This window comes from Haemophilus sp. oral taxon 036, from assembly GCF_002998595.1.
GTDB classification, from domain to species: Bacteria; Pseudomonadota; Gammaproteobacteria; order Enterobacterales; family Pasteurellaceae; genus Haemophilus; species Haemophilus haemolyticus_K.
Genome location: NZ_CP027235.1, coordinates 956,200 through 1,013,870 on the forward strand (window position 1 = coordinate 956,200; position 57,671 = coordinate 1,013,870).

Here is a 57,671-nt window from a genome sequence, read left to right on the forward strand (position 1 = left end):
AACGTGTGGAAATTCAAGTTCGCACCAGACAAAATTGCCGCCATATTTTTGCCTTCAATATGGTTTTGTTTCGCATATTTTTTCAAACCAGCTAAACCTAATGCACCTGATGGTTCTGCTACAGCACGAACGTTCTCAAACAAATCTTTCATTGCTGCGCACACTTCATCACTATCTACCAATACCATATCATCAAGATATTGCTGACATAGACGGAATGTTTCGTCACCAATGCGTTTTACGGCAACGCCATCCGCAAATAATCCAACATGGGTTAAATCTGTTGGCTCACCTTTATCGAGAGCGGCTTTTAAGCATGCAGAATCCTTTGATTCTACACCAATGATTTTAATTTCCGGCATAAATTGCTTAAGCAAAATTGCCACGCCAGCAGCTAAGCCACCTCCGCCGACTTGTACAAACACATAATCCAAATCTGCCACTTGTTGCAGCATTTCCATTGCTAACGTGCCTTGTCCAGCGATCACTAATGGATGATCGAATGGTGGAATAAATGTCATATTTTTTTCTTTTGAAAGCTCAATCGCTTTTGCTTTGGCTTCATCGAAATTAGCACCGTGCAACAACACTTCGCCACCAAAACCACGCACCGCATCCACCTTAATGCTTGGGGTGTTTTGTGGCATGACGATCAATGCTTTTAAGCCTAATTGTTTCGCTGATAATGCCACGCCTTGTGCATGGTTACCTGCAGATGCCGCTATTACGCCTGCTGCTTTTTGTTCTGCTGAAAGGCTAGAAATCATTGCGTAAGCACCGCGTAGTTTAAAACTATTTACTGGCTGACGGTCTTCTCGTTTAATCCAGATATTATTGTGCAGTCGTTCAGAAAGTTTTCCCATTTTTTGTAAAGGTGTCACTTGTGCGGCTTCATATACGCGTGAACCAAGTTTAACAATGGCATTGATATAATCTGATTGAGAAGGTTGAGGATTGGTGAGTAGGTTTTTCATAGTGTTTGTTTTGATGATGAAGTGCGGTTAGTTTTTCTTTTGTTTTATCCCCCTCTTATGAAGGAGGGGGAACCGTTAAATTATTTTAATAATGTTTTATCGCGTACCGCACCTTTGTCCGCAGAGGTGGCAAAGTGACCGAATACTTTCAATGCGAAAGAGACTTCACGTTCACGGTTAGCAGGCTGCCAACCTTTTTGATCTTGTTCAGCTCTGCGTGCTGCGAGTTCTTCATTACTGATTTCTAAGTTAATTGCACGATTTGGAATATCAATGTTGATAATATCGCCATCGCGTACTAAGCCGATTGCACCGCCAGAGGCAGCTTCTGGTGAAGCATGTCCAATAGACAAGCCTGATGTACCACCAGAGAAACGTCCGTCCGTTAATAAAGCACATTTTTTACCTAAGCCCATCGATTTTAAGTAACTGGTTGGGTATAACATTTCTTGCATACCTGGTCCGCCTTTAGGCCCTTCGTAACGGATAACAACGACATGACCTTCTTTGACTTTGCCACCCAAAATGCCTGCAACCGCATCTTCTTGGCTTTCAAATACGATTGCAGTACCGGTGAATTTCCAAATAGATTCATCTACGCCCGCGGTTTTAACGATACATCCGTCTTCAGCGAGATTACCGAATAATACGGCTAAGCCACCTTCTTGCGAGATCGCATTTTCTTTATTGCGAATACAACCGTTTACACGATCATTATCGACGGTATCCCAACGGCAATCTTGTGAGAATGCTTGAGTTGTGCGGATGCCTGCAGGGCCTGCACGGAAGAATTTATGTAATTCTTCATCTTGATTGCGAATAATATCGTATTGGTCTAGTTGTACTCCCATGCTCATTCCAAGCACGGTGTGTGTATTTTTATGAATTAATCCAGCGCGGTCTAATTCACCTAACAATCCCATAATACCGCCTGCACGGTGTACGTCTTCCATGTGGTATTTATTGGTATTTGGTGCAATTTTGCTTAAACAAGGTACTTTGCGCGATAAACGGTCAATATCTTCCATTTTAAAATCTACGCCCGCTTCTTGAGCTGCCGCTAATAAGTGTAAAACAGTATTGCTTGAACCACCCATTGCGATATCGAGGCTCATTGCATTTTCAAAGGCATCAAAGGTACCGATTGAACGAGGCAACACGCTTGCATCATCTTGTTCGTAATAACGTTTGCAAAGCTCAACAATTTGACGACCTGCTTTTAAGAATAATTCTTTTCGGTCAGCATGGGTCGCCAACATAGAACCATTGCCTGGTAAAGATAAACCTAACGCTTCAGTTAAGCAGTTCATAGAGTTTGCGGTAAACATGCCAGAACAAGAACCACAAGTTGGGCAAGCACTGCGCTCAATGGCATCAATACGTTCATCTGACACATTTGGATCGGCAGCCTCAATCATCGCATCAACCAAATCTAAGCGGATTAATTGATCAGAAAGTTTTGTTTTGCCCGCTTCCATTGGACCGCCTGAGACAAAAATTGTCGGAATGTTTAAGCGCATTGCCGCCATCAACATTCCTGGAGTGATTTTGTCACAGTTGGAAATACACACCATCGCATCAGCACAGTGAGCATTAACCATATATTCTACGCTATCAGCGATCAAATCACGGCTTGGTAAAGAATAAAGCATTCCACCGTGTCCCATCGCGATACCATCATCCACCGCAATAGTGTTAAATTCTTTTGCTACGCCGCCTGCTTTTTCAATTTCTGCGGCAACAAGCTGTCCCATATCTTTTAAATGCACATGCCCTGGTACGAATTGGGTGAAAGAGTTCACCACCGCAATAATCGGTTTACCAAAGTCATTTTCTTTCATCCCTGTTGCACGCCATAAGGCACGTGCGCCTGCCATATTACGACCTTGTGTACTGGTCGCTGAACGTAGTTTTGGCATAAATAATCTCTCCGAGTAAAATTTTAGGGTTCGTTTGTGTGATTAATTTCTTCGTTAATTGAGACTGCCAAATCTCCCCTTCCCCTCTTTGCTAAAGAGGGAGAATTTCTTTAGTAAGTGGATAACCATTGTTTCATTCACATTCTAGTGTTGTTAAAGTTCAACACTAATACTTAAATTTATCTCAATTCAATCCCCTCTTTAGCAAAGAGGGGAAGGGGAGATTTAGCAGAAGAAAAGTCGAAGAAATTATTTGATAAAATATTCTTAATTAACCATTAAAACATCCAGCAGCTTAACCAACTGATTCACTAACAGCTCTAAAGTGCGGTCAGATCTTACGGTGATTTTTAACTGCACTTGGGTTTCAATCAGTGTCATTTCCATTGTTGTAATGGTAAATCCACGATGGCGTGCTACGCGTAAAATGCGTTCTAGTACTTCAGGACGATGGCGAGCGACGAGTTCCAGTTTATATTCATTCATTAGTTCATCTCCTCTACCATATCCGCGTTACATGCACCTGGTGGTACAAGTGGCCATACACATTCATCAGGTGGAATACATATTTGTAATAAATAGGCTGTTTTGCTGTTTAATAATCGGTTGAGTGCTGCATCCACATCATCGGCTGACTCAATACGTTCCGCAGGAATACCGAACGAGTTAGCAAGCATTACAAAATCTGGGTTGTCATCTAAAATGGTTTCACTACGACGTTTATTCCAGAATAAATCTTGCCATTGACGAACCATACCTAAGCGTTGGTTATCCAATAGCAAAATTTTTACCGGTAAATTGCCACGTTTGATAGAACCCAATTCTTGGATATTCATCATGAGTGAGCCATCACCCGTAACCAAAATGACTTCATCTTGCGGACGTGCTTTTTTTGCACCCACTGCGGCTGGCAGACCAAATCCCATTGTGCCGAAACCTGCTGATGTAATGTAATTCTCTGGCGCAAAATGCTTCATGTGTTGCGCTGACCACATTTGATGCTGCCCCACATCAGTACAAATTACCGCATTATTTGGTTTACGATTAGATAGGGTGTTGAGTAATGCCCAAGGATCAATCGGGCGGTTGCCTTGATTTTCAACATAAGTGAAATCTAATTTTGCTTTGAAATTTCTGATTTGTTCACGCCAAGGTTCAATATCAAGCTCTTGTTTGAGTTCATTAAGTGCTTGGATTAAATCCCCTTGTAGTGCAACATCTGCACGGCGTAATTTATGAATTTCCGCTGCATCAATATCACAATGAATCACTTTGGCATGAGGCGCAAAAGTATTGAGTTTACCTGTTACACGATCGTCAAAACGCGCACCGCATACGAGTAATAAATCGCTTTCTTGCACGGCAAAATTAGCAGCTTTTGTACCATGCATACCAATCATTCCCATATACACATTATCGTTTGGATCAATTGCACCTAAACCTTTTAAAGTTGAGACTGATGGCATTTGGGTCTGAGCTAAAAATTTGCGTAAGGCAGGAACAGCCTTCGCCATACCAACGCCGCCCCCCACATAAAGCACAGGTTTTTTAGCATTTTTTAATAATTCTTTTGCTTCAGCAAGTTTATCTGCCGAAAGTGCGGTTGGTTTTTCTAGTGTTTTAACGTAGGCTTTTACATTCTCAGGCACGTTACCAACTTGAATATCGCGAGGCACATCAATAAGAACTGGGCCGGGGCGTCCGCTTTGGGCAATTTCAAAGGCTTCCGCAAAAACATCGGCTAATTCATCCGTACTTTGCACGATAAAACTGTGTTTAGTGCAAGCAAGGGATAGTCCTAGAACATCAGTTTCTTGGAACGCATCCGTGCCGATTAATGGAGAGGAAACTTGACCGGTAATGGCTACAACTGGAATGGAGTCCATCATGGCATCGCCTAATCCAGTGACTAAATTGGTGGCGCCAGGGCCTGATGTTGCAATGCAGACGCCTACTTTTCCTGTGGAACGAGCATAACCAATCGCTGCGATGGCAGCCCCTTGTTCATTACGACAAAGTAAGTGATCTAAGCCTGCGTCATAAAGGGCATCGTAAGTTGGCATGATTGCTCCGCCTGGATAGCCGAAAAGAGTCGTGACATGGTGTGCTTTCAGGCACTCCATGATGAGTTGTGCACCTGTCATTGTGTTTGTTTCCGGGTCTTTTATTATTTTTGTCTGAGCTTTCATTGTAACGAAATTTTATAGCATTGGTAGGGCTAGCCTGAAAAAAAGTCAAATATTGAGACAGAAATTTTAAAAAAAGACCAATAACTTAAATTATTGGTCGTGACTTTCATCAGTGGATTAGGTTGGGTCATAAAGGTGTGTAATTAATTGACCATTCAAATATTCACCAATATATACCTGATTTACAGTGAGTTTATTAGTATCTAATTCAGCATGAACCCAATTTTCATCTCGGTTGATAATATCAAGAATATCGTAATCAATTTGCCCATCAATAATTAATGGATAGCGTAAATCTTTATCTCCGTATTGAATGATTGAGAGTTGCCCATTTTGTTCAAGTACAGCTCGTTTTACAGTAGAGATTTCATATATGCCTGCTGCACGGAGTTTAAACATTAAATCGTGGGCTGAGATACCATTTTTCATGCATTCACTAGTTTGTACTTTGCCATCTAAAATTACCCAAACTGGGCTTCCATCGATAATATTTTTCACAAATCGGTTATGATTTTTGATAAAACGTAGCGTAAAAATTAATAATGTCCATAAAATGAGAACAAGGGAAAATTGTAGTATGCCAATATTGTCATTATAAATGACAGCGCCAATAATGCCGCCCAGTACATAATTTTGTACTTGATCCATGGCTGATGTTGGAGCAAGGTTTCCCTTACCCATTAAATTAATCTGTAAAACAAGACCAATAATGCCCATTGTAAGTTTTATAGCAAGAAATGAATAACTTTCCATTATTTATTTTCCTTATCAATAATATTGATATTCGGGTTGACTAAATTGATTTCAGAGAGTGTATAAGCAGTAAAATCATTATTAAAATTTACCTGATAGTATTTATCCTTAATATTTAAGATCATACCATTTGTAATTTTCTGGCTATTTACTCGTAGATCCTCAAATTGTAAATTTTGTGATGTTTTTACTGAGTTCAAAAATGTAACAATGCGAGAAGTATCATTTGCATATACTTGATTTTGTTCATATTGATTATACTGAATACCGAGTAAGAGAATAATTAAGAGCAGAAAAATAATACTGAGATCTCGGTATTTGGTTTCTAAACGATGGCGCAGATATAAACTTGTGACTAATAGAAGCGCACCAAGTAAAGTAAAAATTGCGATGTATTTAAAATAATCTTGAAAATACATACGGTTTTCTAAATAGAAATAAGTAAAAAAAGACATAAAAATATCCCAAGCTTAGATAAGAAAATCCCTTGCAGAGCAAGGGATTTCGTAATGCGTGAAAGTGCGGTAGAAATTACCAACCTTTTACAACACCATCTTTAAAGTGTTTTTTAGCTTCTTGGTAAACTTCTTCTGTTTGGTAAGATTTTACGAAGTCTTGAACAGCTTTGCTGTCTTTGTTATCGGTACGAGAAACGATAATGTTCACATATGGAGAATCTTTATCTTCTACAAATACACCGTTATCTTGTGCATTTAAGCCCACTTGACCCGCATAAGTATTGTTTACTACAGCTAAATCAACATCGTCTAATGCACGTGCCGCAACAGAGGTATCTACTTCAGTGATGTTTAATTTTTTCGGATTTTCAACAATATCTAATACAGTTGAAAGAAGGTTATTTGCATCTTTTAATTTGATTAAGCCTTGTTTTTCAAGAAGAATTAATGCACGGCCACGGTTTGTTGGATCGTTAGGAACAACAACTTTAGCACCTTCTTGTAATTCATTCACATTTTTGATTTTTTTAGAATACCCTGCTAATGGATAGACGAAAGTATTACCCACGATGACTAAGTTATTTAAATTTTTCGCTTTTGCATCTTCATCTAAATAAGGTTTATGTTGCATTGCGTTTGCATCTAAATCACCTTTAGATACCGCTTCATTTGGTAATGCGTAGTCATTGAATTCAACGAATTGAACGTCTAAACCATATTTTTCTTTAGCGACTTTTGCGGCAATTTCTGCAATTTGGTGCTCAGGGCCAGACATCACACCGACTTTGATTTTAAGTGGTGCAGCTGCAGCTTCAGGTTTTTTGTCTTCTTTACAGCCTGTTAAAACGAGAGCTGATGCGATTGCAGTAATTGCAAAAAGTTGTTTTAATTTCATAGGATTTCCTTCCTGTTTAAGTTAAAAGTTGTGTTTAATTAACGATGATCCACTTTTTTAGCTAGTGTATCGCCGAGTTTTTGGCTAATCATAACGAATAGCACCATAATAATGGTGGCCACCCAAGTGACATAAGGTATATTGCGATATACGCCGTAGTTGATAGCGAGGCTACCTAAACCTCCGCCGCCTTGCGTCCCTGCCATTGCAGAGTAACCAACTAAAGTGACTAGTGTAAGTGTGATGCCATTAATGAGTGTCGGTAGTGCTTCTGGCAAATAGAATTTACGAACAATCTGCCATTTAGTAGCGCCCATTGCTTGAGCGGCTTCGGTTAAACCATTTGGAATTTCCATCAATGCATTAGCAGTTAAGCGAGCTACGAATGGCATAGCGCAAATACTTAATGGAATAATTGCTGCTGTTGTACCTAATACTGTTCCCACGATAAAACGTGTTACAGGTAATAAAATTAAGAGCAAAATAATAAATGGAATGGAACGTCCAATATTAATGATCGTGTTTAACACAAAATGAGTGCGGTTATTTTGTAAAATCTCATTTTTTCCAGTTAAGAAAGTCCATACGCCAACAGGCACCCCGACTACTACGGCAAGTAAAGTAGATGCAAAGCTGATATAAATAGTTTCATAAGTTGCTGTTGCGACAACACCCCACATTTGAGATGTTAATTGCTGGCTGAATGTTGCCAAGAAATCATTGAACATAACCAAGCACCTCCACGCGCACGTTGTTTTCCATTAAATAAACTTTGGTTTGCGTAATGGCATCTTCACCTCCTTCTACTTCAGCAATGGTATAACCAAATTTCACGCCTCCAGCATAATCAATTTGTGAGGTTAAGATACTGAGCTCCACTCCAAATTTTTTTGATGCTTGAGAAAGTAACGGGGCATCGACTGAGCGACCCGTAAACTCAAATTTGATAATTGGATATGCTTTACTATGCTTCGGCGTATCAGTAAGATTTTCCAAATATTCATCAGGTAGACTGATGTGGAAAGTCGAACGAATAAATTCTTGTGCTAATTCTGTTTTAGGATTTGCAAAAATTTCACCGACAGTACCTTGTTCAATTAGGCGACCTTGATCAATAACAGCAACTTGATCACAAATCTGTTTAACAACCTCCATTTCATGGGTAATTAACAAAATCGTAATACCTAAAGTGCGGTTAATTTCTTTTAATAATTTCAGAATAGATTGTGTCGTTGCAGGATCTAATGCGCTAGTGGCTTCATCACATAATAAGACTTTAGGATCGCTGGCTAAGGCGCGTGCAATGGCTACACGTTGTTTTTGCCCACCAGAAAGATTACTTGGGTAAGCATCACGTTTTTCACTTAGACCAACAAGCTCTAAAAGTGCGGTAATTTTTTCTTGGATTTTTGCTTTTGGCTCACCTTCCAATTCTAAGGGTAATGCCACGTTTTCAAATACGGTGCGAGAACTTAGTAAATTGAAATGCTGAAAAATCATTCCAATTTGACGACGAGCACGTACTAACTCGCGATCAGAAAGTCCTGTTAATTCTACACCGTCCACAATAACGGAACCGCTAGTTGGTTTTTCTAATAAGTTTACACATCGAATTAATGTACTTTTTCCTGCGCCAGATGCGCCAATTACTCCGCAAATTTGATCTTTTTCGATGTTTAATGAGACATTATCAAGCGCAGTCAATTTCTTGCTAGGCAGCTCAAAAATCTTCGTTATATTGCTTAGCTTAATCATATAAGCCCTTTTTATTTGCTATTTTTAAATCTGTTTCGGTATTCTAGACGTCTAGATTGCTATGTCAATATGTCAGATTATCTTTTTTAGACAGATTGGTTATGAGTTATATTTGCTAATTGCTTGGATTAAATAGATAATTTTCGTCAATTTGATATGTATGAAAGGTAAGAGAATGAATAAGGCTATTTTTTTAGATCGCGATGGTACGTTAAATATTGATTACGGTTATGTACACGAAATTGATAACTTTAAGTTTATTGATGGTGCGATTGATGCATTGCGAGAATTAAAGAAACTGGGATATATGTTGGTGTTGGTTACCAATCAATCTGGAATTGCGCGTGGTTATTTTTCTGAGGCGCAGTTTTTACAGTTAACAGAATGGATGGATTGGTCATTGGCTGAACAAGATGTAGATTTGGATGGTATTTACTATTGCCCACATCATCCCGAGGGAAAAGGTGAATATAAAGAAGACTGTGATTGCCGGAAACCTAAATCTGGCATGCTATTGCAAGCGATCAAAGAATTAAAGATCGATCCTACTCAATCTATTATGGTTGGAGATAAAGTCGAAGATCTAAAAGCGGGAATTGGCGCGAAGGTGAAAATGAACGTGTTAGTTCGTACAGGTAAAACAGTAACAGAGGAAGGCGAGAGAGTAGCGGATTATGTGTTAGATTCTATCGTTGATCTTCCGAGAATTTTAAAACGATTAAAAAAATAGCTCAAAATATCTATATTTTGCTCTAATCGCTTGAGCTTTAATCAAAAGATCATTTTTTTAAATATTTTTACAAAAAAGTACTTGCAAGGGTCTTTAAAATCCCTATAATGTACCGCACACAACGACGCACTGTTGTGAAGTATTTAAGTTTACAAGTGCGTCGTTGTTTTTTGCTCTTTAACAATATATCAGACAATCTGTGTGGGCACTTGTTGATTGACTTGTTTTAAAATATTTTTAATTTTGAAGTCTTAATAGGTGCTTAACTGAAAATTCATAATTACTTTTTAAGTAGTGTTTTATTTATAGCTAAGCAGTTTATTGAGCGATTGAACTTGAATTGAAGAGTTTGATCATGGCTCAGATTGAACGCTGGCGGCAGGCTTAACACATGCAAGTCGAACGGTAGCAGGAGAAAGCTTGCTTTCTTGCTGACGAGTGGCGGACGGGTGAGTAATGCTTGGGAATCTGGTTTATGGAGGGGGATAACTACGGGAAACTGTAGCTAATACCGCGTAGTATCGGAAGATGAAAGTGCGGGACCGTAAGGCCGCATGCCATGAGATGAGCCCAAGTGGGATTAGGTAGTTGGTGGGGTAAAGGCCTACCAAGCCTGCGATCTCTAGCTGGTCTGAGAGGATGGCCAGCCACACTGGAACTGAGACACGGTCCAGACTCCTACGGGAGGCAGCAGTGGGGAATATTGCGCAATGGGGGGAACCCTGACGCAGCCATGCCGCGTGAATGAAGAAGGCCTTCGGGTTGTAAAGTTCTTTCGGTATTGAGGAAGGAGTGTATGTTAATAGCATACATTATTGACGTTAAATACAGAAGAAGCACCGGCTAACTCCGTGCCAGCAGCCGCGGTAATACGGAGGGTGCGAGCGTTAATCGGAATAACTGGGCGTAAAGGGCACGCAGGCGGTTATTTAAGTGAGGTGTGAAAGCCCCGGGCTTAACCTGGGAATTGCATTTCAGACTGGGTAACTAGAGTACTTTAGGGAGGGGTAGAATTCCACGTGTAGCGGTGAAATGCGTAGAGATGTGGAGGAATACCGAAGGCGAAGGCAGCCCCTTGGGAATGTACTGACGCTCATGTGCGAAAGCGTGGGGAGCAAACAGGATTAGATACCCTGGTAGTCCACGCTGTAAACGCTGTCGATTTGGGGATTGGGCTTAAAGCTTGGTGCCCGTAGCTAACGTGATAAATCGACCGCCTGGGGAGTACGGCCGCAAGGTTAAAACTCAAATGAATTGACGGGGGCCCGCACAAGCGGTGGAGCATGTGGTTTAATTCGATGCAACGCGAAGAACCTTACCTACTCTTGACATCCATGGAATCCTGTAGAGATACGGGAGTGCCTTCGGGAACCATGAGACAGGTGCTGCATGGCTGTCGTCAGCTCGTGTTGTGAAATGTTGGGTTAAGTCCCGCAACGAGCGCAACCCTTATCCTTTGTTGCCAGCGATTCGGTCGGGAACTCAAAGGAGACTGCCAGTGATAAACTGGAGGAAGGTGGGGATGACGTCAAGTCATCATGGCCCTTACGAGTAGGGCTACACACGTGCTACAATGGCGTATACAGAGGGTGGCGATGCCGCGAGGTGGAGCGAATCTCAGAAAGTACGTCTAAGTCCGGATTGGAGTCTGCAACTCGACTCCATGAAGTCGGAATCGCTAGTAATCGCGAATCAGAATGTCGCGGTGAATACGTTCCCGGGCCTTGTACACACCGCCCGTCACACCATGGGAGTGGGTTGTACCAGAAGTAGATAGCTTAACCGCAAGGGGGGCGTTTACCACGGTATGATTCATGACTGGGGTGAAGTCGTAACAAGGTAACCGTAGGGGAACCTGCGGTTGGATCACCTCCTTACCAAAGACGAGAGACAGCGAGTGCTCACACAGATTGACTGATAGTTGTAGACAAATGAGCAGAAGAAAACATTACCCTTGGGTCTGTAGCTCAGGTGGTTAGAGCGCACCCCTGATAAGGGTGAGGTCGGTGGTTCAAGTCCACTCAGACCCACCACTCTGAGAGTGAGTGATGTAAAGGCGTAATGATTTATGATGAAATGGGGATATAGCTCAGCTGGGAGAGCGCCTGCCTTGCACGCAGGAGGTCAGCGGTTCGATCCCGCTTATCTCCACCACTTATCATCGTTAAGTAAATTTATTCATTTAGTTTATTTAACGATGATAACTGAAAAGTTTTATCAACTGTTCTTTAAAAAATTGGAAACAAGCTGAAAACAAGAGATTTTCGAGAGAAAGTCTGAGTAGACAAGGCAGGGAAGTAAAAGGAGGGGACTGAGAAGGAAACTCTGAAAGCAAACCTGTTTTGTGATAAATCTTGATTGAACAAAAGCAATCAAGTGTTTAGTTGAATGAAAATACGCATCAAATTGACCGCACTTTGAAGTAAAAACTTAAAGTGATTGAAAACATTTGAGGTTGTATAGTTAAGTGACTAAGCGTACAAGGTGGATGCCTTGGCAATCAGAGGCGAAGAAGGACGTGCTAATCTGCGAAAAGCTTGGATGAGTCGATAAGAGGCGTTTAATCCAAGATATCCGAATGGGGAAACCCAGTAGATGAAGAATCTACTATCACTTACTGAATCCATAGGTGAGTGAGGCAAACCGGGAGAACTGAAACATCTAAGTACCCCGAGGAAAAGAAATCAACCGAGATTTCGTCAGTAGCGGCGAGCGAAAGCGAAAGAGCCTGTTAATGATAACAGCAGAGATAGAGGAATAAGCTGGGAAGCTTAGCGACACAGGGTGATAGCCCCGTACTCGACATCCAGGCTGTGGTACTAAGTTAACGAGAAGTAGGGCGGGACACGTGATATCCTGTTTGAAGATGGGGGGACCATCCTCCAAGGCTAAATACTCCTGATTGACCGATAGTGAACCAGTACTGTGAAGGAAAGGCGAAAAGAACCCCGGTGAGGGGAGTGAAATAGAACCTGAAACCTTGTACGTACAAGCAGTGGGAGCCCGCAAGGGTGACTGCGTACCTTTTGTATAATGGGTCAGCGACTTATATTTTGTAGCGAGGTTAACCGAATAGGGGAGCCGAAGGGAAACCGAGTCTTAACTGGGCGACTAGTTGCAAGGTATAGACCCGAAACCCGGTGATCTAGCCATGGGCAGGTTGAAGGTTGGGTAACACTAACTGGAGGACCGAACCGACTAATGTTGAAAAATTAGCGGATGACTTGTGGCTGGGGGTGAAAGGCCAATCAAACCGGGAGATAGCTGGTTCTCCCCGAAATCTATTTAGGTAGAGCCTTGAGCGGACACCTTTGGGGGTAGAGCACTGTTTCGGCTAGGGGTCCATCCCGGATTACCAACCCGATGCAAACTACGAATACCAAAGAGTGATACTCAGGAGACACACGGCGGGTGCTAACGTCCGTCGTGGAGAGGGAAACAACCCAGACCGCCAGCTAAGGTCCCAAAGTCTATATTAAGTGGGAAACGAAGTGGGAAGGCTTAGACAGCTAGGATGTTGGCTTAGAAGCAGCCATCATTTAAAGAAAGCGTAATAGCTCACTAGTCGAGTCGGCCTGCGCGGAAGATGTAACGGGGCTGAAATATAGCACCGAAGCTGCGGCATCAGACGTAAGTCTGTTGGGTAGGGGAGCGTTGTGTAAGCGGAAGAAGGTGTGTTGAGAAGCATGCTGGACGTATCACAAGTGCGAATGCTGACATAAGTAACGATAAAACGGGTGAAAAACCCGTTCGCCGGAAGACCAAGGGTTCCTGTCCAACGTTAATCGGGGCAGGGTGAGTCGGCCCCTAAGGCGAGGCTGAAGAGCGTAGTCGATGGGAAACAGGTTAATATTCCTGTACTTGGTAAAGCTGCGATGTGGGGACGGAGTAGGTTAGGTTATCGCACTGTTGGATATGTGCGTTTAAGTTGGTAGGTGGGAAGTTTAGGCAAATCCGGACTTCCTTAACACTGAGAGATGATGACGAGGCTCTAAGGAGCTGAAGTAACTGATACCACACTTCCAGGAAAAGCCACTAAGCGAAAGGCTTTACTAAACCGTACTGAAAACCGACACAGGTGGTCAGGTAGAGAATACTCAGGCGCTTGAGAGAACTCGGGTGAAGGAACTAGGCAAAATAGCACCGTAACTTCGGGAGAAGGTGCGCCGGCGTAGATTGTAAGGGCTAGCCCCTGAAGGTTGAACCGGTCGAAGATACCAGCTGGCTGCAACTGTTTATTAAAAACACAGCACTCTGCAAACACGAAAGTGGACGTATAGGGTGTGATGCCTGCCCGGTGCTGGAAGGTTAATTGATGGTGTAATCGAAAGAGAAGCTCCTGATCGAAGCCCCAGTAAACGGCGGCCGTAACTATAACGGTCCTAAGGTAGCGAAATTCCTTGTCGGGTAAGTTCCGACCTGCACGAATGGCATAATGATGGCCAGGCTGTCTCCACCCGAGACTCAGTGAAATTGAAATCGCCGTGAAGATGCGGTGTACCCGCGGCTAGACGGAAAGACCCCGTGAACCTTTACTATAGCTTGACACTGAACATTGAATTTTGATGTGTAGGATAGGTGGGAGACTATGAAGATGATACGCCAGTATTGTTGGAGTCGACCTTGAAATACCACCCTTTAACGTTTGATGTTCTAACGAAGATTGCGGAACGCGGTCTCGGACAGTGTCTGGTGGGTAGTTTGACTGGGGCGGTCTCCTCCCAAAGAGTAACGGAGGAGCACGAAGGTTTGCTAATCACGGTCGGACATCGTGAGGTTAGTGCAATGGTATAAGCAAGCTTAACTGCGAGACAGACAAGTCGAGCAGGTACGAAAGTAGGTCATAGTGATCCGGTGGTTCTGAATGGAAGGGCCATCGCTCAACGGATAAAAGGTACTCCGGGGATAACAGGCTGATACCGCCCAAGAGTTCATATCGACGGCGGTGTTTGGCACCTCGATGTCGGCTCATCACATCCTGGGGCTGAAGTAGGTCCCAAGGGTATGGCTGTTCGCCATTTAAAGTGGTACGCGAGCTGGGTTTAGAACGTCGTGAGACAGTTCGGTCCCTATCTGCCGTGGGCGTTGGAGAATTGGTTGGGGCTGCTCCTAGTACGAGAGGACCGGAGTGGACGCACCACTGGTGTTCCGGTTGTGTCGCCAGACGCATTGCCAGGTAGCTAAGTGCGGAAGAGATAAGTGCTGAAAGCATCTAAGCACGAAACTTGCCAAGAGATGAGTTCTCCCAGGTTATAAACCTGTAAGGGTTGTTTAAGACTAAGACGTAGATAGGCAGGGTGTGTAAGTGATGTGAGTCATTGAGCTAACCTGTACTAATTGCCCGAGAGGCTTAACTATACAACGCTCAAGTGTTTTTGGAAAACAGAGTGAAAGAAAAAGAAATTAACTAAATGTTCAGCTTGTAGCCAATGAAGAACATAGATAGAAATTAGAATAAAAGTTATCAAAGAATTATCCTGGCGGCGATAGTGCGGTGGAACCACCTGACACCATACCGAACTCAGAAGTGAAACGCTGTAATGCCGATGGTAGTGTGGGGCATCCCCATGTGAGAGTAGGGCACCGCCAGGTTACCAAATACATAAATAAAGCAGAGTAGAATAAAAGATAAGAACCCCAGTTTAAGGACTGGGGTTTTTGTTTTTTACAATTTATTCATTATTTAATCAAATAAGAGTCTGATTTTAATTTTTAATAAATAAGTGATTTTTCAACTCATATGAAGTCACATTCCTATAAATGTTTTATTAGCTGTGCTACAATCCCGCTAAAATTCTACCCTTAAAAACAAGAGAAATTATGACCGCGCTTAATGTTTTAATTTATCCTGATGATCATTTGAAGGTTGTCTGTGAGCCTGTTACTGAAGTTAATGATGCAATTCGTAAAATTGTTGATGATATGTTTGATACGATGTATCAAGAGGAAGGTATTGGTTTAGCTGCACCTCAAGTAGATATTTTGCAACGTATTATTACTATTGATGTTGAAGGTGATAAACAAAATCAGCTTGTCTTGATTAATCCTGAAATTTTGGCTTCTGAAGGCGAAACAGGAATTGAAGAGGGGTGCTTATCGATTCCAGGGTTCCGTGCGTTGGTTCCTCGTAAAGAAAAAGTGAAAGTGAGAGCGTTAGATCGTGACGGTAAAGAATTTACTTTAGATGCGGATGGTTTGCTTGCGATCTGTATTCAACACGAGATCGATCACCTTAACGGAATTTTATTTGTTGATTATCTTTCTCCACTTAAACGCCAACGTATTAAAGAAAAATTGGTGAAATATAAAAAACAAATTGCGAAACAATAAGCTTCTGATTCTTAATTAAAGTGCGGTTGATTTTAACCGCACTTTTTCCTATCAATTACCATAACGTAGAACATTATGAAATCACTTAATATTATTTTTGCTGGTACGCCAGATTTTGCTGCACAGCATTTACAAGCCATTCTAAATTCTCAACATAACGTGATCGCTGTTTATACTCAACCTGATAAACCAGCTGGTCGCGGTAAAAAACTGCAAGCAAGCCTAGTAAAGCAACTTGCTGAGCAAAATAACATTTCCGTTTATCAACCTAAATCCTTACGCAAAGAAGAGGCGCAGTCTGAATTAAAAGCGTTAAATGCAGATGTAATGGTTGTTGTGGCTTATGGATTAATTTTACCTAAAGCTGTATTAGATGCTCCTCGTTTAGGTTGTTTGAATGTGCATGGTTCTATTCTTCCTCGTTGGCGAGGCGCTGCACCCATTCAGCGCTCAATTTGGGCTGGTGATGCACAAACGGGTGTAACCATTATGCAAATGGATGAAGGTTTAGATACAGGTGATATGTTACATAAAGTCTATTGTGATATTTTACCGACTGAAACTTCAACAAGTCTTTATAACAAACTGGCGGAGCTTGCTCCATCAGCATTAATTGATGTTTTAGACAATCTTGAAAACGGTAAATTTATAGCGGAAAAACAAGATGACAGCCAAAGCAATTATGCAGAAAAACTTTCTAAAGAAGAGGCTCAATTGGATTGGTCGCTTCCGGCAATGCAACTTGAGCGTAATATCCGTGCCTTTAATCCTTGGCCGATTGCTTATTTTTCAACAGAAGATAAGGATGGCAATGCACAAACTTTGAAAGTATATCAAGCGGAAGTGTTGCCTCATCAAGATAAACCAGCGGGAACTATTTTAAGAGCGGATAAAAATGGCATTCAAATTGCGACTGTCGATGGTGTATTAAACTTATTGCAATTGCAACCTGCAGGTAAAAAGCCTATGTCTGCACAAGATTTATTAAATGGCCGTGCAGAATGGTTTACTATTGGTAAGGTGCTTGGATAATGAAAAAATTTTCTTCTAAAACTATCAAAGTAAAAAATTCAGTAAAAATGACCGCACTTTCGACCAGGGCTATTGCAGCAAACTTAATTTTGCAAGTATTGGATGAGGGCAAATCCTTGTCGGCGTTAATCCCTGAAGTGCAACCTTCTGTAAAAGCCCAAGATTTGCCCTTGTTACAAGAAATTTGTTTTGGCGTGTGTCGCGTATTGCCTCGCTTAGAGCAAATTATCAAACGTCTTGTGGATAAGCCGCTTAAAGGTAAAACTCGCATTGTTCATTGCCTGTTACTTGTGGGATTATACCAATTGCTTTATATGCGAGTGCCTGCTCATGCGGCAGTTGATGAAGTTGTGAACGCAACAAAATCATTAAAATCTGATAGTTTTAGAGGATTAGTGAATGCGGTTTTGCGTAGATTTTTACGTGAGCAAGATGAAATTTTGGCAATTATCGATAAAAATTGGCAAACGCTTCATCCTGAATGGTTCGTGAATAAGTTAAAAAAAGCCTATCCTAATTGGCGTGAGATCATTGAGGCGAACAATCAGAAACCACCAATGTGGCTACGTGTGAATTCACAAAAAAATGCCCTCAAAACTTACCGCACTTTACTTGAAGAACAAGGTGTTTCTTCGAAAACAAGCCATCATCCTAATGCTCTATGTTTAGATATACCGATTGCTGTGCAAAAATTACCGCACTTTGAAGATGGTGCTGTAACGGTGCAAGATTTTAGTGCTCAATGGGCAGCAACTTTGCTTGAGCCAAAAAATGAGGAATGGATCCTCGATGCTTGCGCGGCACCAGGCGGTAAGACAACTCATATTTTGGAACTGGCACCTCAGGCTAATGTGATTGCATTAGATATAGAATCTCATCGCTTAAAACGAGTAGAAGAAAATCTTGCACGTTTAAATCAGCAAGCGATAGTGGTGTGTGGTGATGCGAGTCAACCTGACGAATGGTTAGCTGAAATCGGTAAAAGTGCGGTGAAATTTGATCGAATTTTACTTGATGCACCTTGTTCTGCTACAGGGGTGATTCGACGCCATCCCGATATAAAATGGTTACGCAAAGAAACCGATATCGCTCAGCTTGTTGAATTACAGAAGAAAATTTTGAGTGCGCTTTGGGAAAAACTGAAGCCAAACGGTGTTTTGCTTTATGCGACTTGTTCTGTATTGCCAGAAGAAAATTGCGAACAAATCCAAGCATTTTTAAATGCTCACACAGATGCTGAGTTATTGCCATTACCCTTTAGTGATGATAAAAGTGCGGTGGGTTTTCAATTCATTCCGCAACCAAATAGTGGTGATGGGTTCTATTATGCGAAGTTACATAAATGCGCTTAGAGGCTAAAATGTTTGCCAATATTGATATCATTATTCCTTGCTATAATGCAGAACAAACGCTATCTCGCGCAGTGCAGTCCGTATTGTCTCAAACTTATTTGGGAAAAATTTGGTTGATTGATGATGGCTCTAAAGATAACACGTTAGCTTTAGCGCAAGAATGGGCAACACAATATCCGGAAAAGATAGTTGTTGAGTCTATGCCGAAAAATAGTGGCGTGGCTAAAGCGCGCAATTGGGGCGCTTTGCAATCAAGTAATGAATTTATTGCTTTTTTAGACGCTGATGATGCTTATGAACAGGGCGCATTAGAAGTTGCAGCAGCGACTTTTCATTTTCAACCCGATATCTCAGTGGTACGTTTAGCATTAAAACCGATTGATTTGCCCGCGCGTTACGCTGAACATCCTAATTTTGAGTTTGCATGGCAACATATGCGAATGACCTGTGGTGGGAGCGTGGTTTTTCGTCGAGCTTTTTTCTTGGCGTGTGGCGGTTTTCCACAAGATGAATTATTTCGTCAATTAGGTGGTGAAGATGGTGCACTTGGTATTGCGACAACTAAGATAGCTAAAGTTGCAACGCTATTTAATGATGTTGGTGTACTTCATTACTGCAGAGATGGAATGCATGCAGAACGGCTATTGGATGCGATTTTATTCCAAAAAGCGCCAGAGGAGATTACTGAAGAACAAATGGCTCGGGCTAATGACGTGACAGATGAAATTTGTCGCCAAATTAACACATTAAAGTGCGGTCTAAATTCATCAGAAATAGGCATTCGTCCTCTTGTATTAGAACGAACGGAGTAAGCGATGAAAATTATTATTTTGGGCGCAGGTCAGGTAGGAACAACGCTTGCCGAAAATTTGGTTAGTGAAGATAACGATATCACACTCGTTGATAACGAGTCCCCACAGTTACAAGCCTTACAAGAAAAGCATGATTTGCGTGTGGTGCAAGGCTCGCCATCATCACCAAAAGTGCTTCGTGATGCAGGTGCAGCCGATGCAGATTTAATGGTTGCCGTAACAGCTTCTGATGAAATCAATATGGTAGCCTGCCAAATGGGCTATACATTATTTAATACACCAACGCGTATTGCCCGTATTCGTAATTCAGAATATTTACGTGAAAAAGATAAGTTATTCAATGATGAAAATGTACCTATTGATCATTTGATTTCGCCTGAAAATCTTGTGACAGATGAAATTACACGCTTAATTGCTTATCCAGGGGCATTGCAAGTCGCCCATTTTGCGAATAATCGTATTAGCATGGTTGTGGTAAGAGCTTATTATGGTGGTCCTTTGGTTGGATATGCGCTTTCCGCATTTCGTGAACATATGCCACATATTGATTGTCGTATTATGTCTATTTTGCGTAACGGCAAACCGATTCGTCCGCAGGGTTCTACTATTGTTGAAGCAGGTGATGAAATTACTTTTATTTGTTCAACTGAGCATATAAAAGCGGTAATGAGTGAACTTCAACGCTTAGAAAAACCTTATAAACGCGTAATGATTGTTGGGGGCGGAAATGTTGCTGCTGGCGTAGCGAAATGTTTGGAAAATATTTGTACCGTAAAATTAATTGAGCGTGATGAAGAAAGGGCTAATTTGTTAGCTGAAAAACTTTCAAAAACCTTGGTTTTTTATGGCGACGCGTCTGATCAAAATTTATTGTTTGAAGAGCATATTGAAAATGTCGATGTGTTCCTTTCATTGAGTAGTGATGATGAAGCGAATATTATGTCCGCTTTATTGGCAAAACGTTTGGGTGCCAAGAAGGCAATGGTACTGATTCAACGAATTGCTTATATAAACCTGATTCAAGGTGGAAGTATTGATATTGTAGTTTCACCACAGCAAGCGACAATTTCTGCTCTGCTTGGACATGTTCGTAAAGGGGATGTAAAAAATGTGGCTACATTACGACATGGTATTGCTGAGGCTATTGAAATTGTCGCGCATGGTGATGAAAGCACCTCCAATGTGGTCGGGCGCAAAATTGGTGAGTTGCGTTTGCCTATGGGGACCATTATTGGTGCTTTATTGCGTGGTAATGATGTAATTGTTGCACGACGCCAAGTTGTGATTGAAGAAGGCGATCATGTGGTGATTTATTTGAGTGATAAGAAGAATGTGCCTGAAATTGAAAAATTGTTCCAGCCAAGTGCATTCTTCATTTAACGATTTATTTACTTTTAAGAGCGACTCATTATAATAGGCGCTCTTTTATTCAATCTCTAAAGGAAAAATTATTATGAGTTTTATTAAAGAATTTCGCGAATTTGCAATGCGCGGTAATGTTGTAGATATGGCTGTCGGTGTGATTATCGGCGGTGCGTTTGGTAAGATCGTAAGTTCACTTGTTAGTGATATTTTTATGCCTGTGCTTGGTATTTTAACGGGTGGCATTGATTTCAAAGATATGAAATTTGTATTAGCTCAAGCACAAGGTGATGTTCCGGCTGTTACTTTAAACTACGGTGTGTTTATTCAGAATGTGATTGATTTTATTATTATTGCTTTTGCAATCTTTATGATGATTAAGGCACTTAATAAAGTGAGAAAACCTGAAGAGAAAAAAGCAGGTCCTACATCAGAAGATTTGCTCACAGAAATTCGCGATTTATTAAAAAATAAATAATGAAATTGAAAAATAAAGGTTGGTAAATATGCCAACCTTTTTTTATTGTTATTTTTTAGGCTATAATCGCCCCCTAAAATTTAAGGAATTAAAAATGGAAAAATATAATAAACTCCGTATTGAATGGGATTGCCGCCGAGGAATGTTGGAGTTGGATAAAATCATTATGCCTTTTTATTTGAAGCATTTTGATGAATTAACAGATGACAAAAAAGATATATTTATTCGTTTATTAGCAAGTACAGATCTGCAGCTGTTTTCTTGGTTTTTTAATCGTGGTCAATCATCAGATTCAGAAATTCAATCTATGGTGGAATATATCCAAAACGTACAAAAAATCACAACTAATTAAAATTATTAAGATACGTATGAACTTTTTTCACACACTTGTGTCTGAGATTGCAACAAGAGCTTGCTGTCTTGAATATTAAGGCGTGTTAGATATTGGCATAGGAGAAATATGGCTGAACAGCTAACAGATCAGGCTTTGGTAGAAAGAGTGCAGCAAGGGGATAAGAAAGCCTTCAATTTGTTGGTTTCTCGTTATCAGAATAAAGTGGCGGGGCTTTTGACTCGCTATGTATCACGTAACGATATTCCTGATGTGGTGCAAGAATCCTTTATAAAGGCTTATCGCTCAATTGAATCTTTTCGTGGCGAAAGTGCTTTCTATACATGGCTTTATCGAATTGCCGTCAATACGGCAAAAAATTATTTAACGGCTCAAGGGCGTCGTCCACCTAATGAAGATATTTTAGCTGAGGATGCTGAAAATTATGATGTGGGTACGCACTTGCGGGATGTAGATACCCCTGAAAATGAAATGTTATCTAGTGAACTTGAACGAATCGTGTTTAGTACGATTCACAGTTTGCCAGAAGATTTAAAAACAGCAATCACCTTGCGAGAGCTAGAAGGCTTAAGCTATGAAGAGATTGCAGAAATTATGGATTGCCCTGTTGGTACTGTTCGTTCTCGTATTTTCCGCGCAAGGGAAATTATTGAGAATAAAATTCAGCCACTGATGCAACGCGAATAAAAAAGTCGGAGTTTACTATGCAAAAAGAGCAACTTTCAGCCTATATGGATGGCGAACAAGTCGAGGCTGGCTTGACAGATGCTTTATTGAAAGACGAAGAATTACAAGAATCTTGGCAGGCATTCCATGCTATACGAGCAGTGATGCGTAAAGAAAGCGCTTTGTTTCTAGGGGCTGATTTTACCGCTAAAATGGCAGGTTTAATTGAATCTGAAGACGTGAAGAAAGTCGATGCCATTGCGGTGTCTCAACCTGAACCAGAAGATTCACATAATTCTGCATTTATGCAAAAATTAAAAGCGTTCTTTGCGCCAATGACACAAGTTGCAGTTGCTGCTGGTGTATGTTTAGTGGCGGTACTTGGTGTTCAATCTTTCAATAATAAAAACGAAGCGTCTAATTTACCTGAGACTCCAGTATTGCAAACCTTGCCATTTAATAATGCGGTTCAAGAGGTTAGCTATAATGCGCCGAGTAAAGATACATTGACATCAGAGCAGCTTGAACAAAAAAGTCGCCGTATTGGTGCGATGTTACAGAACTATGAATTACAACGTCGTATGAATGCAGATGCATTAAATGTAAGTAGTAATAGTCAAAAATAATATGGATTAGCCCTGTGCATTTATGTTAATTCACCACCTAATATACTATTTAGTGTGGTGAATTTTTATCCTTTAAATTTAATGTTTATGAAAAAAATAGCGTTAAAACTCACCGCACTTTCTCTTTCTTTTCTATTTAGTAACATTACTTCAGCTGAAGAGCTTTCTGCGAAGCAGTCTTTAGATAAAATGACACAAGCATTGGATAATCTCAATTATGAGCTTGCCTTTGTTCAAACAACTCCATCAAATATGGATTCCTTTCGCTATCGTCATATTAAGAAAGATAATAAAACTTATGCGCAATTAGTGACGCTTGATGGTCGTCAACAAGAAATTATTCAGCGTGATAATTTAGTCAGTTATTTTCAGCCAAATACTCAAGCCTTTACGCTTAATAGTGGTAATATAGTCGATGCAATGCCTGCTGTTGTTCGCGCTGATTTTGATAAACTTTCTTCAGTTTATGATTTTATAAAAATAGGTAAAGATCGAGTGGCTGGGCGTTTTGCTGATACGATCCGTATTGTCCCTAAAGATGATTTCCGATATCAGTATTTAGTGTTTGTAGATGAAGAAAATGGTTTATTGTTACGCGGCGATATGCTTGATAGTGAGGGTAAATTACTTGATCAGTTTAGAGTTGTAACGCTTTATATCGATGATAGACTAAGAGGGTTGACGGAGTATATTAATAAAGTCTCAATGCCCCCTTTGTTGAAAGAAAGTAAAAATGAACAAAGTTCAGATATAACTTGGTCTGCAGGTTGGTTGCCACAAGGTTTTTCTTTAATTCGATATACCCAAGAAACATTAGAAAATGAAGTGATAGATAGTACGCTATATAGCGACGGTTTGTTTACTTTTACTCTGTTTGTTTCTAACGCTGGCTCTAATGTTTTGCCAGAAAATACTTGGAAACAAGGGGCATATACGATTTATAGTGAAGTGAATGGCGGAAAAGAAATTACTTTTATCGGGCAATTGCCTATAGCTGCAGCTAAGCGAATTGTACAAGAAGTTAAATTTCGATAACAAGTGCGGTGATTTTTCACCGCACTTTTATTTTTAAAGATTAGTGTAATTTTAATCTTGGTTTTAAATAACGATTAAGTTTATCAACCAGAATAATCAATCCAATTTTAATGCAACCATGTAAAGCATGTTGATGCATTCTATATAAGGATACATAGGCAAATTGTGCAAATTTACCTTGAACGGTAAGTGGATTTTTTCCAAATTTATTCGAAATACTGCCTAATGCAGTAAAGCTCGAAAGAGAAACCAAGGTGCCTTTATCGTTATATTTAAATGCTTTTAATGGTTTTTGCTCAAAAAGTGCAAAGATATTTTTTGCACAAGCTTTTGCCATTTGATGTGCGGCTTGAGCCCTTGGCGGGACTAATTTACCGTTTGGTTGCATTAATGTTGCACAGTCGCCAATGGCGAAAATGCTGTCATCCACAGTGGTTTGGAGAGTATCTTTTACCACTAATTGATTGATACGGTTAAGCTCTAATCCATCAAATTGTTGTGTCACTGTTGAAGTGCGAACGCCTGCGGCCCAAACAATCAGATCTGCTTTAATTTCTTCTCCATCTTTGGTGATAAGGGTATTTGGTTGAGCTTCCGTGATCATCGTGTTTAATTTCACGTTCGCGCCCATTTCTTGCAATTCGTCTAATACCGCAGCAGATAAATCTTCTGGTAGCGCCGGCAGTAAACGAGGCCCTGCTTCAACGAGTGTGACTTGTAAACAAGAGTTATCAATTTTGCCATAGCCGTAAGAAGATAAATCTTCCGTGGCATGATAAAGCTCAGCTGTTAATTCCACACCAGTTGCTCCACCACCGACAATGGCGATGTTCACTTTATTTTCATACACTAATTTTTGTTTAAATTCTTCTTCACCAATATCATCTAAAGCACGGTTTTCAGAGAATTTAAGGAATAATTCCAACATCTTTTGCTGAAAGCGCAACGCTTGATCTGAGCTGTCTAGGAAAATACAGTTATCTGCTACACCTTTTGTGTTGAAATCATTTGATTTGCTACCGATCGCAACCACTAAATAATCATAAGGAATTCGGCGAGCAATGACGAGCATATCGCCTTCTTGCCCATAAACAGGGGCGAGTTCAACATATTTTTGTTCACGATTAATACGAGTGATTGAACCCTGTTCAAAACTGAAATGGTGATTTTTACCATGTGCGCGATAGCTAAGAGAATCCATGCCATCATCCATCACACCTGTAGCTATTTCATGTAATAATGGTTTCCACAAATGGGTCGTATTACGATCGACAAGCGTCACTTTAGCCTGTTCTTTTCGACCTAATTTGTCTCCTAAAAATGTCGCTAATTCAATGCCGCCAGCCCCTCCGCCAACGATCACGACGTTTTTCATAATGTACTCCTAAAAGCAAAATTGTTAAAAATGTTAAACTACTGTAATGATAGCATAACAAATAAACAAGAAGAAAAAATTTAATGGAAATGACCGCGCTTCATTGATGGCAGCGATCGTAAAGCGGTTGTAATTGTTGGATGGTTTGAGTGATAAATAAAACGGGATCGATTTGGCTTAGTTGATCTTTTTCAATACTTTTCCCAATACACCAAAAATCTTCATCTGAGCGCAAGAGAAGATCTTTTTCAGAAATGCCCTTCACTTGGCGGAAATCATCATATTCGCTTTCATCTTCTCGCCAAATATCAAAATCCGCAAATTGTTTGAAATCAAATTGATCAAGCCAATGATTATATTGTTGCACATTAATTTGTGAGCGATCGGCACGATAGCAATGCCAATCCAAGCACACTCTTAATCGACGGCGATTTAAGAGCACGGAAAAAATGGCTGCAGAATTTTGGTTAAACTCGTATTTAAAATAAGCGAAGAAATGTGCGCGGACTTGCCAGCCATTGGTCCAGCTTTCAATATGCGGTTTCGCAAAAGGCGTACCGAGTTGTGCTGAAACAGATTGAATTATCGCTTTCCAATTATCCCAATGCAATTTGTAATCAGCTTTAATTGCCGGAATCTCTTCCGGACAGAATTTTTTCATTTGGGCGAATTGATAGAAAGGAATATTGAACAGTTCGCAAGATTCAGTATTAAGTGAGAGCATCGTGTTTCCTTAAAAATCACCGTAATTTTTGACCGCGCTTTGCGTGAAGAGCTGTTTATCTTCCCAACGCAACAGGGTCATTCGATTATTCCACACACATCCTGTATCCAAGGCATAAATACCTTTTGGAGTTGGCTCATCGACTAAACTTGCCCAATGCCCAAAGACAATGGGAATTTGTTTATAAAGTGGGTTATCTAAATTAAACCAAGGCGTGAGCTCTGCTGGAGCATCTTTTAAAGGAGATTTACAGGCAAAATCAAAGCGATGATCCAAATAGCAAAAACGCATACGAGTGAAAGCATTAATAATGTAACGATGGCGCGCTAAGCCCTGTAAATCTGGCGACCAGCGATCAGGCTGTTCAGAATACATATTTTCAATGAGATAATGAAAATCGCCGTGCTGTAAAATCTGTTCAACTTCGGTCGCACAAGATTTCACAGTTTCCAAATCCCAATCAGGCGAAATACCTGCGTGTGCCATCAGGAAGTTTAATTCTTCATTATGTACAAGTAATGGCTGATGGCGTAACCAATGAATCAGCTCATCAAAATCTGGTGCATTAAAAATGGAATCAACACGATCACGAGGTTTTATTTTTTTAATACCCAGTGCGGTCGCGATTAAATGTAAATCGTGATTCCCTAGTACGGTTTGCGCCGCATTACCAAGTGATTTTACGAAACGAAGACATTCAAGTGATTTATCTCCGCGCGCAACAAGATCCCCCACAAGATAAAGTTTATCTTGCGTAGGATTGAAATCTACACGCTCTAATAAAAGCTGTAATTCATCATAACAGCCTTGCAAGTCACCGACGAAATAGGTTGCCATTTTTGACCGCTCTTTTACTCTTTTGAATCTAAGATTTCATCTTTATTGATATCGGCTGGAGGATTATCCGCCAACCAGTCCGCTAAGCGTGCATAATCTGCGATAGCCAAATTTTCTGCGCGTGCATTTAAATCAATACCAAGTGCGGTCAGATTTTCAGGTGAAAATAACGTTGAGAGCGCATTGCGCAGTGTTTTACGGCGTTGATTAAACGCTTGGGAGCACACGCGGTTCAACCAATATAAATCTTTTACAGGATGTGGTAATTCTTTATGAGGAATTAAACGCACAACAGCTGAATCCACTTTCGGTGCAGGTTTGAAGGCAGAAGGTGGCACTTCAAGTACAGGCATCACTTGGCAGAAGTATTGCGCCATAATGGTTAAACGGCCGTAGGCTTTACTATTTGGTCCTGCACATAAGCGTTTCACCACTTCTTTTTGCAGCATGAAGTGCATATCTTGAATCACATCATGATACTTAAACAAGTGGAACATCAATGGCGTAGAAATGTTGTATGGCAAGTTACCAAACACACGTAATTTCTGATCTTTTTCTGCCAAATTTGCTTTTGCATAAAGCTCACCAAAATCAAATTGCATCGCATCCGTTTCAATAACGGTTAGCTTTTGATGTAAAAATGGATGATGACGTAAACGTTCTGCTAAGTCTCGGTCAAGCTCTACCACAGTCAGATGATCGACAAGTTCACCAACTGGCTCTGTTAATGCACCAAGTCCCGGACCAATTTCCACTAAGAATTGATTGGGGTGTGGGTAAATCGCCGCCACGATACCTTGAATTACAGAGGTATCATGTAAAAAGTTTTGACCAAAGCGTTTACGCGCTGTATGACCTAAGTGTTTTTTTGAATTCATATATTATCTTCTTTTATAAGAGTGCGGTTATTATAGGGCTTGTTTTGGCTTTGTAAATCATTGTTAACTTATGCTAAATTGAGTTTTTTATGAACAATATTATTTTTTCTTTCGTAGAAAGCTAAAAACGGCTATAATCCGCCCGTTTTTCTTAACTTTTCCGCCTAAAGTGCGGATAAAAAATCGATTATTTTTAGAGGATACAATGGCGAAAGAAGATTGCATTGAAATGCAAGGCACAATTTTAGAGACTTTACCGAATACTATGTTCCGCGTGGAGTTGGAAAACGGTCACGTGGTTACTGCGCATATTTCTGGAAAAATGCGTAAAAACTATATCCGTATTTTGACTGGGGATAAAGTAACTGTAGAAATGACTCCTTATGATTTAAGTAAAGGTCGAATTATTTTCCGCAGTCGTTAATCGCAGAAGACTTTAGATAGGCCGATATTGTTATATATCGGCCTTCTTTTTTTGCTCAAAAAGAACTCAAACTGGTTGCGGAGCGTAAAAAAATCGGTATAATCAGCGACCCTTAGCCACATTGAATTTTTCGTTCCTTGCCTTTGCAGATTGGTGGCTGATCTACGTCAAAGGCTGATTAACCCGTAAGGAGCAGTAATGCGTCACTACGAAATCGTGTTTATGGTTCATCCGGACCAAAGCGAGCAAGTACCAGGTATGATCGAACGTTACACCGGTTCTGTAAAAGAAGCTGGTGGTCAAGTTCATCGCCTAGAAGATTGGGGTCGTCGCCAATTAGCGTACCCAATTAATAAATTACACAAAGCACACTATGTGCTTATGAATGTAGAAGCGCCTCAACAAGTCATCGACGAGCTAGAAACGACTTTCCGTTATAACGATGCTGTATTACGCAGTCTTGTTATCCATACTAAGCACGCCGTAACAGAAGCGTCCCCAATGAAAGCGGCTAAAGAAGAACGTAAACCTTTAGCTGAAGTTGAAAACAACGATTTTGAGGATGCTGAAGAGTAATTTGAAAATTGATAATCGTTTTTCGGTTATGGGAGTCGTTTCTCAGTTACCAAAGCGATTAAAGAGCCCTAGTGGAATTGAGCATTGCAAGTTTTTGTTAGAACATCGTTCTGATCAGATTGAAGGTGGTTTCACACGTCAAGCTTGGTTAAAGATGCCAGTTCAAATTAGTGGTAATCAATTGATAGAAAAAACTCAAAGCATTACGGTCGGTAGTAAGATTTTGGTGGTGGGATTTATTACATCACATAAAACCCAAAGTGGGTTATGCCAATTAGTTTTACATGCCGAGCAAATCGAATTTATAGATTAGGAGACTAGCCAAATGGCACGTTATTTCCGTCGTCGTAAGTTCTGCCGTTTCACAGCGGAAAATGTTGTTGAAATCGATTACAAAGATATCGCTACATTAAAGAACTATATCTCAGAAAGCGGCAAAATTGTACCTAGCCGTATTACCGGTACTCGTGCGAAGTACCAACGTCAATTAGCTCGTGCAATCAAACGCGCTCGCTATTTAGCGTTACTTCCATACACTGACAATCATCAGTAATTAAGGAGATACGGTAATGCAAGTAATTCTTTTAGATAAAATTGTTCACTTAGGTCAAGTGGGCGATCAAGTAAATGTTAAATCAGGTTTCGCACGTAACTTCTTAATCCCACAAGGTAAAGCAGTTATGGCAACTAAAGCTAACATTGAACACTTTGAAGCACGTCGTGCAGAATTAGAAGCCGCAGCGGCAGCAAATCTTGCAGCAGCTCAAGCTCGTGCAGCAGAAGTTACTGCATTAGGTTCTGTGACTATCGCATCTAAAGCAGGTGATGAAGGTCGTTTATTCGGCGCAATCACTACTCGTGATGTGGCGGAAGCAGTAACTGCAGCAGGCGTTAAAATTGCGAAAAGTGAAGTTCGTTTACCAAACGGTCCAATCCGTACTCTTGGTGACCACGATGTTCGTTTCCAACTTCACGGTGAAGTATTTGCAACATTAGATGTAATCGTTGTTGCAGAATAATTTGTCAGATAGGCAAAATAAAACCTGGTCTTAGATCGGGTTTTTTATTATTAGTTTAACGTAATAAAAAAGGAGCAATAGCTCCTTTTTATTTGTAACTTTTAGTCGTCAAGGAAACTTCTTAATGTTTCTGAGCGGCTAGGATGACGTAATTTACGTAAAGCTTTTGCTTCAATTTGACGAATACGTTCGCGTGTAACATCGAATTGTTTACCCACTTCCTCAAGCGTATGGTCGGTATTCATATCGATACCAAAACGCATACGTAATACTTTTGCTTCTCGTGGTGTTAGGCCTTCAAGAACTTCGTGAGTCGCAACTCTTAAGCTTTGTGCTGTTGCAGAATCTAAAGGAAGTTCTAAGGTTGAATCTTCAATAAAATCACCTAAATGTGAGTCATCGTCATCACCGATAGGCGTTTCCATAGAAATTGGCTCTTTTGCAATTTTCAATACTTTACGGATTTTATCTTCCGGCATACCCATGCGTTCAGCTAATTCTTCCGGCGTTGCTTCACGTCCCATTTCTTGTAATAACTGGCGAGAAATGCGGTTAAGTTTATTGATCGTTTCAATCATATGTACCGGAATACGGATTGTTCGCGCTTGATCCGCAATAGAGCGTGTAATGGCTTGGCGAATCCACCAGGTCGCATATGTAGAGAATTTATAACCACGGCGATATTCAAATTTATCTACCGCTTTCATTAAACCAATATTCCCTTCTTGAATTAAGTCTAGGAATTGTAAACCGCGATTCGTGTATTTTTTTGCGATGGAAATTACTAAACGCAAGTTAGCTTCTACCATTTCTTTTTTGGCACGACGAGCTTTTTGTTCACCTCGGGCGACTGCATCACAAATATCACGCATTTGAGTAATGGTAAGTTTCGTATTTTCTTCAATGTTAGCTAAGTTGTTTAATGCCTCAAGAATACGTTCTTCATATTTTGGCAAGCGTTTTGCCCATGGTTTGCTTGATTTTAAGGCTTTTTGTACCCATTCAGTATTGCTGCCATTAGTCGTAATGAGTTTTTCAAAATCATCTTTTGGCATTCCTGCAATATCAACTAATATTTTTTGTAATTGACGTTCTTCGTAGCGTACGCGTTTCATCATTTCTTTCATTGATAAAACGAGTAAATCGAATTGTTTTGGTACTAAGCGGAATTGTTTAAAAATTTCACCAAGTAGTGCAATTTGATCCTGGGCACGTTTTCCTGAGCGACCATGTTTTTCAATAACAGCAAGTGTTTTGGTGTGCTGGTCTTTTAATTGTTGGAATTTTTCTCTCGCGACTTCTGGATCGATGCTATTATCAGATTCGCTGGAATCTGATGTAGATTCTGCTTCGCTTTCGTCTTCATCTTCATTGTCTTCAACATCCGCACTTTCTAATTCTTCTCCGTTTTCAGAAAAGTTTTCGTCAATGACATTATGTTCTTCTATTTCGGCATTTGGATCGACAAAACCTGTAATTAAGTCAGCTAAACGGAAGTTTCCTTTTTCCACATCATCATAATTTTTTAGCAACCCATTTAAAGCTTCAGGATAGGCTGCAATGGATGTTTGAACTTCATCAATTCCTTCTTCAATACGTTTTGCAATGCTGATTTCATCTTCGCGAGTAAGAAGATCAACCGTTCCCATTTCACGCATATACATACGGACAGGATCGGTTGTTCGACCGATTTCAGATTCTACATTTGAAAGAATTTGGGTTGCCTCTTCTACCGCATCTTCATCCGGAATGGTGTCATTCAACATCATCTCATCGCTTTCTGGGGCTTCGTCCAAGACAGGAATCCCTGCATCATTTTGCAGCGTTTGTAGCAACTTATCGTAATATTCAGGGTCGATGACATCTTCTGGTAATAAATCATTAATTTCTGCATAGGTTAAATAACCTTGAGTGCGACCTAATTCCATCAGTTGTTCAATTTGTTCTGAATATTGTTCAGCCGTAGATTGTTGATTTTTTTCCATTTTTATATCCGTTTTGCTTGATGTGATAGTAGCAATATAATTCTTGTTACGAACTTACGATTTTATCATTGTTATTGCGGATTAACTAACTGTTTTTTCTGTAGTTCTTTACCCGCTAAAAGGTGAACGAGCACTGTTTTTTCCTCGTTAGTAAGTCCTTCAGATCGTTCTTTAGCAATAAGCATTTCAATGTCTCGCTCAATGGCTTGAATATTTAAGCGACGATAGTTTTGTGAAAATGCATTGATCATCTCTGCTTCGTCTAATAAATGATCCCAAGTCGCCAGTATTTCAAGGGGATTGCAGTAAGGAGTATCACGGAAGTGCTCTAAAATCTGCCCAGTCGTAATCCCTTCTCGTTGGCGACAAAGTGTGGTCAATTTTTCCAGAATTTCAAAACCAGCTTCTGCACGTAATGCTTGCACGCCGCTTTCAGACATACGTTTTACTAATTCAGGATTTTGCAGAAGCAATGAAATGACCATTCGCATTGGTGTCTTCTTGATCTTATTATTAGCGACTTTTTGTTGTGTATTGGCTTGTTCTAATTGTTTTGGGATAAGGTTTTCTAGCTGTGTTTGATCAAAAATCCCAAGTTTCTGAGCAAGCATATTGCGTAGCGACAAGCGCAGCATTTCTCCTGGAATTTGACGAATTAACGGTGCAGCCAGAGCAACTAATTTTCCGCGCCCTTCTTTGCTAGAAAAATCAACTTGTGGACTTAAGTGAGCAAACATAAACTCGCTTAAAGATTGTGCACTTTCGATATATTCTTCAAATTTTTCTTTGCCATATTCGCGAATGTAAGTATCAGGATCTTCTCCATCAGGCAAGAAAATAAATTTGAGTTGTCTACCATCTTCTAAATAAGGTAACGCATTTTCTAGTGCGCGCCAAGCCGCATCACGCCCTGCTCTGTCACCATCGTAACAACAAACAACTTGCTCAGTCGAACGAAAAATAAGTTGAATTTGTTCTGATGTCGTGGATGTCCCTAAAGAAGCTACCGCATAATCCACGCCAAATTGTGCTAATGCCACCACATCCATATAACCTTCAACAACAAGTAATTGTTTTGGTTCATCGTTGGCTTGTAAGGCTTCATACAAACCATAAAGCTCGTTACCTTTATGATAAGTAATGGTTTCTGGCGAATTCAGATATTTCGGTTTTTCATCCGTTAATACCCGCCCTCCAAAAGCCACTGTGCGCCCACGTTTATCGCGAATTGGAAACATAATGCGATTTCGGAATTTATCGTAAATATTGCCACGATCATTTCGAGAAAGCATGCCTAACTCAATGAGTTTTTGTTGTTCTTCGCGATTGACACCAAATTTACGCAATACCGTATCCATTGCATTCGGTACAAACCCAATTTGGAAACGCTCAATAATTTCAGCCGAAAGCCCACGTTGTTGTAAATATTCTTGCGCTTGCGTATTTAATGGCAATTGGCTTTGATAAAACTTGGCAATCTCTTGCATTAATTCATAGAGATTTCGTTTGGTTTGATAATTAGCTTGAGGTTTCCCGCTGTTATTAGCGCGTTTTTCGTAAGGAACTTCAAGCCCTGCCATCGCTGCAAGTTCTTCAATAGCCTCTACAAATTCAAGTTTGTCATAATCCATTAAAAAGGAAATGGCATTACCGTGTGCGCCACAGCCGAAGCAATGATAAAACTGTTTCTTTTGACTAACCGTGAAGGATGGTGTTTTTTCGTGATGGAAAGGGCAGCAGGCTTGATAATCGCGGCCAGCTTTTTTTAGTTTTACGCGCGTGTTAATCACATCGACAATATCGGACTTTGTCAGCAAATCATCAATAAAGGGGCGTGGAATAGAACCTTTCATTGTCGAGCCTCCGTGATCGTGGTGTGAAAGTGCGGTCGTTTTTGGCGTAGATTTTTGTTTTGCTTAAAGTAACAAAACCGTGAGTCCAAAGGATTCACGGTTTGTCTTAACTCGAGTCAGAAAATACTATAAATTAGTATAAACGGGTATTGCGCGCGTTTTCGCGAGCGTTGCGTTTTGCGTGACGTTTTGCAAGTGTTGCATTTTCACGTTTACGAATTGTAGTTGGTTTTTCGTAAAATTCGCGAGCGCGTACTTCAGCTAAGATTCCCGCTTTTTCGCAAGAGCGTTTGAAACGACGTAAAGCTACGTCAAATGATTCGTTTTCACGTACTTTAATTACAGGCATAAGCCAATCACCTCAATGAGTTTAATTTAATTGCAATTTAAAATTTTATTTTCACCAAAGCACCACTGTGCAAATGGTAAATTTAATAAAGGACGCAATTCTAATCTACTTTTAGGGAAAAAGTAAAGGAAAGAATGCCAATTCACCTTAATATTTGTGGTTTCAACTGGTTAAAACCTCTTAAACAGGGTAAAATCGCGCAACATTTTAGGTAATAAATTAAGAAAATCAATGAAAATCTTAGGCATTGAAACCTCGTGTGATGAAACGGGCGTGGCGATTTATGATGAAGAAAAAGGGTTAATTGCTAATCAACTTTATACTCAAATTGCCCTGCATGCAGATTATGGTGGTGTGGTTCCTGAATTAGCATCACGCGATCATATTCGTAAAACTGCTCCTCTCATTAAAGCTGCGTTAGAAGAAGCTAACTTAACGGCGAGCGATATTGATGGTATTGCTTATACGAGTGGCCCAGGGCTTGTCGGTGCATTGCTCGTCGGCGCTACGATTGCGCGTTCTTTAGCTTATGCGTGGAATATTCCTGCGATTGGTGTTCATCATATGGAAGGGCATTTACTTGCGCCAATGCTTGATGAAAATTCACCGCACTTTCCTTTTGTTGCTTTGTTGGTATCGGGTGGTCACACTCAATTAGTGCGTGTCGATGGTGTAGGAAAATATGAAGTGATTGGCGAATCCATTGATGATGCTGCCGGCGAAGCCTTTGATAAAACAGCAAAATTACTTGGATTAGATTATCCGGGCGGTGCAGCACTTTCTCGTTTAGCAGAAAAAGGCTCGCCAAATCGTTTCACATTTCCACGCCCAATGACAGATCGTGCAGGCCTTGATTTTAGCTTTTCAGGTTTAAAAACGTTTGCTGCGAATACGATTAATCAAGCGATTAAAAACGAGGGTGAACTAACAGAACAAACTAAATCGGATATTGCTTATGCTTTCCAAGATGCGGTGGTAGATACACTTGCTATTAAATGTAAGCGTGCATTGAAAGAAACAGGTTATAAACGTTTAGTGATTGCCGGAGGGGTGAGCGCAAATAAAAAACTCCGAGAAACGCTTGCGCACTTAATGCAAAATTTAGGTGGTGAAGTGTTTTATCCTCAACCTCAATTTTGTACAGATAATGGTGCAATGATTGCTTACACAGGTTTTTTACGTTTAAAACAAGGTCAGTATAGCGATCTGGCTATTGATGTTAAGCCTCGTTGGGCAATGACGGAATTACCAGCAATTTAGGAGAAAAAATGGCGAAACTCTACTTCTATTACTCCACAATGAACGCTGGAAAATCAACGACGTTGCTACAATCTTCCTATAACTATCGTGAGCGCGATATGAACACATTAGTTTATACGGCTGCGATTGATGATCGTTTTGGTGTAGGGAAAGTCACATCGCGTATTGGTATTTCGCAAGACGCCTTTTTATTCCGCTCGGAAACCAATTTGTTTGATGAAATCAATGAGCACTTAAAAGAAGAAAAAGTGCATTGCGTGTTGGTGGATGAAGCTCAATTTCTTAGCAAACAACAAGTTTACCAGTTGAGTAATGTCGTTGATAAACTCAAAATCCCTGTGCTTTGTTATGGCTTGCGTACAGATTTCCAAGCGGAACTTTTTGAAGGAAGTAAATATTTATTGGCTTGGGCAGATCAACTCGAAGAATTAAAAACAATTTGTTATTGTGGCCGTAAGGCTAATTTTGTTTTGCGCTTAAATGATCAAGGCGAGGTTATTAAAGAAGGCGCGCAAATTCAAATTGGCGGCAATGACTCTTACCTTTCTGTTTGCCGTTTACATTATAAAGAAAAGTGCGGTCAACTTTAAATTAGTTTTCAAACACAACACTATAAGGATAATTTTATGTTACAGAATAAAACATTTGGGAGTGCGCTGATTATTGCAGGCACAACCATTGGTGCAGGTATGCTTGCTATGCCGCTTACATCAGCGGGCATGGGCTTTGGTTACACCGTGTTATTGCTCGTGGGCTTGTGGGTTTTGTTGGTTTACAGTGGATTGTTGTTTGTAGAAGTGTATCAAACAGCGGATCAGTTAGATGACGGTGTGGCCACGCTAGCTGAAAAATATTTTGGCGTTCCTGGACGTATTTTAGCAACGTTGAGTTTGTTAATTTTACTTTATGCACTTTCAGCCGCTTATATTACGGGTGGTGGATCTTTACTTTCAGGTTTGCCAACTGCTTTTGGAATGGAAGCGATGTCGCTTAAAACCGCGATTATTATCTTTACTGTGGTATTAGGTTCTTTTGTCGTTATAGGAACGAAAGGCGTGGATGGTTTAACTCGCGTGTTATTTATTGGTAAGTTAGTCGCCTTTGCTTTTGTGCTGTTTATGATGCTTCCCAAAGTGGCAACAGATAATTTAATGGCATTGCCTTTGGATTATGCTTTTGTAGTTTCTGCTGCACCGATATTTTTTACCTCTTTCGGTTTCCACGTCATTATGGCGAGTGTAAATAGCTACTTAGGTGGAAGTGTAGAAAAATTCCGTCGTGCTATTTTGATTGGTACCGCGATTCCATTAGCTGCTTATCTTGTATGGCAGTTAGCAACTCATGGTGTATTAAGTCAAAGTGAATTTGTGCGTATTTTACAAGCTGACCCAACGCTAAATGGCTTAGTGAATGCAACACGTGAAATCACAGGTTCTCATTTTATGGGGGAAGTGGTGCGCGTGTTCTCATCACTCGCTTTAATTACTTCATTCTTGGGTGTAATGCTTGGTGTGTTTGAAGGATTAGGTGATTTATTCAAACGCTATCACTTGCCAAATAATCGCTTTGTATTAACCATTGCCGCATTTTTACCGCCACTTGTATTTGCATTGTTTTATCCTGAAGGATTTATTACTGCATTAAGTTACGCTGGTTTGTTGTGTGCGTTCTATTGCTTAATTTTACCAATTGGCTTGGCATGGCGTACACGTATTGAAAATCCAACATTGCCATATCGTGTTGCTGGCGGTAATTTTGCTTTGGTGTTTGCGTTATTAATTGGCGTGGTGATTATGGTCATTCCATTTTTAATTCAATGGGGATATTTACCGGCCGTAGCAGGATAATGTGAAGAAAAGTCACTCAATATAGTTCTTTTTATAGATAAAAGTGCGGTGAAAAATTTCAGTTTTTTGATAATAAAAATAAGCTCAAAATTAACCGCACTATTTAGCTTAAAAGATATAACAGTTTAATTACAACTTATCTGAATGATGAATCATCACAAAGCGTTCCCAAAGCTGTTCTTCGGTTTCTTGATGTTCAGGATCGGGCTTAATACAGTTAGTGATTGGGCAAACTTTTTGGCAGGTTGGGGTGTCGTAATGGCCGACACATTCCGTGCAAAGTACAGGATCGATCACATAAATCTCATCGCCAATGGAAATGGCTTCGTTCGGGCATTCTGGTAAGCACATATCGCAGTTAGTACATTTGCTAGTGATGAGTAATGCCATTGTGATCCTTAATAGAAAGTTGAAAGCGGCGAATTATAGCCGACAAAAACTTGATTGACAAAAACTAAACAAAATTTATGAAAAAACTCACTTCCTCCCTTTCTCTTATTGTCCTCGTTGTATTAGCAATTTGGCAATATTTTACCGATTCAACCAAAACTAAAAATCAATCACCTTCTCCTACAATCGAACAGACTAAGCAAACAAAATCATCTGAGCCTAAATTTGAGCCTCAATTTGAGACAAAGCGGACGGATATTGAAAAAAGTGCGGTGAAAAATCCGAATGTATTTGCTAATTATGATGTAATTATGCGCGATGACCCTATCGGGCAAAATGCAAAGGCGCCTGTAGATTATTATATGTTGGCATTATCTTGGTCGCCTGGATTTTGTGATATTCAGCGTGAAAAATATGGTAATCAGCTGCCTTCCTCTTCTCAATATCAATGCGGAAATAACCGCGCTTTAGGTTGGGTCGTTCATGGGCTGTGGCCTCAAAATGCGAATGCACTTTCAGTGACGGATCATCCACGTTTTTGCAAGGGCGATTTACCCGCATTGCCAAAAGATTTATTAGCACAATATTTGGCTATTTCACCCGGTGAACAATTATTACAAGGAGAATGGGAAAAACACGGCAGCTGCGCGTTTGATTCTGCCCAGCAATATTTTGCTAAGGAGCAGGAATTATTTAGCTCATTAAAATTACCGAATCAAAATTTAAGCCGTAATGAACTTTTTCGTTGGATGAAACAACATAATCCACAATTAAAAAATGCTTATTTAGGTGCAAGCCGAAACGAATTATTCATTTGTTATGATAAAAAATGGCAGGTGATGAATTGCCAAAGCAAATAAGAATTTCTTTGATCTAAATCGTTACAACCTAGCGCGAAGTAGGTATAATACGAAAAGTTTTCAATTTTAATTTTAACTTAACAAGAGGATAGATTATGTCAGTAATCAAAATGACCGATTTAGATTTAGCCGGTAAACGTGTGTTTATCCGTGCGGATCTTAATGTGCCAGTAAAAGATGGCAAAGTGACATCAGATGCGCGTATTCGTGCGACCATTCCTACTTTAAAATTAGCCTTAGAAAAAGGCGCAAAAGTGATGGTAACTTCTCACTTAGGTCGTCCAACTGAAGGTGAATTTAAACCAGAAGATTCTTTACAACCAGTTGTTGATTACTTAAAAAACGCAGGCTTCAATGTGCGTTTAGAACAAGACTATTTAAACGGCGTAGATGTTAAAGAAGGCGAAATCGTTGTTTTAGAAAACGTACGCGTGAACAAAGGTGAAAAGAAAAACGATCCAGAATTAGGTAAAAAATATGCCGCACTTTGTGATGTATTTGTAATGGATGCGTTTGGGACGGCTCACCGTGCGCAAGCATCAACTTACGGCGTTGCAGAATTTGCACCAATCGCTTGTGCAGGTCCATTATTAGCCGCTGAGTTAGATGCATTAGGTAAAGCCTTAAAAGAGCCAGCTCGCCCAATGGTGGCTATTGTTGGTGGTTCTAAAGTTTCAACTAAATTAGAAGTATTAAATTCTCTTTCAAAAATCGCTGACCAAATTATTGTGGGCGGGGGGATTGCAAATACTTTCATCGCAGCAGCAGGCCACAATGTAGGTAAATCTTTATATGAAGCTGATTTAATTCCAGTTGCGAAAGAATTAGCCGCAAATACAGATATTCCTGTGCCAGTTGATGTGCGTGTAGGTTTAGAATTCTCTGAAACGGCAGCCGCAACAGAAAAATCGGTAAACGAAGTGAAAGATGAGGAATCTATCTTCGATATTGGTGATAAATCTGCAGAACAATTGGCTGAAATCATCAAAAATGCAAAAACCGTTTTATGGAATGGCCCAGTTGGCGTGTTTGAGTTCCCTAACTTCCGTAAAGGGACTGAAATCATTTCTCACGCAATTGCAAATAGCGATGCATTCTCTATCGCAGGTGGCGGTGATACTTTAGCGGCTATCGATTTATTCGGTATTGCAGACAAGATCTCTTACATTTCAACGGGTGGCGGCGCGTTCTTAGAATTCGTAGAAGGCAAAGTATTACCAGCAGTAGAAATTCTTGAAAAACGTGCGAAAAACTAACCGCACTTTTCCTATGTGACATATCGATGGCGATCATTAAAAATGTCGCCATCAATAAAAAGTCAAAAAAATTCTCCAATTGTGGGTTTGTCCCGCTAAACATAAAAAGGAAACACAAGTATGGCTAAATTATTAGATATCGTGAAACCTGGTGTCGTAACAGGTGAAGATGTGCAAAAAATCTTTGCTTATGCAAAAGAGCATAACTTTGCTATCCCAGCAGTAAACTGCGTGGGTTCTGACTCAGTTAATGCCGTGTTAGAAACTGCTGCACGCGTAAAAGCGCCAGTTATTATTCAATTTTCTAACGGTGGTGCGGCGTTTTATGCGGGTAAAGGTATTAAACCTGCAAGCGGTGCTCGTCCTGATGTACTTGGTGCGATTGCTGGAGCGAAACACGTTCATACTTTAGCTAAAGAATACGGTGTTCCTGTTATTCTTCACACTGACCACGCTGCGAAAAAATTACTTCCATGGATTGATGGTTTACTTGACGCTGGTGAAAAACACTTCGCAGAAACTGGCCGTCCATTATTCTCTTCTCACATGCTTGATCTTTCTGAAGAGCCAATGGAAGAAAATATGGCTATCTGCCGTGAATACCTCGCTCGTATGGATAAAATGGGGATGACCCTTGAAATCGAAATCGGTATTACTGGTGGTGAAGAAGATGGTGTAGATAATTCTGGTGTTGATGAGTCTCGTTTATATACTCAACCATCTGACGTGCTTTATGTTTACGATCAATTAAATCCAGTAAGCCCTAACTTTACCGTTGCAGCGGCATTCGGTAACGTACATGGTGTTTACAAACCAGGTAACGTAAAATTAAAACCATCTATTTTAGGTGCATCACAAGAGTTCGTTGCGAAAGAACGTAATCTTCCTGCAAAACCAATTAACTTCGTCTTCCACGGTGGTTCAGGTTCTAGCCGCGAAGAAATCCGCGAAGCAATTAGCTACGGTGCAATCAAAATGAACATTGATACTGATACTCAATGGGCATCTTGGAATGGTATTTTGAATTTCTATAAAGCAAATGAAGCTTATCTTCAAGGTCAATTAGGTAACCCAGAAGGTCCAGATGCACCAAACAAAAAATACTACGATCCACGTGTTTGGTTACGTAAAATGGAAGAATCTATGTCTAAACGCTTAGAACAATCTTTCGAAGACTTAAATTGTGTTGATGTTTTATAATCCACAAAAATAACATAAAATACGACCGCACTTTCAAGTGCGGTTTTTTATTTTAGCGGAGAAATTATGGAAAAGATCTTAGTTATTCGTAACGATAAATTAGGCGATTTTATGCAAGCATGGCCCGCTTTTGCTATGCTGAAGTTATCGAATCCTTCTTTAAAATTAACCGCTCTTGTTCCGAGTTACACTGCGCCTTTAGCGGAAGTTTGTCCGTTTATTGATCATGTCATTATTGATAGCAAAAAAAATGATAAAACGGATTTCAAACGTCTTGTGCAGGAAATCAAAGCGCAGCAGTTTGATGGAATGATTAGTTTTTTTTCCAATACCCATAATGGAAAACTCGCTTGGAAAAGTGGGATTAAATATCGTCTCGCGCCAGCAACGAAATGGGTTCAAATTCTCTATAATCACCGCCTAATACAACGTCGTTCTCGTTCTGAAAAATCTGAAGCTGAATACAATCAAGATTTAGCCCGCGCTTTTTTGCACAAGCATAATATGCCAGTTGTTGAACCTAAACCGCCTTATTTAACCTTTGAGAAAAGTGCGGTGGAAAATCAACGTGTTTTCTTGCAAGAGAGCTTAGGGCTTTCCGCAAATAAAAAATGGATCTTTGTGCATAGTGGTTCCGGTGGTTCCGCTACGAATCTCTCTTTAGCGCAATATGCGGATTTAATTAAAGGCTTATTAGCTGAATTTGATTGCAATATTGTGCTGACAGCAGGGCCTGGCGAAAGTGAAAAGGCCCATGAATTGGCAAACATGGTGAGTGATTCTCGCGTAGTCGTTTACGATAAGAATAAAGGTTTAGTGGATTTTGCGCATTCTTTGGCTTGTGCGGATTTATTTATTGCGGGATCTACTGGGCCATTGCATTTGAGCAGTGCGTTTAATATTCCGACTATCGGGTTTTATCCAAATAGTCGTTCTTCTCAGCCAAGACGCTGGAAACCGATTAATGATATCGATAAGCATCTTGCATTTTGCTCACCCGCGGGAAAAGAGACTCAAATGAATCTAGGTTTAATTTCAATAAATAATGCTTTAGTAACCATTTTCCCCTTTGTGAGAAAAATGTGGGCATTGCGCAATGATGTTTAAGCAAATCTGAACTATCCATCCTATACTGGCGGCAAAAATAATTGTCCCCAGACCGACGGTGCCACCAAGAATAAACCCTAGAATACAAACAAAGATTTCAATGCTTGTTCTGACGATGCTCACTTTTAAATAAAATCTTTGACAGAAACCAACCATTAATCCATCCCTTGGTCCCGCGCCTAAATGGCAGGTAAGATATAAGGCTGTGCCTAAGCCATAAAGTAATAAGCCCACCGCACCACATAATAGTTGTTCTGCCAATGAGCTTGGTGTGGCCAGTATTTTTGTTGTGAGACCAAGGAAAAAAGCAATAATAACGATATTAAGTAGAGTGCCCAATCCTAATCGAAGTTTTAGTGGAAACCAGGCTATCATTACGATACAACTGATAAAAAATGATGCCCAACCAATGCTCATATTAGTTTGTATTGCAATGCCTTGTGAAAGCACCGTCCAAGGCGTTGAACCTAAATTCGAAAGCACGATTAATCCATCGCCGATACCGAGGATTGATAAGGCAAAGATCAAAACTGACAATGTTTTGATGTCCAACGACCAAAGAGATGTCGCCGCCCAAGATGTATGGGGAATAACACGTACTTTTTTCTTCATAAAATATCCTTTTAATTCTTGCCATAATAAAAGGAAATGTAGAAAAAATGAAACAATTTAATGTTCTATTTTAGAATTGTATCTTATAGAAATACACGACCATTTGTATCAATATTAATTTCTAAAACTGTGATCTTACTCACATTTTGAAAATTGTCTAATATCTCTCCATTTCGTACAATATGCCCAATTCTTAATGGGAGAAAATTATGTTAGCAACACTTCAAGATATTCTCGATACGGTTAAAGCCAATAATCTGACTTATCATCAAAAATTAATGACATTAGGCAATATTGCTGAGCGTTTATTTGATCCTCGCGATTTGCTTGGCTATACCGATGAAGAATGGGGCTTTTTACAGAATCAGATGATTTGTGATTTATGTGAAGGTTATGCTATTTATCGCCCTCGCTATATCCTGCCTGATTACAATGTGTATATTAAAAAAGGCTGCGAATTTTTAGAGTTGCCGCCACCAAAAGATCTGGATGAAGCACTTGATGGATTATTGATTCTTTATTCCCACGTGCCATCGATTACAACTTATCCTGTTTATGTTGGTCGTCTTGATGTATTGCTCGAACCTTTCATTACTGATGAAGAAAAAGACTACATCAAAATTAAACGTTTCTTAAATCATATCGACAAAACTGTGCCTGATTCATTCTGTCATGCCAATATTGGGCCTTATGATACGAAAGCGGGTCGCTTGATTTTACGTGCAGTGATTGAGCTTGAAGCGCCAACACCGAATATGACCATTCGTTATGATAAATCCAAAACGAGCCGTGAGTTTGCTGAACTTGCAGCAAAAGCCTGTTTATTAGTTTCTAAACCATCTTTTGCAAACGATGCTTATTATATTTCTGATCTAGGTGAAGAATATGGTGTAGCAAGTTGCTATAACGCATTGCCTGAATGTGGCGGTGCTTACACATTAACACGTTTACGTCTAGGGACGATTGCTCGCGCGTGTAAAAGTGCGGATGAAATGGTAAACGAATTATTACCACGTGTGGCGAAATGTGCTCTTTCAACCATGGATAAACGACACAAATTTGTAGTGGAAGAAAGTAATTTCTTTAACAGTTCATTCCTCGAAAAAGAAGGCTTTATCAAACGCACTAATTTTACGGGGATGTTCGCAATTGTGGGCTTGGCAGATGCAGCAAACCACTTATTGCAATGTGAAGGCTTAAATGAAACCTTTGGTAAGAGTGCTCGTGGTGATGAAATTGCGACAGCAATTATGGATAAATTGAAAGAAATCACCGATGCACATGAAGGGGTTTATGCAGAACGCACTGGCAATCGTTATTTATTACATGCGCAAGTTGGCGCAAGTAACCACGAAGAAGACAAACGTAACGCGCCGGCTCACCGTATTCGTGTAGGCGAAGAACCAACGTTACTTGCACATTTAAAACAGTCTGCACCATTCCATAAGTATTTCCCATCTGGTACAGGGGATTTATTCGCCTTTGATCAAACTTATGTGGATCACTGCGATGCGGTGGTGGATATTATTGATGGTGCATTCTCTTTAGGTTATCGCTACATTACCACCTATTTGAAAAATACAGATTTAATTCGCGTTACGGGTTATTTGGTGAAGAAAAGCGAAGTTGAAAAATACCGTAAAGGCGAAGTCGCATTACGCGACACAACCTGGTATGGCTCGGGTACGGATGAATGTGCCAACGTGTTTGATCGCCAATTGCGCGATGAAAAAGATGTCACCGCTGAAAAATAATTGGAAAAATGACCGCACTCTCTGAGATTTTTGTGCCGTTGCATCGGATTATTCCTTTTTCAAATGTAGAAGGGCAAGGCAATCGTTCGAGCATTTTTCTGCAAGGTTGCAAGCTAAATTGCTTGTATTGCCATAATCCAGAAACTATTCCTCGTTATACGGAAAATGCGAAATTGGTTAGTTTGCAGTATTTGTATGAACAGGTTATGGAGGCAGTTCCATTTATTCGCGGCGTAACAATTTCAGGTGGTGAACCGACTATCCATCATAAAAAACTTGTCCCGCTATTTGAGGCTTTACGTTCACAAGGATTAACCTGTTATTTGGATAGTTGCGGCTTTTTTGAGTTTGAGCGTATTCGTTCGTTAATCGATGTCACTGATAAATTTTTATTCGATCTGAAAGGAGAGGGTGCTGGTTTACAAATACTCTGTTTTGACCGACAAAATCAAACAGGAATCGTGCCACAGAAAGTGATACCCGAACGTTTACATATAAAAAACGATAAACTTGAGCGAAATTTACAAAATCTGGCTGCCTTGTTGCCGTTAAATAAAGTGGAAGAAGTGCGGTTAGTTTTTTTAAAGAATTTTTTTGATGCTGAACATTTGGTGGGCAAAGTTGCGCTACTTTTACGAAATTATCCTGATGTGGCATTAAAAATTATCCGTGTGCATAGTAAAGGTGCGCGCGATGAAACTGGGTTATCAACGCATATTCCAAGTGCGGAAGAAACTAATGCATTGGCTGCTTATGCGCGTCAATGTGGAATTAACAAGGTTTTGACTATTTTGTAGTCGTTTACAAAAAAGTGCGGTGAAAACTCGCCGACTTTTTGTGAGAAAACAAGTAGAATAAGCCGACTTTTTTATTAACTTAACCAATCTAGGGGAATCAAATGAGTGTGTTAAGCAGCATTTTGGGAATGGTCGTATTAATCGCTATTGCCGTGTTACTTTCCAATAATCGTAAAGCGATTAGTATCAGAACCGTGCTCGGGGCGTTAGCAATCCAAGTTGGATTTGCCGCCCTTATTTTATATGTGCCAGCAGGTAAACAAGCACTTGGTGCAACTGCTGATGCCGTATCAAATGTTATTGCTTATGGTAATGAAGGTATTAACTTTGTATTTGGTGGTTTAGCTGATCCAAGCAAACCTTCAGGTTTCATTTTTGCAGTGAAAGTATTACCAATTATTGTATTCTTCTCTGGCTTAATTTCTGTGCTTTATTATCTTGGCATTATGCAAGTGGTGATTAAAGTATTGGGCGGTGCATTGCAAAAAGCATTGGGTACTTCAAAAGCAGAATCCATGTCAGCTGCTGCGAACATCTTCGTAGGTCAAACTGAAGCACCATTGGTGGTTCGCCCTTACATTAAAAATATGACCCAATCTGAATTATTTGCCATCATGGTGGGTGGTACAGCGTCTATCGCTGGTTCAGTAATGGCAGGTTATGCTGGAATGGGTGTGCCATTGACATACTTAATCGCTGCGTCATTTATGGCGGCACCAGCAGGTTTATTATTTGCGAAATTAATGTTCCCACAAACAGAACAATTTTCTGATAAACAACCGGAAGACAATGATTCAGAAAAACCAACTAACGTACTTGAAGCAATGGCAGGTGGTGCGAGTGCAGGTATGCAACTTGCATTAAACGTAGGTGCAATGTTAATCGCATTCGTTGGTTTAATTGCATTAATTAACGGTATTTTAAGTGGCGTTGGTGGCTGGTTCGGCTATGGCGACGTAACTTTACAATCTATCTTTGGTTTAGTTTTCAAACCATTGGCATATTTAATCGGTGTAACTGACGGCACTGAGGCCGGTATCGCAGGACAAATGATCGGGATGAAGTTAGCGGTTAACGAATTCGTAGGTTACCTTGAATTTGCAAAATACTTGCAACCAGATTCTGCGATTGTATTAACTGAAAAAACCAAAGCAATTATTACTTTCGCACTTTGTGGTTTTGCTAACTTCAGCTCAATTGCAATCTTAATCGGTGGTTTAGGTGGAATGGCGCCAAACCGCCGTAGTGATGTTGCACGTTTAGGCTTGAAAGCGGTAATCGCAGGTACTTTAGCAAACTTAATGAGTGCAACGATTGCTGGCTTGTTCATCGGACTCGGTGCTGCAGCGCTTTAATTCTCGGATAAGTGCGGTGAAAAATGACCGCACTTTTTATTTTTACATTTGAAAAAAGGAAGGAAAATTATGACTCCACATATTAACGCGCCTGAAGGTGCATTTGCTGATGTTGTTTTAATGCCAGGCGATCCACTTCGTGCAAAATACATTGCAGAAACTTTTTTACAAGATGTTGTTGAAGTAACGAATGTTCGTAATATGCTTGGTTATACCGGTACTTACAAAGGTCGTAAAATTTCTATTATGGGTCATGGTATGGGAATTCCATCTTGCTCTATTTACGCGAAAGAATTAATTACTGAATACGGCGTGAAAAAAATTATCCGTGTAGGTTCTTGTGGTGCTGTTCGTATGGACGTAAAAGTGCGCGATGTAATTATCGGTTTAGGCGCATGTACTGATTCAAAAGTAAACCGTATTCGTTTCAAAGATAACGACTTTGCAGCTATTGCTGATTTCGATATGACACAAGCCGCTGTTCAAGCTGCAAAAGCAAAAGGCAAAGCCGTTCGTGTAGGTAACTTATTCTCGGCGGATTTATTCTATACACCTGATGTAGAAATGTTTGACGTGATGGAAAAATACGGCATTTTAGGCGTGGAAATGGAAGCTGCTGGTATTTATGGGGTGGCTGCAGAATATGGTGCGAAAGCATTAACGATTTGTACCGTGTCTGACCATATCCGTACTCACGAACAAACCACAGCAGAAGAACGTCAATTAACATTCAATGATATGATTGAAATTGCATTGGATTCAGTGTTAATTGGTGATGCACAATAATTTCTTATAGTGGATTTAAGAAGTGCTTGAAAAACAACCGCACTTTTAATATAATCCGCGCCCATTATGAGCCGTTCGCGGCTCATATTTTTGTGTGGTGCAATGAATGTTGCACTGAAAATTATCGGGGAGCTATTTAATAGCGTTATTACCCAATTAGAGGAAAACTAAAATGGCAAAAAAAGTCCAAGCCTATGTTAAGTTGCAAGTTGCAGCTGGTATGGCAAACCCATCACCACCAGTTGGTCCTGCATTAGGTCAACAAGGTGTGAACATCATGGAATTCTGTAAAGCATTCAACGCTCGTACTGAGAGTTTAGAAAAAGGTTTACCAATTCCGGTTGTTATCACTGTATATGCAGACCGTTCATTTACTTTCGTAACTAAAACTCCACCAGCAGCAGTATTATTGAAAAAAGCTGCAGGTATCAAATCTGGTTCTGGTAAACCGAACAAAGAGAAAGTGGGTAAAGTAACTTTAGATCAAGTTCGTCAAATCGCTGAAACTAAAGCAGCAGATATGACTGGCGCGTCTATCGAAACCAAAATGAAATCAATTGCTGGTACTGCTCGCTCTATGGGCTTAGTGGTGGAGGAATAATACGATGGCTAAATTGACTAAAAAAATGAAAGCAATCAAAGCTGGCGTAGATTCTACTAAAGCATACGAAATCAACGAAGCGATCGCGGTATTAAAACAATTCGCAACAGCTAAATTCGTTGAAAGTGTTGACGTTGCAGTAAACTTAGGTATCGATCCTCGTAAATCTGACCAAAACGTTCGTGGTGCAACTGTATTACCACACGGTACTGGTCGTGAAGTACGCGTAGCTGTGTTTACTCAAGGTGCTAACGCAGATGCAGCTAAAGAAGCAGGTGCTGATTTAGTTGGTATGGAAGATTTAGCAGAGCAAATCAAAAAAGGCGAAATGAACTTTGATGTTGTTATCGCTTCTCCTGATGCAATGCGTGTTGTTGGTCAATTAGGTCAAGTATTAGGCCCACGTGGTTTAATGCCAAACCCTAAAGTTGGTACTGTAACACCAAACGTTGCTGAAGCAGTTAAAAATGCTAAATCTGGTCAGATCCGTTATCGTAATGATAAAAACGGTATCATCCACACCACTATCGGTAAAGCAAACTTCTCTGAAGTTCAATTAAAAGAAAACCTTCAAGCATTATTGGCTGCTTTAAACAAAGCAAAACCAACTACTGCTAAAGGTATCTTTATCAAGAAAGTAAGCATCTCTACCACTATGGGTGCAGGTGTTACTGTTGATCAAGCTTCTTTATAATTTAAAGAATTGATAGATTTTAAACCGCACTTTTTGAAAGTGCGGTTTTTTATTTCATAAAATTTCTCCATAAGTTTTAAACTTGACGAGAAAGCTGCATTCATTTAAAATTTACCGCCTTAAAATTAGCAAAGATTTAGATTGATTTTTAATCAATTTTGACCTTCTATTGTTTAATTTAACCGTGTTTTTGATAGAAAGCACATCCATGCAATGGCAGATTCACCGTTATTTGTCGTTGTTTTGCTCAAGTTGTCGTCCTATGTAATTTGAGTTGTCACCCCACTACAGAAGTAAGGTTCAGAGTGCGGTCATTTTAACGGTCATTCACGTCACAGTTAGTTTGTGGCTAGGTCACTGAACAGTTAGCAGAGGAAAACCAATGGGTTACTCCTATTCTGAAAAAAAACGAATTCGTAAAGATTTCGGTAAACGTCCGCAAGTTTTAAATGTTCCTTATTTATTAACCATTCAGTTGGATTCTTTTGATAAATTTATTCAAAAAGATCCTGAAGGTCAGCAAGGTTTAGAAGCGGCATTCCGTTCTGTATTCCCTATTGTAAGCAATAATGGCTATACAGAATTACAATATGTAGATTATCGTTTAGAAGAACCTGAATTTGATGTACGTGAGTGCCAAATTCGTGGATCAACTTATGCAGCAGGCTTACGTGTAAAATTACGTTTAGTGAGCTACGATAAAGAATCTTCTTCACGCGCAGTCAAAGATATTAAAGAAAATGAAGTTTATATGGGTGAAATCCCATTAATGACTGATAACGGTACTTTCGTAATCAATGGTACCGAGCGTGTTATCGTTTCACAGTTACACCGTAGTCCAGGCGTATTCTTCGATTCTGACAAAGGTAAAACCCATTCTTCAGGTAAAGTACTTTATAACGCACGTATTATTCCTTACCGTGGTTCTTGGTTAGATTTTGAATTCGATCCAAAAGATAACTTATTTGCGCGTATTGACCGTCGTCGTAAATTACCAGCAACAATCATTCTTCGTGCATTAGGCTACACCACTGAAGAAATTTTAAACTTATTCTTTGATAAAATTACCTTTGAAATCGCTGGCGATAAATTGTTAATGACTTTAGTGCCAGAACGTTTACGTGGTGAAACAGCTTCTTTTGATATTGAAGCAAATGGCAAAATTTATGTTGAACGTGGTCGTCGTATTACCGCACGCCATATCAAGGCATTAGAAAAAGATAAAATTTCACAAGTCGTTGTACCTTCTGAATATATTTTAGGTAAAGTTGCATCTAAAGATTATGTTGATTTAGAGTCTGGTGAAATTATTTGCCCTGCAAACGGTGAGATTTCTTTAGAGACTCTTGCAAAATTAGCGCAAGCAGGTTACACCACGATCGAAACTTTATTTACTAATGATTTAGATTACGGTCCATATATTTCTGAAACGTTACGTGTCGATCCAACTTATGACAAAACCAGTGCGCTTTACGAAATTTATCGTATGATGCGCCCGGGTGAACCACCAACACCGGAATCTTCAGAAGCCTTATTCAACAACCTATTCTTCTCTGCAGAACGTTATGATTTATCTGCAGTCGGTCGTATGAAATTCAATCGTTCTTTAGCGATCTCAGAAGGTGAAGGCGCTGGCACTTTAAGCAATGAAGATATTATTGCGGTAATGCGTAAATTGATCGACATCCGTAATGGTCGCGGCGAAGTGGATGATATTGACCACTTGGGTAACCGTCGTATCCGTAGCGTAGGTGAGATGGCGGAAAACCAATTCCGTATCGGTTTAGTACGTGTAGAAAGAGCGGTGAAAGAACGCTTATCTTTAGGTGATTTAGATGCAATCACACCGCAAGACTTAATTAATCCAAAACCAATTTCTGCAGCGGTGAAAGAATTCTTTGGCTCTTCACAACTTTCGCAATTTATGGACCAAAATAACCCATTATCAGAAGTCACGCACAAACGTCGTATTTCTGCATTAGGTCCAGGCGGTTTAACGCGTGAGCGCGCAGGCTTTGAAGTGCGTGACGTACATAATACCCACTATGGTCGTTTATGTCCGATTGAAACCCCTGAAGGTCCAAACATCGGTTTGATCAACTCACTTTCTGCTTTTGCACGTACTAATGATTATGGTTTCTTAGAAACACCATATCGTAAAGTGGTTGATGGTCAAGTTACTGAAGAAATTGAATACCTATCTGCAATTGATGAAGCAAACTATATTATCGCACAGGCAAACTCAAACTTAGATGAAAATAACCGTTTTACTGATGCTTTTGTTACTGCACGTGGTGAACGTGGCGAATCAGGTTTATATAAACCTGAAGATATTCACTATATGGACGTTTCGACACAACAAGTGGTATCTGTTGCGGCTGCATTAATTCCATTCCTTGAGCATGACGATGCGAACCGTGCGTTGATGGGTGCGAACATGCAACGTCAAGCAGTTCCAACATTACGTGCTGACAAACCATTAGTTGGTACAGGTATGGAAAAACCAATCGCACTTGACTCGGGTGTTGCGGTTGTTGCAAAACGCGGTGGTACAGTTCAGTACGTCGATGCTTCTCGTATCGTTATTAAAGTAAATGAAGATGAAACCATTGCTGGTGAAGCTGGTATTGATATTTATAATTTAATCAAATATACCCGTTCTAACCAAAATACTTGTATTAACCAAATTCCTTGTGTGAATTTAGGCGATCCAATCAATCGTGGTGAAGTATTAGCAGACGGTCCTTCGACTGATTTAGGTGAGCTTGCATTAGGTCAAAATATTCGCGTGGCGTTCATGCCTTGGAACGGTTATAACTTCGAAGACTCAATGTTAGTTTCTGAACGTGTTGTTCAACAAGACCGTTTCACTACCATCCATATTCAAGAATTATCTTGTGTTGCGCGTGATACCAAGTTAGGTGCAGAAGAAATCACTGCGGATATTCCAAACGTAGGTGAATCAGCGTTAAGCAAACTTGATGAATCTGGTATTGTTTATGTTGGTGCAGAGGTTAAAGGTGGTGACATCTTAGTAGGTAAAGTAACGCCTAAAGGTGAAACTCAATTAACCCCAGAAGAAAAACTTTTACGCGCAATCTTTGGTGAAAAAGCTTCTGATGTTAAAGATTCTTCATTACGTGTGCCAAACGGTACATCAGGTACAGTTATTGATGTTCAAGTCTTTACTCGTGATGGTGTAGAAAAAGATAAACGTGCATTAGAAATCGAAGAAATGCAACTTCGTGAAGCGAAAAAAGATTTAACGGAAGAGTTAGAGATTTTAGAAGCTGGCTTATTTGCTCGTGTTCGTAATCTTCTTATTTCTAGTGGTGCTGATGTAGCGCAATTAGATAAATTAGATCGCACTAAATGGTTAGAACAAACCATTGCAGATGAAGAAAAACAAAATCAGTTAGAACAGCTTGCAGAGCAATACGAAGAACTTCGTAAAGAGTTTGAACATAAACTTGAAGTAAAACGTAAGAAAATCATCAAAGGTGATGATCTTGCACCGGGCGTGTTAAAAGTGGTTAAAGTTTACCTCGCGGTGAAACGTCAAATCCAACCGGGTGATAAAATGGCGGGTCGTCATGGTAATAAAGGCGTTATCTCGAAAATTAACCCAGTTGAAGATATGCCATACGATGAGAATGGCCAACCAGTTGAAATCGTATTGAATCCACTGGGCGTACCATCTCGTATGAACATCGGTCAGATCCTTGAAACTCACTTAGGTTTAGCCGCGAAAGGTATTGGTGATCAAATCAATGCAATGCTTAAACAAAAACAAGAAGTGGAAAAATTACGTGGTTATATCCAAAAAGCGTATGACTTAGGTAATGGCTCACAAAAAGTAGATTTAAGTACCTTCACAGATGAAGAAGTATTGCGTTTAGCTGAAAATCTACGTAAAGGTTTACCAGTTGCTACACCAGTATTTGATGGTGCAGCTGAAGCTGAAATTAAAGAGCTATTAAAACTTGGTGGATTACCAACGTCAGGTCAAATCACTTTATATGATGGCCGTACAGGTGAGAAATTCGAGCGCCCAGTAACAGTAGGTTATATGTACATGCTCAAATTGAACCACTTAGTTGATGACAAAATGCATGCTCGTTCAACTGGTTCTTATAGCCTTGTTACACAACAACCATTGGGTGGTAAAGCTCAATTCGGTGGTCAACGTTTCGGTGAGATGGAGGTATGGGCACTTGAAGCATACGGTGCAGCTTACACCTTACAAGAAATGTTAACGGTGAAATCGGATGATGTGAATGGTCGTACGAAGATGTATAAAAACATCGTAAGTGGTAACCAACACATGGACCCAGGCACACCGGAATCTTTCAATGTAATTATGAAAGAAATCCGCTCACTTGGTTTAAATATCGAGTTAGACGAAGAGTAATCAGTAGGGGGGGAAGAATTTATGATTCACTCACCTTACGAAAGAAAAATCGCCGAAGTGCGGTGGAAAAACATCGAAATTTTTAACCGCACTTTAAACCTTTAACTCCGACAGGAGAACATTTGTGAAAGACTTAGTTAAGTTTTTAAAAGCACAATCAAAAACCAGTGAAGATTTTGATGTGATTAAAATTGGGTTAGCTTCCCCAGATATGATCCGTTCTTGGTCATTTGGTGAAGTAAAAAAACCTGAAACCATTAACTACCGTACGTTCAAACCTGAACGTGATGGTCTTTTCTGTGCGCGTATCTTCGGGCCTGTAAAAGATTACGAATGTTTATGTGGTAAATATAAACGTTTAAAACACCGTGGTGTGATTTGTGAAAAATGTGGTGTTGAAGTCACTCAGACTAAAGTTCGTCGTGAACGTATGGGCCACATTGAACTTGCATCGCCAGTTGCACATATTTGGTTCTTAAAATCGTTACCATCTCGTATCGGTTTGCTTTTAGATATGCCATTGCGCGATATCGAACGTGTACTTTACTTTGAAATGTACATCGTGACCGAACCAGGTATGACGGATTTAGAGCGCGGTCAATTATTAACTGAAGAACAATACCTTGATGCTGAAGATCGTTGGCAAGATGAATTCGAAGCGAAAATGGGTGCTGAAGCGATTCAGGATCTCTTAAAAGGTATGGATCTTGAAGTTGAATGTGAAAAATTACGTGAAGAATTACAAGAAACTAACTCTGAAACTAAACGTAAAAAAATCACTAAACGCTTAAAATTATTAGAAGCATTTGTTCAATCTGGTAATAAACCAGAGTGGATGGTGATGACTGTATTACCAGTTCTTCCACCAGATTTACGTCCATTAGTGCCGCTTGATGGTGGTCGTTTTGCGACTTCAGATCTGAACGATTTATATCGTCGTGTAATCAACCGTAACAACCGTTTAAAACGTTTATTAGATTTGATTGCGCCAGATATTATTGTGCGCAACGAAAAACGTATGTTACAAGAATCTGTTGATGCGTTATTAGATAATGGTCGCCGTGGTCGTGCAATTACGGGTTCTAACCGTCGTCCATTAAAATCATTAGCGGACATGATCAAAGGTAAACAAGGTCGTTTCCGTCAAAACTTATTAGGTAAACGTGTTGACTATTCAGGTCGTTCTGTAATCACTGTTGGTCCATACTTGCACTTACACCAATGTGGTTTGCCGAAGAAAATGGCCTTGGAATTATTCCGTCCGTTTATCTACGCTAAATTAGAAAGCCGTGGTTATGCTACGACAATCAAAGCAGCGAAGAAAATGGTTGAGCGTGAAGATGCGATCGTTTGGGATATTCTTGCAGAAGTTATTCGTGAGCACCCAATTCTATTGAACCGTGCGCCAACACTTCACCGTTTGGGTATCCAAGCGTTCGAACCGATCTTAATCGAAGGTAAAGCAATTCAATTACACCCACTCGTTTGTGCGGCGTTCAACGCGGACTTCGATGGTGACCAAATGGCGGTACACGTTCCATTAACGCTTGAAGCTCAATTAGAAGCTCGTGCGTTGATGATGTCAACCAACAACGTGCTTTCACCAGCAAACGGTGATCCGATTATCGTTCCATCACAAGACGTGGTATTAGGTCTTTACTATATGACCCGTGAAAAAGTGAACGGTAAAGGCGAAGGCATGTTATTGCAAGATCCTCGAGAAGCTGAAAAAGCATATCGTACAGGTGAAGCAGAATTACATTCTCGCGTGAAAGTACGTATTACTGAATATGTGAAGAATGAAGCTGGCGAATTTGATGCGAAAACCACGCTTACTGATACAACTATCGGTCGTGCGATTTTATGGATGATTGCACCACAAGGTATGCCTTATTCATTGTTTAATCAAACATTAGGCAAAAAAGCCATTTCTAAACTGATTAACGAAGCATATCGTCGTTTAGGTTTAAAAGAAGCGGTAATGTTTGCTGACCAAATTATGTATACCGGTTTTGCTTATGCGGCACGTTCTGGTTCATCAGTTGGTATTGATGATATGGAAATTCCAGCGAAGAAATACGAAATTATTTCTGCAGCGGAAGAAGAAGTGGCAGAGATCCAAGAACAGTTCCAATCAGGTCTTGTGACTGCTGGCGAACGCTATAATAAAGTAATCGATATTTGGGCCGCGGCGAATGAGCGCGTAGCGAAAGCGATGATGGAAAATTTATCTCAAGAAGAAGTCATCAATCGCGAAGGTAATCCTGAAAAACAAGCATCCTTTAACAGTATCTTTATGATGGCTGATTCTGGTGCGCGTGGTTCTGCAGCTCAGATTCGTCAGTTAGCAGGTATGCGTGGTTTGATGGCTCGTCCAGATGGTTCGATCATCGAAACCCCAATTACAGCAAACTTCCGTGAAGGTTTGAACGTATTACAGTACTTTATTTCAACCCACGGTGCGCGTAAAGGTTTGGCGGATACCGCATTAAAAACAGCGAACTCAGGTTACTTAACTCGTCGTTTAGTTGACGTAGCACAAGACTTAGTGATCGTAGAAGATGACTGTGGTACGCACGAAGGCTTAGTTATGACCCCATTAATCGAAGGTGGAGATGAAAAAGTTCCACTTCGTGAATTAGTGTTAGGTCGTGTAGCTGCAGAAGATATTTTAAAACCAGGTACAGAAGAAGTATTAATTCCTCGCAACACGTTATTAGATGAAAAACTATGTGATGTGTTGGATGCAAACTCTGTAGACAGCGTAAAAGTACGTTCTGTTGTAACTTGTGATACTGATTTTGGTGTATGTGCGAAATGTTATGGTCGTGATCTTGCACGTGGTCATTTAATTAACCAAGGTGAAGCAGTGGGTGTTATTGCTGCTCAATCTATCGGTGAGCCGGGTACACAGTTAACCATGCGTACGTTCCATATCGGTGGTGCGGCATCTGCGGCAGCGAAAGAATCGAGTGTACAAGTTAAAAACACTGGTACATTACACTTAATGAATGCAAAATTCGTTACTAATGATGAAGGTAAATTAGTATTAACTTCTCGTAATACTGAATTAACTATTACCGATGCATTTGGTCGTACTAAAGAACACTATAAAGTGCCTTACGGTGCTGTGTTAAGCAAAGGTGACGGCCAAGATGTAACAGCAGGTGAAACTATCGCAAATTGGGATCCACATACAATGCCAGTTGTCTCTGAAGTATCTGGTTTTGTGAAATTCGTTGATATTATTGATGGCTTAACTGTAACGCGTCAAACTGATGAATTAACAGGTTTATCATCAATCGTGGTTCAAGATGTGGGTGAACGTGCTACTGCGGGTAAAGATTTACGTCCAACTATTAAATTAGTTGATGCAAATGGCAACGATATTTTCTTACCTGAAACTGATGTTCTTGCACAGTACTTCTTACCTGGTAAAGCAATTGTAAGTTTAGACGATGGTGCAGCAGTAAAAGTGGGTGAACCATTAGCACGTATTCCGCAAGAATCTGTCGGTACTAAAGATATTACCGGTGGTCTACCGCGCGTTGCGGATTTATTTGAAGCACGCAAACCAAAAGAACCAGCTATCTTGGCTGAAATTTCTGGTATTGTGTCTTTCGGTAAAGAAACCAAAGGTAAACGCCGTTTATTAATTACTCCTGCAGAAGGCGAAACTTACGAAGAGATGATTCCAAAATGGCGTCAACTCAACGTATTTGAAGGTGAAATGGTACAACGTGGTGATGTGATTTCTGATGGTGCTGAAACACCACATGATATTTTACGTTTACGTGGCGTACGTGCAGTAACTGAATACATTGTGAACGAAGTACAAGATGTTTACCGCTTACAAGGGGTAAAAATCAACGATAAACATATCGAAGTTATCGTTCGTCAAATGTTGCGTAAAGCGGTAATTACTAAAGCTTACGACTCAGAATTCCTTGAAGGGGAACAAGTCGAAGTTGCTCGCGTGAAAATCGTTAACCGCCAACGTGAAGCAGAAGGCAAACCACCAGTTGAGTTTGAACGCGAATTATTGGGTATCACCAAAGCGTCTCTTGCGACTGAATCCTTCATCTCTGCCGCATCGTTCCAAGAAACTACTCGTGTTCTTACCGAAGCAGCAGTGGCAGGTAAACGTGATGAATTGCGTGGCTTGAAAGAGAACGTAATTGTTGGCCGCTTAATCCCAGCAGGTACAGGTTTTGCGTATCATCAAAGCCGAGTTAAAAATCGTCAAAAAGCAGCTGATTTAGCAACATTAGCAGCGGAAGATGTAGCTTCTGCTTTCGCAAGTGATGCTGATATCGCTGATGAATTTGAAATGATCGCAGATGATGCTACACAAAATCTTGCTGCATTATTAAATTCAGAAATGGAAGATTAATTTTCCAAATGAGATGAAAAAAGCCCCGAAAGGGGCTTTTTTATTATAGCTACTCAAAGTTTGATTATAAAAGTTATATGCTATTTGTATAACGGGAAATAGTTTAAGTGAATGATAAATAGAAAAATCCTCGCTATATAATGAATAAATCTGATAAGTAAAATTCAATATATAGGAGGATTGTTATTGAATCACATCTTAAAGAAGAATGTGAGAAAGAGCTAAACCGATTAATAAGCAGAAAAGCATGCTTAATAAACCAGGAATCATAAAGCTATGGTTTAAAATATATTTACCAATTTTGGTTGTGCCCGTAGTATCGAAGTCAATGGATGCAATGATTGGACCGTAATTAGGAATAAAGAAGTAACCATTTACTGCTACAAATACACCGATTAATACTGGTGCAGGGATACCTAATGCAATGCCAAGTGGGAACAATGTTGCGACTGTTGCACCTTGGCTGTTTACTAATACTGAAAGTATAAATAGCGCGAAAGCAAATGCCCATGGTGCAGTTTCAACTAAGCCTTTCACCATTTCTTTTACTTCAGTCATGTGTGCTTGCATCAAGGTGTCACCTAACCATGCAATACCGAAGATTGCGATT

At 40.1% G+C, this 57,671-nt stretch carries 50 protein-coding genes, 2 tRNA genes and 3 rRNA genes (2 of these 55 only partly in view); 36 read left to right on the forward strand and 19 right to left on the reverse strand.

Annotated features, from left to right (window positions below; genetic code table 11):
- From ilvA to metN, 9 genes are all read right to left on the reverse strand, one after another.
- Window positions 1–974, reverse strand: the 5' portion of a protein-coding gene (ilvA, locus tag C3V42_RS04625; protein WP_106013837.1) for a threonine ammonia-lyase, biosynthetic. Its footprint begins 568 nt before the window's first position; 974 of the gene's 1,542 nt are visible here — the first part of the coding sequence; it begins with the start codon at window positions 972–974; its stop codon lies off the left edge, out of view.
- 80 nt (window positions 975–1,054) lie between these two features.
- Entirely contained in the window at window positions 1,055–2,893 is a 1,839-nt protein-coding gene (ilvD, locus tag C3V42_RS04630) for a dihydroxy-acid dehydratase (RefSeq protein WP_106013838.1), read from the reverse strand.
- Window positions 2,894–3,160: 267 nt separating this feature from the next.
- Window positions 3,161–3,379: an acetolactate synthase 2 small subunit gene (gene ilvM / locus C3V42_RS04635; protein ID WP_106013839.1), complete on the reverse strand. Its 219-nt coding sequence runs from the start codon at window positions 3,377–3,379 to the stop codon at window positions 3,161–3,163.
- A complete protein-coding gene (ilvG, locus tag C3V42_RS04640) occupies window positions 3,379–5,037 on the reverse strand; it encodes an acetolactate synthase 2 catalytic subunit (protein WP_106013840.1) in 1,659 nt (552 codons plus the stop codon). Before ilvG ends, ilvM begins: the two co-directional genes overlap by 1 nt.
- Before the next feature lie 162 nt (window positions 5,038–5,199).
- On the reverse strand, window positions 5,200–5,835 hold the full coding sequence (locus C3V42_RS04645; RefSeq protein WP_065265208.1) for a DUF421 domain-containing protein: 636 nt from the start codon (window positions 5,833–5,835) through the stop codon (window positions 5,200–5,202).
- Complete coding sequence (locus C3V42_RS04650) at window positions 5,835–6,290, reverse strand: DUF3290 family protein (RefSeq protein ID WP_065265209.1); 456 nt, start codon at window positions 6,288–6,290, stop codon at window positions 5,835–5,837. Before C3V42_RS04650 ends, C3V42_RS04645 begins: the two co-directional genes overlap by 1 nt.
- Before the next feature lie 76 nt (window positions 6,291–6,366).
- Complete coding sequence (locus C3V42_RS04655; protein ID WP_106013841.1) at window positions 6,367–7,188, reverse strand: MetQ/NlpA family lipoprotein; 822 nt, start codon at window positions 7,186–7,188, stop codon at window positions 6,367–6,369.
- A 38-nt stretch (window positions 7,189–7,226) separates the two neighbouring features.
- A complete protein-coding gene (locus C3V42_RS04660; protein WP_106013842.1) occupies window positions 7,227–7,916 on the reverse strand; it encodes a methionine ABC transporter permease in 690 nt (229 codons plus the stop codon).
- Window positions 7,906–8,943 carry a methionine ABC transporter ATP-binding protein MetN gene (gene metN, locus C3V42_RS04665; protein ID WP_106013843.1) on the reverse strand — a complete coding sequence of 346 codons (1,038 nt, stop codon included), beginning with the start codon at window positions 8,941–8,943 and terminating at the stop codon, window positions 7,906–7,908. Before metN ends, C3V42_RS04660 begins: the two co-directional genes overlap by 11 nt.
- Before the next feature lie 175 nt (window positions 8,944–9,118).
- Between metN and gmhB the strand changes: the two genes are divergently transcribed.
- The 16 genes from gmhB (at window position 9,119) to rseB (ending at window position 23,718) form a co-directional block, all read left to right on the forward strand.
- Window positions 9,119–9,673 (forward strand): D-glycero-beta-D-manno-heptose 1,7-bisphosphate 7-phosphatase, encoded by a 555-nt coding sequence (gene gmhB, locus C3V42_RS04670; RefSeq protein ID WP_106013844.1) that lies wholly within the window; start codon window positions 9,119–9,121, stop codon window positions 9,671–9,673.
- Window positions 9,674–10,010: 337 nt separating this feature from the next.
- A 16S ribosomal RNA gene (locus C3V42_RS04675) occupies window positions 10,011–11,550 on the forward strand.
- Window positions 11,551–11,629: 79 nt separating this feature from the next.
- Window positions 11,630–11,706 (forward strand) — tRNA-Ile (locus tag C3V42_RS04680).
- 45 nt (window positions 11,707–11,751) lie between these two features.
- Window positions 11,752–11,827, forward strand: a tRNA-Ala gene (locus C3V42_RS04685).
- Window positions 11,828–12,134: 307 nt separating this feature from the next.
- Window positions 12,135–15,031 (forward strand): 23S ribosomal RNA (locus C3V42_RS04690).
- A 118-nt stretch (window positions 15,032–15,149) separates the two neighbouring features.
- Window positions 15,150–15,265 (forward strand): 5S ribosomal RNA (gene rrf, locus C3V42_RS04695).
- Together the 16S, 23S and 5S rRNA genes with 2 tRNA genes alongside form the textbook arrangement of a ribosomal RNA operon.
- Before the next feature lie 228 nt (window positions 15,266–15,493).
- Entirely contained in the window at window positions 15,494–16,003 is a 510-nt protein-coding gene (def, locus tag C3V42_RS04700) for a peptide deformylase (protein ID WP_005633001.1), read from the forward strand.
- Window positions 16,004–16,078: 75 nt separating this feature from the next.
- Window positions 16,079–17,035 carry a methionyl-tRNA formyltransferase gene (fmt, locus tag C3V42_RS04705; protein ID WP_009500396.1) on the forward strand — a complete coding sequence of 319 codons (957 nt, stop codon included), beginning with the start codon at window positions 16,079–16,081 and terminating at the stop codon, window positions 17,033–17,035.
- The gene (gene rsmB / locus C3V42_RS04710; protein ID WP_009500397.1) at window positions 17,035–18,387 is read left to right on the forward strand and encodes a 16S rRNA (cytosine(967)-C(5))-methyltransferase RsmB; all 1,353 of its coding nucleotides are present in this window, start codon (window positions 17,035–17,037) and stop codon (window positions 18,385–18,387) included. Before fmt ends, rsmB begins: the two co-directional genes overlap by 1 nt.
- Before the next feature lie 8 nt (window positions 18,388–18,395).
- Complete coding sequence (locus C3V42_RS04715) at window positions 18,396–19,199, forward strand: glycosyltransferase family A protein (protein ID WP_032803406.1); 804 nt, start codon at window positions 18,396–18,398, stop codon at window positions 19,197–19,199.
- A gap of 3 nt (window positions 19,200–19,202) precedes the next feature.
- Window positions 19,203–20,579 carry a Trk system potassium transporter TrkA gene (gene trkA, locus C3V42_RS04720; RefSeq protein ID WP_106013845.1) on the forward strand — a complete coding sequence of 459 codons (1,377 nt, stop codon included), beginning with the start codon at window positions 19,203–19,205 and terminating at the stop codon, window positions 20,577–20,579.
- Window positions 20,580–20,652: 73 nt separating this feature from the next.
- A complete protein-coding gene (gene mscL / locus C3V42_RS04725; protein WP_005630888.1) occupies window positions 20,653–21,039 on the forward strand; it encodes a large-conductance mechanosensitive channel protein MscL in 387 nt (128 codons plus the stop codon).
- Between the two features lie 94 nt (window positions 21,040–21,133).
- Window positions 21,134–21,391, forward strand: a complete 258-nt coding sequence (locus C3V42_RS04730; protein WP_005643996.1) for a succinate dehydrogenase assembly factor 2 — start codon at window positions 21,134–21,136, stop codon at window positions 21,389–21,391.
- Between the two features lie 108 nt (window positions 21,392–21,499).
- Window positions 21,500–22,078, forward strand: a complete 579-nt coding sequence (gene rpoE, locus C3V42_RS04735; RefSeq protein WP_005627595.1) for an RNA polymerase sigma factor RpoE — start codon at window positions 21,500–21,502, stop codon at window positions 22,076–22,078.
- Window positions 22,079–22,095: 17 nt separating this feature from the next.
- Window positions 22,096–22,683 carry a sigma-E factor negative regulatory protein gene (locus tag C3V42_RS04740; protein WP_106013846.1) on the forward strand — a complete coding sequence of 196 codons (588 nt, stop codon included), beginning with the start codon at window positions 22,096–22,098 and terminating at the stop codon, window positions 22,681–22,683.
- Window positions 22,684–22,770: 87 nt separating this feature from the next.
- A complete protein-coding gene (gene rseB / locus C3V42_RS04745; protein ID WP_106013847.1) occupies window positions 22,771–23,718 on the forward strand; it encodes a sigma-E factor regulatory protein RseB in 948 nt (315 codons plus the stop codon).
- Between the two features lie 40 nt (window positions 23,719–23,758).
- On the opposite strand, the gene C3V42_RS04750 is transcribed toward rseB, so the two are convergent.
- From C3V42_RS04750 to rsmA, 4 genes are all read right to left on the reverse strand, one after another.
- Window positions 23,759–25,093, reverse strand: a complete 1,335-nt coding sequence (locus tag C3V42_RS04750; protein ID WP_106013848.1) for an NAD(P)/FAD-dependent oxidoreductase — start codon at window positions 25,091–25,093, stop codon at window positions 23,759–23,761.
- Between the two features lie 100 nt (window positions 25,094–25,193).
- Window positions 25,194–25,817 (reverse strand): glucose-6-phosphate 1-dehydrogenase family protein, encoded by a 624-nt coding sequence (locus C3V42_RS04755; RefSeq protein WP_106013849.1) that lies wholly within the window; start codon window positions 25,815–25,817, stop codon window positions 25,194–25,196.
- Between the two features lie 9 nt (window positions 25,818–25,826).
- Window positions 25,827–26,654: a bis(5'-nucleosyl)-tetraphosphatase (symmetrical) ApaH gene (apaH, locus tag C3V42_RS04760; RefSeq protein ID WP_106013850.1), complete on the reverse strand. Its 828-nt coding sequence runs from the start codon at window positions 26,652–26,654 to the stop codon at window positions 25,827–25,829.
- Window positions 26,655–26,668: 14 nt separating this feature from the next.
- Window positions 26,669–27,532, reverse strand: coding sequence for a 16S rRNA (adenine(1518)-N(6)/adenine(1519)-N(6))-dimethyltransferase RsmA (gene rsmA / locus C3V42_RS04765; RefSeq protein ID WP_106013851.1), 864 nt, complete (start codon window positions 27,530–27,532; stop codon window positions 26,669–26,671).
- A 205-nt stretch (window positions 27,533–27,737) separates the two neighbouring features.
- Between rsmA and infA the strand changes: the two genes are divergently transcribed.
- The 5 genes from infA (at window position 27,738) to rplI (ending at window position 29,551) form a co-directional block, all read left to right on the forward strand.
- Window positions 27,738–27,956: a translation initiation factor IF-1 gene (infA, locus tag C3V42_RS04775; protein ID WP_005627617.1), complete on the forward strand. Its 219-nt coding sequence runs from the start codon at window positions 27,738–27,740 to the stop codon at window positions 27,954–27,956.
- A gap of 198 nt (window positions 27,957–28,154) precedes the next feature.
- Window positions 28,155–28,532, forward strand: coding sequence for a 30S ribosomal protein S6 (gene rpsF / locus C3V42_RS04780; RefSeq protein WP_005627620.1), 378 nt, complete (start codon window positions 28,155–28,157; stop codon window positions 28,530–28,532).
- Window positions 28,519–28,845, forward strand: coding sequence for a primosomal replication protein N (gene priB / locus C3V42_RS04785; RefSeq protein ID WP_005630861.1), 327 nt, complete (start codon window positions 28,519–28,521; stop codon window positions 28,843–28,845). Before rpsF ends, priB begins: the two co-directional genes overlap by 14 nt.
- Before the next feature lie 12 nt (window positions 28,846–28,857).
- Window positions 28,858–29,085 (forward strand): 30S ribosomal protein S18, encoded by a 228-nt coding sequence (gene rpsR / locus C3V42_RS04790; protein WP_005598105.1) that lies wholly within the window; start codon window positions 28,858–28,860, stop codon window positions 29,083–29,085.
- Between the two features lie 16 nt (window positions 29,086–29,101).
- Window positions 29,102–29,551, forward strand: a complete 450-nt coding sequence (rplI, locus tag C3V42_RS04795; RefSeq protein ID WP_005627626.1) for a 50S ribosomal protein L9 — start codon at window positions 29,102–29,104, stop codon at window positions 29,549–29,551.
- A gap of 101 nt (window positions 29,552–29,652) precedes the next feature.
- Here the strand turns inward: rplI and rpoD are convergent, their stop codons facing one another.
- The 3 genes from rpoD to rpsU all read right to left on the reverse strand — a co-directional run bounded on the left by rpoD (window position 29,653) and on the right by rpsU (window position 33,738).
- Window positions 29,653–31,536: an RNA polymerase sigma factor RpoD gene (gene rpoD, locus C3V42_RS04800; protein WP_106013852.1), complete on the reverse strand. Its 1,884-nt coding sequence runs from the start codon at window positions 31,534–31,536 to the stop codon at window positions 29,653–29,655.
- A gap of 71 nt (window positions 31,537–31,607) precedes the next feature.
- Complete coding sequence (gene dnaG / locus C3V42_RS04805; protein ID WP_106013853.1) at window positions 31,608–33,389, reverse strand: DNA primase; 1,782 nt, start codon at window positions 33,387–33,389, stop codon at window positions 31,608–31,610.
- A 133-nt stretch (window positions 33,390–33,522) separates the two neighbouring features.
- Window positions 33,523–33,738, reverse strand: coding sequence for a 30S ribosomal protein S21 (gene rpsU, locus C3V42_RS04810; protein WP_005627632.1), 216 nt, complete (start codon window positions 33,736–33,738; stop codon window positions 33,523–33,525).
- A 231-nt stretch (window positions 33,739–33,969) separates the two neighbouring features.
- Here rpsU and tsaD point away from each other — a divergent pair, with 231 nt between their 5' ends.
- From tsaD to C3V42_RS04825, 3 genes are read left to right on the forward strand one after another with little or no spacing between them, the layout of a single operon-like run.
- Window positions 33,970–34,998 (forward strand): tRNA (adenosine(37)-N6)-threonylcarbamoyltransferase complex transferase subunit TsaD, encoded by a 1,029-nt coding sequence (tsaD, locus tag C3V42_RS04815; protein ID WP_106013854.1) that lies wholly within the window; start codon window positions 33,970–33,972, stop codon window positions 34,996–34,998.
- A gap of 8 nt (window positions 34,999–35,006) precedes the next feature.
- A complete protein-coding gene (locus C3V42_RS04820; RefSeq protein ID WP_106013855.1) occupies window positions 35,007–35,588 on the forward strand; it encodes a thymidine kinase in 582 nt (193 codons plus the stop codon).
- A 36-nt stretch (window positions 35,589–35,624) separates the two neighbouring features.
- Entirely contained in the window at window positions 35,625–36,845 is a 1,221-nt protein-coding gene (locus tag C3V42_RS04825; RefSeq protein ID WP_106013856.1) for an aromatic amino acid transport family protein, read from the forward strand.
- A 129-nt stretch (window positions 36,846–36,974) separates the two neighbouring features.
- On the opposite strand, the gene C3V42_RS04830 is transcribed toward C3V42_RS04825, so the two are convergent.
- Complete coding sequence (locus C3V42_RS04830) at window positions 36,975–37,235, reverse strand: YfhL family 4Fe-4S dicluster ferredoxin (protein ID WP_005627640.1); 261 nt, start codon at window positions 37,233–37,235, stop codon at window positions 36,975–36,977.
- A 77-nt stretch (window positions 37,236–37,312) separates the two neighbouring features.
- On the opposite strand from C3V42_RS04830, the gene C3V42_RS04835 reads away from it, so the two are divergent.
- The 4 genes from C3V42_RS04835 to C3V42_RS04850 all read left to right on the forward strand — a co-directional run bounded on the left by C3V42_RS04835 (window position 37,313) and on the right by C3V42_RS04850 (window position 41,658).
- A complete protein-coding gene (locus C3V42_RS04835; RefSeq protein WP_106013857.1) occupies window positions 37,313–38,095 on the forward strand; it encodes a ribonuclease HI in 783 nt (260 codons plus the stop codon).
- 95 nt (window positions 38,096–38,190) lie between these two features.
- Entirely contained in the window at window positions 38,191–39,351 is a 1,161-nt protein-coding gene (gene pgk / locus C3V42_RS04840) for a phosphoglycerate kinase (RefSeq protein ID WP_106013858.1), read from the forward strand.
- A gap of 120 nt (window positions 39,352–39,471) precedes the next feature.
- Complete coding sequence (gene fbaA / locus C3V42_RS04845) at window positions 39,472–40,551, forward strand: class II fructose-bisphosphate aldolase (RefSeq protein WP_005639380.1); 1,080 nt, start codon at window positions 39,472–39,474, stop codon at window positions 40,549–40,551.
- A 66-nt stretch (window positions 40,552–40,617) separates the two neighbouring features.
- The gene (locus C3V42_RS04850; RefSeq protein ID WP_106013859.1) at window positions 40,618–41,658 is read left to right on the forward strand and encodes a glycosyltransferase family 9 protein; all 1,041 of its coding nucleotides are present in this window, start codon (window positions 40,618–40,620) and stop codon (window positions 41,656–41,658) included.
- On the opposite strand, the gene C3V42_RS04855 is transcribed toward C3V42_RS04850, so the two are convergent.
- Window positions 41,602–42,270 (reverse strand): YitT family protein, encoded by a 669-nt coding sequence (locus C3V42_RS04855; RefSeq protein ID WP_065264923.1) that lies wholly within the window; start codon window positions 42,268–42,270, stop codon window positions 41,602–41,604. The two genes, C3V42_RS04850 and C3V42_RS04855, sit on opposite strands and share 57 nt — an antisense overlap.
- Window positions 42,271–42,479: 209 nt before the next feature.
- Between C3V42_RS04855 and C3V42_RS04860 the strand changes: the two genes are divergently transcribed.
- From C3V42_RS04860 to rpoC, 8 genes are all read left to right on the forward strand, one after another.
- The gene (locus tag C3V42_RS04860; RefSeq protein ID WP_005643931.1) at window positions 42,480–44,024 is read left to right on the forward strand and encodes a YjjI family glycine radical enzyme; all 1,545 of its coding nucleotides are present in this window, start codon (window positions 42,480–42,482) and stop codon (window positions 44,022–44,024) included.
- Window positions 44,025–44,032: 8 nt separating this feature from the next.
- Window positions 44,033–44,821, forward strand: coding sequence for a 4Fe-4S cluster-binding domain-containing protein (locus C3V42_RS04865; protein WP_106013860.1), 789 nt, complete (start codon window positions 44,033–44,035; stop codon window positions 44,819–44,821).
- Between the two features lie 101 nt (window positions 44,822–44,922).
- Window positions 44,923–46,176: a NupC/NupG family nucleoside CNT transporter gene (locus C3V42_RS04870; protein ID WP_005633049.1), complete on the forward strand. Its 1,254-nt coding sequence runs from the start codon at window positions 44,923–44,925 to the stop codon at window positions 46,174–46,176.
- Between the two features lie 69 nt (window positions 46,177–46,245).
- Window positions 46,246–46,962 carry a purine-nucleoside phosphorylase gene (gene deoD / locus C3V42_RS04875; protein ID WP_106013861.1) on the forward strand — a complete coding sequence of 239 codons (717 nt, stop codon included), beginning with the start codon at window positions 46,246–46,248 and terminating at the stop codon, window positions 46,960–46,962.
- Between the two features lie 172 nt (window positions 46,963–47,134).
- On the forward strand, window positions 47,135–47,563 hold the full coding sequence (rplK, locus tag C3V42_RS04880; RefSeq protein WP_005633053.1) for a 50S ribosomal protein L11: 429 nt from the start codon (window positions 47,135–47,137) through the stop codon (window positions 47,561–47,563).
- A 4-nt stretch (window positions 47,564–47,567) separates the two neighbouring features.
- Window positions 47,568–48,257, forward strand: coding sequence for a 50S ribosomal protein L1 (gene rplA / locus C3V42_RS04885; protein ID WP_005636632.1), 690 nt, complete (start codon window positions 47,568–47,570; stop codon window positions 48,255–48,257).
- Between the two features lie 382 nt (window positions 48,258–48,639).
- Window positions 48,640–52,668, forward strand: a complete 4,029-nt coding sequence (rpoB, locus tag C3V42_RS04895) for a DNA-directed RNA polymerase subunit beta (RefSeq protein ID WP_106013862.1) — start codon at window positions 48,640–48,642, stop codon at window positions 52,666–52,668.
- Window positions 52,669–52,792: 124 nt separating this feature from the next.
- Window positions 52,793–57,061, forward strand: coding sequence for a DNA-directed RNA polymerase subunit beta' (gene rpoC, locus C3V42_RS04900; RefSeq protein ID WP_106013863.1), 4,269 nt, complete (start codon window positions 52,793–52,795; stop codon window positions 57,059–57,061).
- Window positions 57,062–57,259: 198 nt separating this feature from the next.
- Here rpoC and C3V42_RS04905 read toward each other — a convergent pair whose 3' ends face one another.
- Window positions 57,260–57,671 carry the final stretch of an anaerobic C4-dicarboxylate transporter gene (locus C3V42_RS04905; RefSeq protein WP_106013864.1) on the reverse strand. Its footprint extends 911 nt past the window's final position, so only the last 412 of its 1,323 coding nucleotides appear in the window; the start codon falls outside the window, past its right edge — the gene reads right to left on this strand; its stop codon occupies window positions 57,260–57,262.

Excerpts from the sequence above, each read along its gene's own strand:
- rplA (WP_005636632.1), top strand. The coding sequence starts at position 47,568 with ATGGCTAAATTGACTAAAAAAATGAAAGCAATCAAAGCTGGCGTAGAT.
- deoD (WP_106013861.1), top strand. The coding sequence starts at position 46,246 with ATGACTCCACATATTAACGCGCCTGAAGGTGCATTTGCTGATGTTGTT.
- C3V42_RS04835 (WP_106013857.1), top strand. The coding sequence starts at position 37,313 with ATGAAAAAACTCACTTCCTCCCTTTCTCTTATTGTCCTCGTTGTATTA.
- rpoB (WP_106013862.1), top strand. The coding sequence starts at position 48,640 with ATGGGTTACTCCTATTCTGAAAAAAAACGAATTCGTAAAGATTTCGGT.
- C3V42_RS04730 (WP_005643996.1), top strand. The coding sequence starts at position 21,134 with ATGGAAAAATATAATAAACTCCGTATTGAATGGGATTGCCGCCGAGGA.
- metN (WP_106013843.1), bottom strand. The coding sequence starts at position 8,943 with ATGATTAAGCTAAGCAATATAACGAAGATTTTTGAGCTGCCTAGCAAG.
- apaH (WP_106013850.1), bottom strand. The coding sequence starts at position 26,654 with ATGGCAACCTATTTCGTCGGTGACTTGCAAGGCTGTTATGATGAATTA.
- ilvD (WP_106013838.1), bottom strand. The coding sequence starts at position 2,893 with ATGCCAAAACTACGTTCAGCGACCAGTACACAAGGTCGTAATATGGCA.
- rseB (WP_106013847.1), top strand. The coding sequence starts at position 22,771 with ATGAAAAAAATAGCGTTAAAACTCACCGCACTTTCTCTTTCTTTTCTA.
- rsmA (WP_106013851.1), bottom strand. The coding sequence starts at position 27,532 with ATGAATTCAAAAAAACACTTAGGTCATACAGCGCGTAAACGCTTTGGT.
- rsmB (WP_009500397.1), top strand. The coding sequence starts at position 17,035 with ATGAAAAAATTTTCTTCTAAAACTATCAAAGTAAAAAATTCAGTAAAA.
- rpoD (WP_106013852.1), bottom strand. The coding sequence starts at position 31,536 with ATGGAAAAAAATCAACAATCTACGGCTGAACAATATTCAGAACAAATT.
- fmt (WP_009500396.1), top strand. The coding sequence starts at position 16,079 with ATGAAATCACTTAATATTATTTTTGCTGGTACGCCAGATTTTGCTGCA.
- C3V42_RS04645 (WP_065265208.1), bottom strand. The coding sequence starts at position 5,835 with ATGGAAAGTTATTCATTTCTTGCTATAAAACTTACAATGGGCATTATT.
- mscL (WP_005630888.1), top strand. The coding sequence starts at position 20,653 with ATGAGTTTTATTAAAGAATTTCGCGAATTTGCAATGCGCGGTAATGTT.
- C3V42_RS04715 (WP_032803406.1), top strand. The coding sequence starts at position 18,396 with ATGTTTGCCAATATTGATATCATTATTCCTTGCTATAATGCAGAACAA.
- ilvG (WP_106013840.1), bottom strand. The coding sequence starts at position 5,037 with ATGACAGGTGCACAACTCATCATGGAGTGCCTGAAAGCACACCATGTC.
- C3V42_RS04865 (WP_106013860.1), top strand. The coding sequence starts at position 44,033 with ATGACCGCACTCTCTGAGATTTTTGTGCCGTTGCATCGGATTATTCCT.
- rpoE (WP_005627595.1), top strand. The coding sequence starts at position 21,500 with ATGGCTGAACAGCTAACAGATCAGGCTTTGGTAGAAAGAGTGCAGCAA.
- rpsF (WP_005627620.1), top strand. The coding sequence starts at position 28,155 with ATGCGTCACTACGAAATCGTGTTTATGGTTCATCCGGACCAAAGCGAG.
- trkA (WP_106013845.1), top strand. The coding sequence starts at position 19,203 with ATGAAAATTATTATTTTGGGCGCAGGTCAGGTAGGAACAACGCTTGCC.
- C3V42_RS04860 (WP_005643931.1), top strand. The coding sequence starts at position 42,480 with ATGTTAGCAACACTTCAAGATATTCTCGATACGGTTAAAGCCAATAAT.
- C3V42_RS04740 (WP_106013846.1), top strand. The coding sequence starts at position 22,096 with ATGCAAAAAGAGCAACTTTCAGCCTATATGGATGGCGAACAAGTCGAG.
- C3V42_RS04650 (WP_065265209.1), bottom strand. The coding sequence starts at position 6,290 with ATGTCTTTTTTTACTTATTTCTATTTAGAAAACCGTATGTATTTTCAA.
- C3V42_RS04825 (WP_106013856.1), top strand. The coding sequence starts at position 35,625 with ATGTTACAGAATAAAACATTTGGGAGTGCGCTGATTATTGCAGGCACA.
- C3V42_RS04755 (WP_106013849.1), bottom strand. The coding sequence starts at position 25,817 with ATGCTCTCACTTAATACTGAATCTTGCGAACTGTTCAATATTCCTTTC.
- C3V42_RS04820 (WP_106013855.1), top strand. The coding sequence starts at position 35,007 with ATGGCGAAACTCTACTTCTATTACTCCACAATGAACGCTGGAAAATCA.
- C3V42_RS04850 (WP_106013859.1), top strand. The coding sequence starts at position 40,618 with ATGGAAAAGATCTTAGTTATTCGTAACGATAAATTAGGCGATTTTATG.
- C3V42_RS04830 (WP_005627640.1), bottom strand. The coding sequence starts at position 37,235 with ATGGCATTACTCATCACTAGCAAATGTACTAACTGCGATATGTGCTTA.
- gmhB (WP_106013844.1), top strand. The coding sequence starts at position 9,119 with ATGAATAAGGCTATTTTTTTAGATCGCGATGGTACGTTAAATATTGAT.
- tsaD (WP_106013854.1), top strand. The coding sequence starts at position 33,970 with ATGAAAATCTTAGGCATTGAAACCTCGTGTGATGAAACGGGCGTGGCG.
- fbaA (WP_005639380.1), top strand. The coding sequence starts at position 39,472 with ATGGCTAAATTATTAGATATCGTGAAACCTGGTGTCGTAACAGGTGAA.
- rpsR (WP_005598105.1), top strand. The coding sequence starts at position 28,858 with ATGGCACGTTATTTCCGTCGTCGTAAGTTCTGCCGTTTCACAGCGGAA.
- infA (WP_005627617.1), top strand. The coding sequence starts at position 27,738 with ATGGCGAAAGAAGATTGCATTGAAATGCAAGGCACAATTTTAGAGACT.
- dnaG (WP_106013853.1), bottom strand. The coding sequence starts at position 33,389 with ATGAAAGGTTCTATTCCACGCCCCTTTATTGATGATTTGCTGACAAAG.
- rplK (WP_005633053.1), top strand. The coding sequence starts at position 47,135 with ATGGCAAAAAAAGTCCAAGCCTATGTTAAGTTGCAAGTTGCAGCTGGT.
- ilvM (WP_106013839.1), bottom strand. The coding sequence starts at position 3,379 with ATGAATGAATATAAACTGGAACTCGTCGCTCGCCATCGTCCTGAAGTA.
- pgk (WP_106013858.1), top strand. The coding sequence starts at position 38,191 with ATGTCAGTAATCAAAATGACCGATTTAGATTTAGCCGGTAAACGTGTG.
- def (WP_005633001.1), top strand. The coding sequence starts at position 15,494 with ATGACCGCGCTTAATGTTTTAATTTATCCTGATGATCATTTGAAGGTT.
- C3V42_RS04655 (WP_106013841.1), bottom strand. The coding sequence starts at position 7,188 with ATGAAATTAAAACAACTTTTTGCAATTACTGCAATCGCATCAGCTCTC.
- C3V42_RS04750 (WP_106013848.1), bottom strand. The coding sequence starts at position 25,093 with ATGAAAAACGTCGTGATCGTTGGCGGAGGGGCTGGCGGCATTGAATTA.
- rplI (WP_005627626.1), top strand. The coding sequence starts at position 29,102 with ATGCAAGTAATTCTTTTAGATAAAATTGTTCACTTAGGTCAAGTGGGC.
- C3V42_RS04660 (WP_106013842.1), bottom strand. The coding sequence starts at position 7,916 with ATGTTCAATGATTTCTTGGCAACATTCAGCCAGCAATTAACATCTCAA.
- C3V42_RS04870 (WP_005633049.1), top strand. The coding sequence starts at position 44,923 with ATGAGTGTGTTAAGCAGCATTTTGGGAATGGTCGTATTAATCGCTATT.
- rpsU (WP_005627632.1), bottom strand. The coding sequence starts at position 33,738 with ATGCCTGTAATTAAAGTACGTGAAAACGAATCATTTGACGTAGCTTTA.
- priB (WP_005630861.1), top strand. The coding sequence starts at position 28,519 with ATGCTGAAGAGTAATTTGAAAATTGATAATCGTTTTTCGGTTATGGGA.
- C3V42_RS04855 (WP_065264923.1), bottom strand. The coding sequence starts at position 42,270 with ATGAAGAAAAAAGTACGTGTTATTCCCCATACATCTTGGGCGGCGACA.